At 66.3% G+C, this 57069-nt stretch carries 59 protein-coding genes and 1 pseudogene (1 of these 60 only partly in view); 27 read left to right on the forward strand and 33 right to left on the reverse strand.

Annotation, left to right across the window (positions count from 1 at the left end; all coding sequences use genetic code 11):
• Window positions 1–282: pseudogene (locus tag WBB07_RS04040) on the forward strand (HNH endonuclease signature motif containing protein); the annotation flags it as partial.
• Between the two features lie 50 nt (window positions 283–332).
• On the opposite strand, the gene WBB07_RS04045 reads toward WBB07_RS04040, so the two are convergent.
• From WBB07_RS04045 to WBB07_RS04060, 4 genes are read right to left on the reverse strand one after another with little or no spacing between them, the layout of a single operon-like run.
• Window positions 333–1415: an ABC transporter ATP-binding protein gene (locus WBB07_RS04045; RefSeq protein WP_526304975.1), complete on the reverse strand. Its 1083-nt coding sequence runs from the start codon at window positions 1413–1415 to the stop codon at window positions 333–335.
• Complete coding sequence (locus WBB07_RS04050) at window positions 1412–2227, reverse strand: carbohydrate ABC transporter permease (RefSeq protein WP_526304977.1); 816 nt, start codon at window positions 2225–2227, stop codon at window positions 1412–1414. Before WBB07_RS04050 ends, WBB07_RS04045 begins: the two co-directional genes overlap by 4 nt.
• Window positions 2224–3096, reverse strand: coding sequence for a carbohydrate ABC transporter permease (locus tag WBB07_RS04055; RefSeq protein WP_526304978.1), 873 nt, complete (start codon window positions 3094–3096; stop codon window positions 2224–2226). The genes WBB07_RS04050 and WBB07_RS04055 overlap by 4 nt, the downstream gene beginning before the upstream one ends.
• A complete protein-coding gene (locus WBB07_RS04060; RefSeq protein ID WP_526304980.1) occupies window positions 3093–4256 on the reverse strand; it encodes an ABC transporter substrate-binding protein in 1164 nt (387 codons plus the stop codon). The genes WBB07_RS04055 and WBB07_RS04060 overlap by 4 nt, the downstream gene beginning before the upstream one ends.
• Window positions 4257–4679: 423 nt before the next feature.
• Here WBB07_RS04060 and WBB07_RS04065 point away from each other — a divergent pair, with 423 nt between their 5' ends.
• Complete coding sequence (locus tag WBB07_RS04065) at window positions 4680–5642, forward strand: ferritin-like domain-containing protein (RefSeq protein ID WP_526304982.1); 963 nt, start codon at window positions 4680–4682, stop codon at window positions 5640–5642.
• Between the two features lie 11 nt (window positions 5643–5653).
• Here WBB07_RS04065 and WBB07_RS04070 read toward each other — a convergent pair whose 3' ends face one another.
• The 4 genes from WBB07_RS04070 to WBB07_RS04085 all read right to left on the reverse strand — a co-directional run bounded on the left by WBB07_RS04070 (window position 5654) and on the right by WBB07_RS04085 (window position 10481).
• The gene (locus WBB07_RS04070; RefSeq protein ID WP_526305122.1) at window positions 5654–7744 is read right to left on the reverse strand and encodes an acyltransferase family protein; all 2091 of its coding nucleotides are present in this window, start codon (window positions 7742–7744) and stop codon (window positions 5654–5656) included.
• A 118-nt stretch (window positions 7745–7862) separates the two neighbouring features.
• The gene (ripD, locus tag WBB07_RS04075; RefSeq protein ID WP_526305124.1) at window positions 7863–8495 is read right to left on the reverse strand and encodes an NlpC/P60 family peptidoglycan-binding protein RipD; all 633 of its coding nucleotides are present in this window, start codon (window positions 8493–8495) and stop codon (window positions 7863–7865) included.
• Window positions 8496–8673: 178 nt separating this feature from the next.
• Window positions 8674–9168, reverse strand: coding sequence for a thiol peroxidase (gene tpx, locus WBB07_RS04080; RefSeq protein WP_526304984.1), 495 nt, complete (start codon window positions 9166–9168; stop codon window positions 8674–8676).
• 65 nt (window positions 9169–9233) lie between these two features.
• A complete protein-coding gene (locus WBB07_RS04085; RefSeq protein WP_526304986.1) occupies window positions 9234–10481 on the reverse strand; it encodes a cytochrome P450 in 1248 nt (415 codons plus the stop codon).
• 79 nt (window positions 10482–10560) lie between these two features.
• On the opposite strand from WBB07_RS04085, the gene tenA reads away from it, so the two are divergent.
• The gene (gene tenA, locus WBB07_RS04090; RefSeq protein ID WP_526304988.1) at window positions 10561–11241 is read left to right on the forward strand and encodes a thiaminase II; all 681 of its coding nucleotides are present in this window, start codon (window positions 10561–10563) and stop codon (window positions 11239–11241) included.
• Between the two features lie 123 nt (window positions 11242–11364).
• The gene (locus WBB07_RS04095) at window positions 11365–13080 is read left to right on the forward strand and encodes a GGDEF domain-containing protein (RefSeq protein WP_526304990.1); all 1716 of its coding nucleotides are present in this window, start codon (window positions 11365–11367) and stop codon (window positions 13078–13080) included.
• Here WBB07_RS04095 and WBB07_RS04100 read toward each other — a convergent pair.
• Complete coding sequence (locus WBB07_RS04100; protein ID WP_526304992.1) at window positions 13071–13502, reverse strand: type II toxin-antitoxin system Rv0910 family toxin; 432 nt, start codon at window positions 13500–13502, stop codon at window positions 13071–13073. The two genes, WBB07_RS04095 and WBB07_RS04100, sit on opposite strands and share 10 nt — an antisense overlap.
• Before the next feature lie 79 nt (window positions 13503–13581).
• Here WBB07_RS04100 and WBB07_RS04105 point away from each other — a divergent pair, with 79 nt between their 5' ends.
• From WBB07_RS04105 to WBB07_RS04135, 7 genes are all read left to right on the forward strand, one after another.
• Window positions 13582–14037: a Fur family transcriptional regulator gene (locus WBB07_RS04105; protein WP_526304994.1), complete on the forward strand. Its 456-nt coding sequence runs from the start codon at window positions 13582–13584 to the stop codon at window positions 14035–14037.
• Window positions 14038–14073: 36 nt separating this feature from the next.
• The gene (gene katG / locus WBB07_RS04110; RefSeq protein WP_526304996.1) at window positions 14074–16299 is read left to right on the forward strand and encodes a catalase/peroxidase HPI; all 2226 of its coding nucleotides are present in this window, start codon (window positions 14074–14076) and stop codon (window positions 16297–16299) included.
• Window positions 16300–17013: 714 nt separating this feature from the next.
• Window positions 17014–17454: an STAS domain-containing protein gene (locus WBB07_RS04115; protein WP_526304998.1), complete on the forward strand. Its 441-nt coding sequence runs from the start codon at window positions 17014–17016 to the stop codon at window positions 17452–17454.
• Between the two features lie 181 nt (window positions 17455–17635).
• On the forward strand, window positions 17636–18781 hold the full coding sequence (locus tag WBB07_RS04120) for a PP2C family protein-serine/threonine phosphatase (protein ID WP_526305126.1): 1146 nt from the start codon (window positions 17636–17638) through the stop codon (window positions 18779–18781).
• Entirely contained in the window at window positions 18778–20421 is a 1644-nt protein-coding gene (locus tag WBB07_RS04125; RefSeq protein WP_526305000.1) for a sensor histidine kinase, read from the forward strand. Before WBB07_RS04120 ends, WBB07_RS04125 begins: the two co-directional genes overlap by 4 nt.
• Window positions 20418–20855 (forward strand): response regulator, encoded by a 438-nt coding sequence (locus WBB07_RS04130; RefSeq protein WP_526305001.1) that lies wholly within the window; start codon window positions 20418–20420, stop codon window positions 20853–20855. Before WBB07_RS04125 ends, WBB07_RS04130 begins: the two co-directional genes overlap by 4 nt.
• A 31-nt stretch (window positions 20856–20886) precedes the next feature.
• A complete protein-coding gene (locus WBB07_RS04135) occupies window positions 20887–21543 on the forward strand; it encodes an MOSC domain-containing protein (protein ID WP_526305003.1) in 657 nt (218 codons plus the stop codon).
• A gap of 20 nt (window positions 21544–21563) precedes the next feature.
• On the opposite strand, the gene WBB07_RS04140 is transcribed toward WBB07_RS04135, so the two are convergent.
• Window positions 21564–22265, reverse strand: coding sequence for a M15 family metallopeptidase (locus WBB07_RS04140; protein WP_526305128.1), 702 nt, complete (start codon window positions 22263–22265; stop codon window positions 21564–21566).
• A gap of 100 nt (window positions 22266–22365) precedes the next feature.
• Between WBB07_RS04140 and WBB07_RS04145 the strand changes: the two genes are divergently transcribed.
• From WBB07_RS04145 to WBB07_RS04175, 7 genes are all read left to right on the forward strand, one after another.
• Complete coding sequence (locus tag WBB07_RS04145) at window positions 22366–22953, forward strand: class I SAM-dependent DNA methyltransferase (protein WP_526305005.1); 588 nt, start codon at window positions 22366–22368, stop codon at window positions 22951–22953.
• Complete coding sequence (locus tag WBB07_RS04150) at window positions 22950–24107, forward strand: alkaline phosphatase family protein (RefSeq protein ID WP_526305007.1); 1158 nt, start codon at window positions 22950–22952, stop codon at window positions 24105–24107. Before WBB07_RS04145 ends, WBB07_RS04150 begins: the two co-directional genes overlap by 4 nt.
• 31 nt (window positions 24108–24138) lie before the next feature.
• Window positions 24139–24885, forward strand: a complete 747-nt coding sequence (gene yaaA / locus WBB07_RS04155; protein ID WP_526305009.1) for a peroxide stress protein YaaA — start codon at window positions 24139–24141, stop codon at window positions 24883–24885.
• A gap of 281 nt (window positions 24886–25166) precedes the next feature.
• On the forward strand, window positions 25167–26177 hold the full coding sequence (locus WBB07_RS04160; RefSeq protein ID WP_526305011.1) for an iron ABC transporter substrate-binding protein: 1011 nt from the start codon (window positions 25167–25169) through the stop codon (window positions 26175–26177).
• A 51-nt stretch (window positions 26178–26228) separates the two neighbouring features.
• Entirely contained in the window at window positions 26229–27728 is a 1500-nt protein-coding gene (locus WBB07_RS04165; RefSeq protein ID WP_526305013.1) for an ABC transporter permease, read from the forward strand.
• Complete coding sequence (locus tag WBB07_RS04170; protein ID WP_526305015.1) at window positions 27721–28761, forward strand: ABC transporter ATP-binding protein; 1041 nt, start codon at window positions 27721–27723, stop codon at window positions 28759–28761. The genes WBB07_RS04165 and WBB07_RS04170 overlap by 8 nt, the downstream gene beginning before the upstream one ends.
• 39 nt (window positions 28762–28800) lie before the next feature.
• Entirely contained in the window at window positions 28801–29772 is a 972-nt protein-coding gene (locus WBB07_RS04175; RefSeq protein ID WP_526305017.1) for an alpha/beta fold hydrolase, read from the forward strand.
• Here the strand turns inward: WBB07_RS04175 and WBB07_RS04180 are convergent.
• Together WBB07_RS04180 and WBB07_RS04185 are read right to left on the reverse strand one after the other, a co-directional pair.
• Window positions 29720–30994: a competence/damage-inducible protein A gene (locus WBB07_RS04180; protein WP_526305019.1), complete on the reverse strand. Its 1275-nt coding sequence runs from the start codon at window positions 30992–30994 to the stop codon at window positions 29720–29722. The two genes, WBB07_RS04175 and WBB07_RS04180, sit on opposite strands and share 53 nt — an antisense overlap.
• A gap of 53 nt (window positions 30995–31047) precedes the next feature.
• Window positions 31048–31713, reverse strand: coding sequence for a GNAT family N-acetyltransferase (locus tag WBB07_RS04185; RefSeq protein ID WP_526305021.1), 666 nt, complete (start codon window positions 31711–31713; stop codon window positions 31048–31050).
• 135 nt (window positions 31714–31848) lie between these two features.
• Here WBB07_RS04185 and WBB07_RS04190 point away from each other — a divergent pair, with 135 nt between their 5' ends.
• Entirely contained in the window at window positions 31849–32970 is a 1122-nt protein-coding gene (locus tag WBB07_RS04190; protein ID WP_526305022.1) for a nitronate monooxygenase, read from the forward strand.
• An 82-nt stretch (window positions 32971–33052) separates the two neighbouring features.
• Here WBB07_RS04190 and WBB07_RS04195 read toward each other — a convergent pair whose 3' ends face one another.
• On the reverse strand, window positions 33053–33445 hold the full coding sequence (locus tag WBB07_RS04195; protein ID WP_526305024.1) for a hypothetical protein: 393 nt from the start codon (window positions 33443–33445) through the stop codon (window positions 33053–33055).
• Between the two features lie 191 nt (window positions 33446–33636).
• On the opposite strand from WBB07_RS04195, the gene WBB07_RS04200 reads away from it, so the two are divergent.
• Complete coding sequence (locus tag WBB07_RS04200; RefSeq protein ID WP_526305026.1) at window positions 33637–34161, forward strand: hypothetical protein; 525 nt, start codon at window positions 33637–33639, stop codon at window positions 34159–34161.
• Here the strand turns inward: WBB07_RS04200 and WBB07_RS04205 are convergent.
• Window positions 34158–34649, reverse strand: a complete 492-nt coding sequence (locus tag WBB07_RS04205; RefSeq protein WP_526305028.1) for a hypothetical protein — start codon at window positions 34647–34649, stop codon at window positions 34158–34160. The two genes, WBB07_RS04200 and WBB07_RS04205, sit on opposite strands and share 4 nt — an antisense overlap.
• Before the next feature lie 86 nt (window positions 34650–34735).
• Entirely contained in the window at window positions 34736–35350 is a 615-nt protein-coding gene (locus tag WBB07_RS04210) for a Pr6Pr family membrane protein (protein ID WP_526305030.1), read from the reverse strand.
• A 173-nt stretch (window positions 35351–35523) separates the two neighbouring features.
• Between WBB07_RS04210 and WBB07_RS04215 the strand changes: the two genes are divergently transcribed.
• Complete coding sequence (locus WBB07_RS04215; protein WP_526305032.1) at window positions 35524–36777, forward strand: cytochrome P450; 1254 nt, start codon at window positions 35524–35526, stop codon at window positions 36775–36777.
• Window positions 36778–36780: 3 nt separating this feature from the next.
• Here WBB07_RS04215 and WBB07_RS04220 read toward each other — a convergent pair whose 3' ends face one another.
• From WBB07_RS04220 to WBB07_RS04230, 3 genes are all read right to left on the reverse strand, one after another.
• A complete protein-coding gene (locus WBB07_RS04220) occupies window positions 36781–37917 on the reverse strand; it encodes a DUF7159 family protein (RefSeq protein ID WP_526305034.1) in 1137 nt (378 codons plus the stop codon).
• A gap of 101 nt (window positions 37918–38018) precedes the next feature.
• Window positions 38019–38372 (reverse strand): ferredoxin, encoded by a 354-nt coding sequence (gene fdxA, locus WBB07_RS04225; RefSeq protein WP_526305036.1) that lies wholly within the window; start codon window positions 38370–38372, stop codon window positions 38019–38021.
• 99 nt (window positions 38373–38471) lie between these two features.
• A complete protein-coding gene (locus tag WBB07_RS04230; RefSeq protein WP_526305038.1) occupies window positions 38472–38993 on the reverse strand; it encodes a hypothetical protein in 522 nt (173 codons plus the stop codon).
• A 231-nt stretch (window positions 38994–39224) separates the two neighbouring features.
• On the opposite strand from WBB07_RS04230, the gene WBB07_RS04235 reads away from it, so the two are divergent.
• The gene (locus tag WBB07_RS04235; protein WP_526305040.1) at window positions 39225–39668 is read left to right on the forward strand and encodes a transglycosylase family protein; all 444 of its coding nucleotides are present in this window, start codon (window positions 39225–39227) and stop codon (window positions 39666–39668) included.
• 57 nt (window positions 39669–39725) lie between these two features.
• Here WBB07_RS04235 and WBB07_RS04240 read toward each other — a convergent pair whose 3' ends face one another.
• Entirely contained in the window at window positions 39726–40184 is a 459-nt protein-coding gene (locus WBB07_RS04240; RefSeq protein ID WP_526305042.1) for an SRPBCC family protein, read from the reverse strand.
• Between the two features lie 45 nt (window positions 40185–40229).
• Window positions 40230–40631, reverse strand: coding sequence for a hypothetical protein (locus WBB07_RS04245; RefSeq protein ID WP_526305044.1), 402 nt, complete (start codon window positions 40629–40631; stop codon window positions 40230–40232).
• A 91-nt stretch (window positions 40632–40722) separates the two neighbouring features.
• Between WBB07_RS04245 and WBB07_RS04250 the strand changes: the two genes are divergently transcribed.
• The gene (locus tag WBB07_RS04250) at window positions 40723–42042 is read left to right on the forward strand and encodes a cytochrome P450 (RefSeq protein WP_526305046.1); all 1320 of its coding nucleotides are present in this window, start codon (window positions 40723–40725) and stop codon (window positions 42040–42042) included.
• Here the strand turns inward: WBB07_RS04250 and WBB07_RS04255 are convergent.
• The 3 genes from WBB07_RS04255 to WBB07_RS04265 all read right to left on the reverse strand — a co-directional run bounded on the left by WBB07_RS04255 (window position 42025) and on the right by WBB07_RS04265 (window position 44529).
• Entirely contained in the window at window positions 42025–42432 is a 408-nt protein-coding gene (locus WBB07_RS04255) for a hypothetical protein (RefSeq protein ID WP_526305048.1), read from the reverse strand. The genes WBB07_RS04250 and WBB07_RS04255 overlap by 18 nt on opposite strands.
• 94 nt (window positions 42433–42526) lie before the next feature.
• Window positions 42527–43639: a glycosyltransferase gene (locus WBB07_RS04260; RefSeq protein ID WP_526305050.1), complete on the reverse strand. Its 1113-nt coding sequence runs from the start codon at window positions 43637–43639 to the stop codon at window positions 42527–42529.
• An 86-nt stretch (window positions 43640–43725) separates the two neighbouring features.
• A complete protein-coding gene (locus tag WBB07_RS04265) occupies window positions 43726–44529 on the reverse strand; it encodes an acyl-CoA thioesterase (RefSeq protein WP_526305052.1) in 804 nt (267 codons plus the stop codon).
• Window positions 44530–44577: 48 nt separating this feature from the next.
• Between WBB07_RS04265 and WBB07_RS04270 the strand changes: the two genes are divergently transcribed.
• Window positions 44578–44931 carry a hypothetical protein gene (locus WBB07_RS04270; RefSeq protein WP_526305054.1) on the forward strand — a complete coding sequence of 118 codons (354 nt, stop codon included), beginning with the start codon at window positions 44578–44580 and terminating at the stop codon, window positions 44929–44931.
• Here WBB07_RS04270 and WBB07_RS04275 read toward each other — a convergent pair.
• Complete coding sequence (locus tag WBB07_RS04275) at window positions 44928–45854, reverse strand: dienelactone hydrolase family protein (RefSeq protein ID WP_526305056.1); 927 nt, start codon at window positions 45852–45854, stop codon at window positions 44928–44930. The genes WBB07_RS04270 and WBB07_RS04275 overlap by 4 nt on opposite strands.
• A gap of 107 nt (window positions 45855–45961) precedes the next feature.
• On the opposite strand from WBB07_RS04275, the gene WBB07_RS04280 reads away from it, so the two are divergent.
• Together WBB07_RS04280 and WBB07_RS04285 are read left to right on the forward strand one after the other, a co-directional pair.
• Entirely contained in the window at window positions 45962–47746 is a 1785-nt protein-coding gene (locus WBB07_RS04280) for an N-acyl-D-amino-acid deacylase family protein (RefSeq protein WP_526305058.1), read from the forward strand.
• Window positions 47746–48192 (forward strand): limonene-1,2-epoxide hydrolase family protein, encoded by a 447-nt coding sequence (locus WBB07_RS04285; RefSeq protein ID WP_526305060.1) that lies wholly within the window; start codon window positions 47746–47748, stop codon window positions 48190–48192. Before WBB07_RS04280 ends, WBB07_RS04285 begins: the two co-directional genes overlap by 1 nt.
• Window positions 48193–48247: 55 nt before the next feature.
• Here the strand turns inward: WBB07_RS04285 and WBB07_RS04290 are convergent, their stop codons facing one another.
• From WBB07_RS04290 to bfr, 8 genes are all read right to left on the reverse strand, one after another.
• Window positions 48248–48664, reverse strand: a complete 417-nt coding sequence (locus WBB07_RS04290; RefSeq protein WP_526305062.1) for a GNAT family N-acetyltransferase — start codon at window positions 48662–48664, stop codon at window positions 48248–48250.
• Window positions 48665–48754: 90 nt separating this feature from the next.
• Window positions 48755–49168 (reverse strand): SDR family NAD(P)-dependent oxidoreductase, encoded by a 414-nt coding sequence (locus tag WBB07_RS04295; protein ID WP_526305064.1) that lies wholly within the window; start codon window positions 49166–49168, stop codon window positions 48755–48757.
• A gap of 70 nt (window positions 49169–49238) precedes the next feature.
• On the reverse strand, window positions 49239–50354 hold the full coding sequence (locus WBB07_RS04300) for an amidohydrolase family protein (RefSeq protein WP_526305066.1): 1116 nt from the start codon (window positions 50352–50354) through the stop codon (window positions 49239–49241).
• A complete protein-coding gene (locus tag WBB07_RS04305; RefSeq protein ID WP_526305068.1) occupies window positions 50355–51707 on the reverse strand; it encodes a type I glutamate--ammonia ligase in 1353 nt (450 codons plus the stop codon). It abuts the gene before it with no gap.
• Window positions 51704–52198 (reverse strand): carboxymuconolactone decarboxylase family protein, encoded by a 495-nt coding sequence (locus WBB07_RS04310; RefSeq protein WP_526305070.1) that lies wholly within the window; start codon window positions 52196–52198, stop codon window positions 51704–51706. Before WBB07_RS04310 ends, WBB07_RS04305 begins: the two co-directional genes overlap by 4 nt.
• A 10-nt stretch (window positions 52199–52208) precedes the next feature.
• On the reverse strand, window positions 52209–54257 hold the full coding sequence (locus WBB07_RS04315) for an MDR family MFS transporter (RefSeq protein WP_526305072.1): 2049 nt from the start codon (window positions 54255–54257) through the stop codon (window positions 52209–52211).
• A gap of 9 nt (window positions 54258–54266) precedes the next feature.
• On the reverse strand, window positions 54267–55685 hold the full coding sequence (gene xylB, locus WBB07_RS04320; protein WP_526305074.1) for a xylulokinase: 1419 nt from the start codon (window positions 55683–55685) through the stop codon (window positions 54267–54269).
• A 36-nt stretch (window positions 55686–55721) separates the two neighbouring features.
• The gene (gene bfr, locus WBB07_RS04325) at window positions 55722–56201 is read right to left on the reverse strand and encodes a bacterioferritin (protein ID WP_526305076.1); all 480 of its coding nucleotides are present in this window, start codon (window positions 56199–56201) and stop codon (window positions 55722–55724) included.
• A 256-nt stretch (window positions 56202–56457) separates the two neighbouring features.
• On the opposite strand from bfr, the gene WBB07_RS04330 reads away from it, so the two are divergent.
• Window positions 56458–56646, forward strand: coding sequence for a (2Fe-2S)-binding protein (locus WBB07_RS04330; protein ID WP_526305078.1), 189 nt, complete (start codon window positions 56458–56460; stop codon window positions 56644–56646).
• A 1-nt stretch (window position 56647) separates the two neighbouring features.
• On the opposite strand, the gene WBB07_RS04335 is transcribed toward WBB07_RS04330, so the two are convergent.
• Window positions 56648–57069: the 3' portion of an enoyl-CoA hydratase/isomerase family protein gene (locus tag WBB07_RS04335; RefSeq protein WP_526305080.1), read on the reverse strand. It continues 331 nt past the right edge of the window; only the last 422 of its 753 coding nucleotides appear in the window; its start codon lies off the right edge, out of view; its stop codon occupies window positions 56648–56650.

Raw genomic sequence — 57069 nt, forward strand, 5'->3', positions numbered from 1 at the left:
GACATCGCCGCCGCCAGCCCCACCCCGCGACGCACCAACCACCGCCTCACCAAAGCCACACGCACCGCCGCCACCCGCGCCGGCATGGCCGCCAAACGCGCCGCCAACACCGAAACCCGACAGCTCAACCGCGCCCGCACCCACAAAATCGAACTCCGCCAGTGGCGCACCAACTTCCGCCGCACCCACCGCGTCCTCAACGGCGGCCACACCAGCACCAGCCGATGGTGCCCCTGGATCAACGACCCTCTCGAAGACGAACACATCCCCGCCGACTGGTAACCACCCCCACCCAGACCCGACGACGGACCCGACGACGACGCACCACCCTTCTAACTGGCCGCAGCGACGCGTTCGCCCGTGGCGGTGCTGAAGATGTGTGCGCGGCCCGGCCGGGCCCGCACTGTCACCGGTGCACCCGGGGCCAGGGGCTGCGACCAGGAGGCCATCACCGCAGTCTCCACCACGGCGGTGAGCCGATGCCCGCCCACCTGGACGATCACCACGTAGCGTGGTCCCAGCAATTCGACGAGCTGCACCAGCCCGTCAGCGGAGTCCGCTGACGCCGGCTCGACGAGGAGATCCTCGGGACGCACTCCGATGGTGACCTCGCCGCCGGCCGTGACACCCCCGAGGATGGGCCACACCACCCCGTCGGAGCTGAACACCCCGTCACGGACGCTGCCCGCCAACAAGTTTGCACTCGGCGACCCGATGAAACCGGCGACAAAGGTGTTACCCGGACGCTGGTAGAGATCCTCGGGTGTCCCCCGCTGGGCGACCCGGCCGGCATCGAGCACCACCAGCTGGTCTGCGATTGTCATCGCCTCTTCCTGATCGTGGGTCACATACAAGGCGGTGATACCCAACTCCTGCTGCAGCCGGCGGATCTCCGAGCGCAGCTCGACCCTCAGCTTGGCATCGAGATTGCTCAGCGGCTCATCGAACAGGAACAACGACGGAGTACGCACCAGAGCACGCGCAATGGCCACCCGCTGCTGCTGCCCACCGGAAAGCTGCCGGGGCTTGCGATCCAGCAACGCCGATATCCCGACCCGGTCCGCAGCTTGACGAACCCGCTGGACGGTATCGGTTTTGGACACCCCGGCATTGCGCAGCGGGAACCCGATGTTGCCCGCCACGGTCAACTGCGGATACAGCGCATAGTTCTGGAACACCATTGCGATGTCACGCTCTCGCGGTGCCGCAGCAGTCACATCACGACCATCGATACGCACACTGCCGCGATCAGCGGATTCCAGCCCTGCCGCGATACGCAATGTTGTGGACTTTCCGCAACCCGACGGACCGACCAGGACGGTCAGTGTTCCGTTGGCCAACTGCAGATCCAGGCCGTCGACCACGGTGGTGTCCCCGAAAGCCTTGGTGATGCCCTCCAATTCGACGGTGCTCACTTGGTGGCCCCCACCGACAGCCCACCGACCAGATACCTCTGAGCCGCCAGCGCCAGCACATACACCGGCACGATTCCGAGTAGACCCGCCGCGGCCTGCTGCCCGAACTGCACGTTGCGGTCCCCCTGGAACAACGACAAACCCACCGTCAACGTCTGACTCTCCTTCGTGACCGCCAAATACACCGCAAACAGAAAATCGTTGTAACTGAGGAAAAACACCACCAGCAGAGCCGCGACGATCCCCGGCCACAACAGCGGCAGCACCGCCTTGCGGAACGCCCCGGCCACCGACAACCCGTCGATCACCGCCGCCTCGTCGATCTCCACCGGGATGCGACGGACGAAGCCGTCGAGCAGCCAGGCAGCGACAGGCACATTGGCGATGCCGTTGACCAGGATCAGACCGACGACATTGTTGGTCAGACCTACGTCCCGCAGCAGGAAGAACAACGGGATGATCGCCACGATCGGTGGCGCACAGTAGCCGGCCAGCAGCACCGACAGCAGGCGCTCACCACGGACCCGGCGCGCCGTGAAATAGGCTGCGGGCGTGGCGATCGCCACCGCCAGAAGGCAGGCGCCGACCGCGGAGATCCACGAGTTCTGCAGCATCGTGCCCAACTCGATGGTGCGGAACACCGAGGTGAAATTGGACAGGGTCCACTGTGTGGGCAGCAAACTGGAATTGAGCACGTCGGCCGGGGGCCGCACCGACAGCGACACCAGGTACCCGATGGGTAGCAGCGACAGCCCCACCACCACCGTCAGCGCCGCACGGATCGACCACCGTCTGCGCCGCCCGGCGCTCATCGGTGCTCCACCGCGACCGCGCGGGCCCGCACCGCCGTCAACGCGGTCGCGACGGCGCCGACAACCACCGCAAACACCAATGTCTGCGCGGCCGCGGTACCCATGTCGAAGCTGCCCCGCAGACCGGTCTGATAGATGACGTAAGGGGACAGAGTTGTGGCGAATCCCGGGCCACCGGAAGTGATCACGACGATGAGATCGAAGACCTTGTATCCGATCACGAGTTCCAGCACCGCCACCGCCCACGCGGTCGGAGCGATCGCGGGCCAGATCACCGTGGTGAAGGTCCGCCACGGCCCGGCCCCGTCGATACGAGCCGACTCGAGCAGCTCGGGGCGCACCACCCCGAGCGCCGCGAACAGGATCAGCACCGCAAAGGGCATCCACTGCCAGATGTGGATGGCGAGCAACACCGCAAATGCCCCCGCACCGGAACCCAACGGGTTGAATCCGGCCGCACCGATCGAGGAGAAGAAGCCGGCAAGCCCACCACCGACGGGCGCCAGCAACAGTTTCCACGCCACACCGATCAGCACCGGAGCCGTCACCAACGGCAACAACAGCAAGGCGCCCACCACCCCGAAGCGGGCCCCACGAGCACGCAACAGAAGTGCCACCACCCCACCGACCACCGTCGTCGCGGCCGTGGCCACCACCGCAAAGACCGTCGACTTCCACAGCGACGGGGTGAACGCAGGCGCCGCAAACGCGGTCTCGAAGTTGTCCAGGCCGGTGAAGGATCGGAGTGGCCGTGCCAATGACGAATCCGTGAGCGCCAACCCGACGAGGTAGGCCGTCGGATAGACCAGGAACAACACCAAACCTGCGATGGCGGGCAGCGCCAACCAGAGCGGGACGCGTCGCGTCATGTCGCGGCGCTCTCCCAACTCTTCTGCGCGTTGTCCAGAGACTGCTCGACGGTTTGGGTCCCGGCCAGGGCCAGCGCCAACTGATCGACCAGGTCCTGCAGCAACTTCGGCGCGCCGGCCTGCTTCGGCCACACCAGAGGATCACCCTCGAGACCCTGGCGGATCGGTTCGATGGCACCGGTGACCACCTCGGCGTAACCGTCGGAATCGAGCACGTCACCGCGCACCGGGTCGATGCCGGCACCCGCTGTGGACGACACCTCCAGGTTCTGAGGTGCCGCCGTGGCCCAGTTGATGAAAGCGGCTGCCGCATCCTGGTTTTGCGACGCAGTCGAGATCCCCAGACCGAATCCGGCGTCCAGCGCGGTTCGAGGTGTCGTGTTGGCACCGCCGACGGGCAATGACACCGCGCCCCACCGACCGGCGATGCTGGACGCCGTCGGATCCTCGGCGCGCAGCGCCATATCGGTCCAGGTGTCCAAGAGTGCTCCCTGTCCCGAGAGGAACGCCTGATTTGCCTGGTCGAAACCCACCTGTAGCGGAGTGGGCAGCGCCACCGGGCTCACCTCGACAAGATGGGTGAGAGCGGCGATCGAAGCATCCGAGGTCAACGCCGGCTTGCCCGCCGCGTCGATCAACTCGCCGCCGTACCCGGTGAGCCGGTTGATATAGGAACAGCCCAGGATCATCGGCACCTGCTGGCCCGAGACGATCGCGCCATACGCGGCGCCCTTGGCATCAGTGGTGATCTTGGCTGCCACCTCGTCGTATTCATCCCAGGTGGTGGGCGGTTCGACGCCGAAGCGGTCCAGCAGCTCGGAGTTGTAGAACAAGATGTGGACGTCCCCGTCGTACGGCAGGCCGTAACGCTTGCCGTCGAGCAGGGTGTACGGGTCATAGATCGACCGAAGGTAACCATCGACGCCGATCTCAGCGGTGTGCGTATCGATCCATTCGGTCAGGTCGACCAGGGCCCCGGCATCCACGAGGTCACCGAGGCCGAAGTAGAAGTAGTCGAAGACATCGAATTCGCCAGTGCCACTTTGCACGTCAAGGATCTGCTTGCTGGTCAGCTGGTCATAGGGCGCAGCCGTCACCTCCAGCGTTCCACCGGTCTGTTTGTTCCAGGCCGGCGCCAGGACGTCCCGAAAGGACGTCACATGGGGTTGATTGACCAGAAGCTTCAGTACTGTGCCCTCGAATTTCCCTGACACTGGGGCAGTTCCGGCCAAGGCGCTGCCGCCACCGGAAGAACCGCAAGCTGTGAGTGTGGGTCCTAGCAGGGCGGCGCCGCCGGCCAAACCCATCAATTGAAGTGCGCGCCGGCGCGAGAAGGCGGATGTGGTCACGGATGGCGACGGTACAAATGGAACAGCCGTCTCGGCGAGTAAAAAACTCATCACGATCCTGGGACTGAACAACCCTGGTACCCGCTGCGCTGGGATTCATACGCGATTCCGACATTGATCACAGTTCGACGAGAACGATTACCCGGCCGGGCTCCGCGGGTAATCGGTTGGCAGGCGCGCTCGAGCGTCATCTACATCCACATTGCGTACCGACCCGAAGGGGTGACAACAATCATGACCATCGCAGACAAGACCACGCTGATCGCACAGCTTCGCACCGTGCTCGACCTGACCCACACCGAGATCCAAGTTGCCGAAACGCGCGTTGCTCAGGCTCGCACCGACGCGGTCCGCACCGAGCTCACACAGAACGCCGACAATGGCCGACTGCGTGCGCAGGCGATCGAACAGGCCATTCGAGACCTCGGAGGCTTTCCCGACGTCCTGGGTCCGTTCCTCGGCCGCGCCGCCGCTGCGGTCAAGGCACTCACCGAGCAGGCCGAACCATTCGATGAGGCACTGCTCGGCGACCTGGCACTCGAAGACCAGCTGCTGGACCGGTCGCGGTACATCAAGGCACTGGCCGTTGCCGCCGGGGAATCCGATGTCGAAGCCCTCGCCGACCGCCTGATCACCGCGCACTCGGCAACGGTCCACTGGCTGACCACGGTGCTGGCCGAGGATGCCCTCGGCGGACCGGCTGCCCTTCGGAGAACACCACTGCAAGCCACGGCAGGTGTGGCCGTCAAGATGGTGAACCTTCCGATCACTTGGTCCTATCGGGGTGTCGACCGGGCGCTCGACACCCTGCGGAACACCCGTCCCGCCGTGGCGAGCCTGCTGGAACGCGGCAGTCGTGCCGGCGAGATCGCGGGCAAGACAGTCGCCGCAGCTCGTGACGGAGCGCTGTTGAACGCCGAACTGACCACCCGTCGCGAAGGCGCCGACGGAGCCGCCGACGCCCTGCATTCGATCCGCGAGGGTGCCGGAGTGATCGACGCCTCAGAGCTGCCGATCGCCGACTACGACGATCTGAACCAAACCGAAGCCATCGCCGCGGTCAAGGACCTCAACGACTCAGGTGACATCCGTGTTGTCGTCGCCTATGAGGAGGCCCACAAGGACCGCTCCCGAGTGGTGTCCGCCGCGCAGACCCGGATCGCGGCGATCGCACAGGAGGTCGTCGGGATCAGCTGACCCACTGCACATCACCACCAGCCGGTGGCCGCCGAGAGTTGCCGGGACAACTCCGGGGCCATCGAGCGGACATAGGTCGGAGAGAGGTGATGCTCGTCCTTGTAGACCAGCACGTTGCCCTCCACCGCCCGGCACACCTCTGCGCTGCACACCGCATCGCTGAAGTCCAGCAGGTTCAACAGCGGGTAGCGGTCGGCATAGTCGAGCGTCGGGTTGAGGTCGTCGAGTGCCTCGCTGCGGGACAACCCGCAGTCATCGGCGTCACCACCGTCGGCCAGGCAGTCGACCGGGGAGAACAGCACGCCATCACGAAACATCCACGGCGTGTCCCGGACCCCGAGGATGGCGATGTTGTTGTCGACCAGGCGGTCCCAGATCCCCAGATAGTTGTCCGGCACAAAGTCGCCAGGAGCGTCGGTATAAGGGCGGGTGGTGGTGGTGAAGACAAAATCGGGCTGATCGGCGATCAACTGATCCATCGCGGTGTCGATCCAGGTGCGGCACTCCGGATACGGCTCGAGCGAGCCGGCGATGATCGGCACGTTGTCGGTGGTCAGCGGGCAGCCCATCTTGAGGTAGGTCTTCACCTTGAAACCCTGTTCCGACCCCAGTTCATCGAGGCCGGTGATCCAGTGCTCGGCATGTGATCCGCCGGCAAGGGCAATGGTCCTGGTGGCGGAGAGGTCGCCGTATTCGCACGTGATCAGATCTGTTCCCAGGAAATCGGTGATGCACCCGTCGGCATTGGTCACGGGGTTGTCCTCGCGAGCCTCCAGCACCGAGGGCCGCATCGGGAGCTTCGCCACCCGGGACGCGTCGATCAACGCTCGCGCTCCGGGATAGTCCAGGTCGGGCAGACTCGTCAGCTCGGCGCCGCTGGCCTGCACCACGGTGACGTGATGACGCCATCCCAGCGAGGTGGCCACGAGCGCGACGGTGGCCAGGACCACCACCGAGGAGACCAGGACGGTGGAGGCGTGCCATCGCACCGGCATGGCATGCGCCGCGGGACTGCGCTGCCGCACCGGTTCCTCGATCAGGTGCAGCGTCAGCCAGGCCAGCAGCAGCGACACCACGACGATGCCCGCACCGTCGACGACGTCTGCCGACTCCCGGTCGGTATAGGCCAGCCAGAAGATCAGCAGCGGCCAGTGCCAGAGATACAGCGCGTAGGCCAACGCCCCCAGGGTGACGATGGCCGGCAGGCTCAGCAGCCGCAACGGCCAGGGCGACCTGCCCTCGCCAGGGGTGCGGCCGGCACCGGCGAAGATGATCAGGATCGTCGCGCCCACCGGAACCAGCGCCCAGCGTGCCGGATACTCGCGCACCCCGTCAATGAAGACACCACACGTCAGAATGGCGAGCAGCCCCACACTTGCCGCCGTCACCCGCAGCCAGCCCGGCCAGAGGATCGCGGTGGCCACCGCCGCGGCGAGCACGCCGGCCAACGGCTCCCAGGCCCGGGCGAACGTGTCGTAGTAGGCACTGGACTGGTCGGCGACGTGCGCAAAATTGGCGTAGACGAACGACGCGAGGGTGGCCAGCCCGACCACGGTCACGATGGCCGCCCGCCGGAACTTCGTGGGGATCCGGGAAGTCAGCAGCATCAACAGCGCGACGACCACCAGCATGGCGATGAAGAACTGGCCCTGCACCGACATCGACCACAGATGCTGCAGCGGGCTGACAGCTTCACTGGCACGCAGGTAGTCGCCGGCGGTGCTGGCCAACTGCCAGTTCTGGTAGTAACCCAGGCTGGCCAGCGTCTGCTCGGCGAAGCTCTCCCAGCGGGTCTGTGGCTGGATGAGCACGGTCAAGACCGCGCAGACCGCCAGGACAACAACAAGTGCGGGAAGCAGTCGGCGCACCAACCGCAGCGTCTCTCTGGGTAGCGCCAGCCGGCCACCGCCGTCGGCGAGCCGGAGCAACCGGCCGCCGAAGAAGAAGCCGGACAGAACCAGGAATACGTCGACACCGCCGGAAACCCGACCGAACCACACGTGGAAAACCACCACCAATGCGATGGCAACGCCACGCAGACCGTCGAGATCATGCCGGATCTGCCGGGTGCTCCGCACTGGTGTGTAGTTGTCGGTCAGCATCTGCACGCGTGTAATTCCTGCACTTCACTTCTCGCGAGGCCCTGTCGCGGCCCAGAGCATATCGGCTCAGCCGGAGGAGGGCCCACGAGCAGATCTCACACCCGAGCAGGCGCGCCGGTCAGCCGATGATCCGCCCCAGGTATGGCGTCATGTCGTTGGTTCTCACCGGCGACACTACGACACCCTTGTCACCGGTCTCGACCATCTGGCCGTTGCCGATGAACAGAGCGACGCTCTGGGTCCCTTCCGGACCGTAGAAGATCAGATCGCCGGGCAGCGCCATCGCGGGCGCCACCTTGCGGGACGCGAGGTACTGCTGTCCCGAAGAACGCGGCATCTTGATGCCGACCCCGCCGAAGGCGTACACGATCAGCCCCGAGGCGTCGAATCCGACAACATCGGCCGCCGGGTCCGGCGCCAGCAATGTGCCGGTCGGCGCTGAACCGACGGGAGCCAAACCGGTGGGCGTCAGGCCGGGAGTGGTCAGGCCGGGGATGCTCAAGCCGGCCGAGTCGGTGACCGCTGCGACATCCCTGGGTGTACCGCGAGAGGGACCGTCGGCGTTGCCGCCGCCATAGGTGAACGGGATCCCGCGTGCCGACAGCGCCCGGGAGATGACAACACTGATCGCCTGCAACTGTTCCGGAGTCCGGCCGAACGGGTCGGCCGCCGCCGTCCCGGCTCCGATTCCGATACCCACCGATGCCACCAACACAGCCAGACTGCACAGGACAGCGTAGACGCGTCTCAGCATGTCACCCTTTTCTCCTGACCCGGCCCTGGAAGAGGGCGGACTTCTGTACCCCTACTTGTACAGCGAAACCCGCCTCCAGCTCCAATTCGCGCACCGCACAACATCAATGAGATGCCGTACCGTGACAAAACGGTGACTGCCGGAGGCGGGTTCGGTCAAAAGTGGGCTGGGTCACCTAGGCCAGGGCGGCCAGCGCTGCCTCGTAGTCGGGCTCTTGAGCGATCTCGGGAACCAGCTCGGTGTAGACCACGTTGCCGTCGGCGCCGACCACCACAACCGCACGGCCGAGCAGTCCGGCCATCGGCCCGTCGGTGATGGTGATGCCGTAATCCTCGCCGAAGCTGTCCCGGAATGCCGATGCCGTGGACACATTCTCGATGTCCTCGGCTCCACAGAACCGCTTCTGCGCGAAGGGCAGATCCTTCGACACGCACAGCACCGCCACCCCACTGGCGGCAGCCTTCTCGTTGAAGGTACGCACGCTCACCGCGCACACCGGGGTGTCGACCGAAGGAAAGATGTTCAGCAGCAGGGCCTTGCCCTGGAACTGGTCACTGCCGACCGCGCCGAGATCGGTGCCGGTCAGGCTGAAGGCGGGAGCCGTCGCGCCGACCGCGGGCAGCTCGCCAACGGTATTGATGGGATTTCCACGCAGGGTTATCTGTGCCATGCACACAGTCTGCCAAGTCCGCGCCCCCAGGTCTCAGGCAGGTCGCGCCGGGGCCCGGTAGCCGGCTACACCGACACCGGGAGCTCGGCGAGACCCCGGAGCGTCACATTCGGTTTGTAGCGCGGCTCGCCGCCGAGTTTCGCCTGCGGGAATCGGGCGGCAACTGCCGAGAGCGCGACCGACGCTTCCAACCGCACCAGTGGCGCGCCGAGACAGAAATGTGCACCTCGGCCGAAAGCCAAGTGCCGGACCGCTTTTCGATCCGGATCGAATTTGTCCGGATGGTCGTTGGCCGTCGGATCGCGGTGCGCTGCGGCCAACAGCACAATCATCGTGTCCCCCGCCGGCACATCGGTCGTGCCGATCACGATGTCAGACGCGGCGATCCGGCCCAGCAACTGTGCCGGCGCGTCGTAGCGCAGCGACTCCTCGATCACCTTCGACACCCGCCCGGGATCGGCGGCCAGCGCGGTCCACTGGTCGGGGTGCCGCAGCAGCGCCAGCACCGCGTGGGCGATCAAGCTGACGGTCGACTCGTGACCGGCAATGAGCAGCAGGTTGCAGGTGGAGATGATCTCCTCCTCGGTCAGCTGATCGCCGGTCTCCTCCACCGCGATCAGCGCCGAGATCAGGTCGTCGGAGGGGTCTCCGCGCCGTCGGTCGATTAGGTCACGGAAGTATCGGCGCAACCACTTTCCGGCCTCGATGCGCTGCTCGAACCCCTCGGGGGTAGCTCCGGTGGCGGCCAGGAACGGATCCACGGTCTGGCCGAGAAGCGTCGAGGCGCGGCCGAACTGCGGCTCGTCCTCAACCGGAACTCCGAGCAACTTGCAGATCACCCCGACCGCCAGGGGGTAGGCCAGGTCGGAGACGGCATCGAACTCGCCAAGTTTTTCGACCGTGTCCAACAGGTCGTCGACCAACGCGACGATGTCGGGGGCGAGCTCGTTGATCACCCTCGGCACGAACGCCTTGCTGACCAATGTCCGCAGCCGGGTGTGATCCGGTGGGTCCATGAACAGAAACGCCGGAGCGCGACGCCGGTCGACCAACCCCGCCAGGCCGAAGGGCCGGGGCGCCTCACCGGCGGCGATCTGCCGTTGCGCAAGCGTCGACTTCAACCGGTCACTGGCCGAATCCGGGTGCCGCAGTACAGCATCACAATCGGCGAACGACGAGAAGACGGTCAGGTTCACCTCGGGGAGCTGCATCGGGCCGTACTCACGCAGAGCGCGGTAATGCGGATATGGATCGATCCGATTCGCTGGACCCAGCGCTGCCCCCAGCAACATGTGCGATTCGGTGGTCGCCATGGCCCCATTGTGCCGAGGCGGTGCACGGACGTGGACACCGGCACGGCGGCGATGGTGGCTCGGTGGCTACCCTGGGCCCGTGACAGCACCCAGCCTGGATTCGTGGTCGGCCCACCTGTGGCACGAGATAACACCCATCTTCGATGCGATCATCCGACACCCGTTTGTCACCGGCTTGACCGACGGCACTCTGACGACGGACGTCTTCGCCCACTATGTCGCCCAAGACGTGCACTACCTACGCGACTACGCACGCACCCTCGCGCTTGTCGGCGCCAAGAGCCCGACACTGGCCGAGACCGCCATGTTCTCCCGGCACGCTGCCGGGGTGGTCCAAGACGAGCTGGCCCTGCACGCCAGCCTGCTGCCCGAGCTCGGCCTGGATCCTGCTGCCATCGGCACCATCCCGGTTGCGCCGACAACCACTGCATATACGAGTTACCTCCTGGCCACCACCTATTCAGGGACCTTCACCGACGGTCTGGCCGCGGTCTTGCCGTGCTATTGGATCTACGCCGAAGTCGGTAAACACCTCCTCGAGCGCGGCTCACCCGATCCCAGGTTCCAGCGATGGATCGACACCTATGGCGGGGAAGAGTTCACTGCCACCGTCGACGAGGTTCTCGAACTCGTCGACCGCGTCGGGGCCGACCTGCCGATCGACGAAGCGACCCGCGCCCGGGCGCACTTCACCACCACCGCCCGCTATGAATGGATGTTCTTCGACGCGTCCTACCGGCGCGAAGAATGGCCCGTCTGACCTGCCGGCTCACCACCTCGTAGGTAACACCGATCCCACTCGGTGTATCGCAGTCGACATCCATTTTCGAGACGGATGCGTACAGTCGATGCCAGGGTCAGTGGAGTTTCACCGGGGTGGGTCATGGCAAATGCTGCAGAAACTGGATGGGGTGTCGGGGAAGGCGACGGCAGTGCGCGCCAGTTGCGTCCTGCGGATTCAGCGCCCGTCAGCCCGACGCTGGCGGAACTCGTCGCGGCGGCCGATACCGATCAGGTTCCCGTCTTGCGTGCACTGTTGCAGATGTCGCACGCCGTGCTGTGCGCGCGGTACTTCGACGAGGCGCTCGAAGCGATAGCCCATCATTCGATGCTCGCACTGGGCGCGGCGTCGGTGTCGATCAGCAGGTGGGAACATCAGGACAACGTGCTGCGGACACTGATCAACGTGGGCGACCTGGCGCCCGGCGAGGAACGCTGGCCCGACGACGAGCTGTACCCGGTCACCGGTGATCACAAAGTCCTGCGACTTCTGCAACAAGGCCTGCCCTACATCAACTCGATCGACAGCACCGACTGCACCGCCGAAGATCTGGTGACGCTCCTGAAGGTCGGCAAGGAGTGCGAGTTGGCGGTGCCGGTGATGCACGAGGACACGATGTGGGGGGAAATCTGGGCCACCGGAGTCGACGGCCGCCGCTTCGGTCCCGACGATGTTCAGGTGCTGCAGGCCATCGCGGCGCACACCGCGGTTGCCATCGGTCGCTCGGAGTTGTTCAGCGCGGTGTGGAGCCAGGCGTTCGAGGATCCGCTGACCGGGCTGGCCAATCGCCGCCGCCTCGACGAGATCTTCGACGAAATGGAGATCGACGAGGTCCATCCAGCCCTGCTGGTTTGCGACCTGGACGGTTTCAAAGCGGTCAACGACCGCCACGGCCACCCGGCCGGCGATGAACTGCTCCGGACCGTTGCCGACGCTCTGAACCGAACCGCGGCGAGCACCGCAGGATCTCTGGTGGCGCGGATGGGCGGTGATGAGTTCTGCATCGTGCTTCCGCGGTCCAGCCTCGCCGACGCCGAACATTTTGCGGTGACGGCAACCCGGTGCATCACCGAGCTGGCCGGACGCGACATCTCGCTGAGCTGGGGCGCGTCGGTGTACGGATCGGCGGTCAACACCGGCCCCGCGCTGTTCGGGGCCGCCGATTCCGGACTGCTGCAGTCGAAACGGCTGGGACCGGGCCGGTTCAGCGTCGGCGTCGTCGACACTGACACCCGGGGTGTGCCCTCCGGAGCCGTCCGTAGCCGGGGCTCGGACGCGGCCCGGTTGGCCCCCGATATCGTGCCGCAGGTGGTCGACATCCTCGATGCTCATGGGCCGTCGACCCCTGCAGCCGCCCTGCAGATTCTCGCTTTCCAGATCTGCAAGACCGTGAACGCCGCCGCCTGGGCGGTGTCGATCACCACCGATGACGGGGGCGGGGTGCGCTCGATGCAAGGGATCGAGAGTTCCAGAGACCGCGTGTCGGGGCTGCGGGTGCTCGCCGTGTCCGATGACTCCACTTACCGACTGGCGGACTACCCGGCAACCTCCCGGGCAATCCAGACCGGAGAACCGTTTCTGGCGGCGGTCGATCTGCCGGAATCAGACCCCAGCGAGGTCGCGCTGCTCGAGCAGCTCGGATACGTGGCAGTTCTGGGGGTGGCCGCCACCGATGGCACCGACCACTATCTACTCGAGATCTTCTCCGACACCGGCTCCGGGGAGCTGGCGGCGATCCAGCCGCACGCCCGGGTCCTGGCCAACTACTGTTGCAACCCGCACGTCCGACACGATCAGCCGAAACCGAATCAGCCGTAACGCTTCTCGAACTCCTTGATGGACCGATCGATATCACCTTTGACGGCGCGGGCGGCGACCGACCCGATCGGGCCGAACAGGGGTGGGCCACCGAGATCGAGCGTGACGGTGAATCTGCAACCGGACCCGAGAGGTGCCACCACCATCGTCAGTCCGTATTTGGCGCCACCCACCCCCTTGCCCACAACCTCCAGCATCCGGGGCGGGTCGTACCTCTTCACCGTCCAGGTCACCCGATTTCGCATACCCTTGACCCCAGCGACACCGACTATTGTTGTGCCAACGTTAATTTCGGCGGGTATCTCACTGCGCCACCCCTCGTGCATGACAAGCCAGTCACCGAGCGCACCGAGATCGGACACGTGGTCCCAGGCGTCCTGCGGACTCAGTGACAACTCGCGGGACAGCTCCAGTTTGGCCATCCGCGAATGATAAGTGCCGGAGGACAACAATTCTGCCCAAGTCTTGACTCAATCCAGAAAAGAGGTGCATAGTTGCGGTGTGGAATTGGTGTCGGATTACGCGGAGCAGCTGCGATCAGCTGATCTCCGAGTGACCCGCCCCCGGGTCGCGGTGTTGCAGGCGGTTTCGGCCCACCCGCACGCCGACACCGAGTCGATCTTCGTGGCGGTGCGCACCACACTTCCCGAGGTGTCCAGACAGGCCGTGTACGACGTCCTCAATGCTCTGACCGCGGTGGGGCTGGTGCGACGAATCCAGCCCTCAGGCTCCCTCGCCCGTTACGAATCTCGAATCAACGACAACCACCACCATGTGGTCTGCCGCGCCTGCGGTGTCATCGCCGACGTCGACTGCGCCGTCGGCGACGCACCTTGTCTGACCGCCTCCGATGAACACGGCCTCCTGAGAGGTTTTTCGATCGACGAGGCCGAAGTCATCTATTGGGGCCTGTGCCCCGATTGTTCAAAACTGCACACTTCGGGATCACGCCCGTGATCACAGCCCGATTCACTCACTCCCGAAAGGACAGCTGTGCCTGAAGATCGCCCGATCGAAGAAAGCCCACCCATTGGAGAGGCCCAGACCGACCAGGCCGAGGGCGGTTGCCCCGCGGGCTTCGGCCGTGTCAAACCCCCGGTCGAAGGCGGCGGCAACCGCGACTGGTGGCCGAATCAACTGAACCTGAAGATCCTGCAGAAGAACCCGGATGTCATCAATCCGTTGGACAAGGACTTCGACTACGCCACCGCAGTACAAGGCCTCGACGTGGACGCGGTCCGCGCCGACATCGTCTCGGTGATGAAGTCCTCCCAGGAATGGTGGCCGGCCGATTTCGGGCACTACGGCCCGTTCTTCATCCGGATGGCCTGGCACGCCGCAGGCACCTACCGGGTCAACGACGGCCGCGGTGGAGCGGGCGCCGGTATGCAGCGCTTCGCGCCGCTGAACAGCTGGCCCGACAATGTGAGCCTGGACAAGGCTCGCCGGTTGCTGTGGCCGGTCAAGAAGAAGTACGGCAAGGACCTGTCCTGGGCGGACCTGATCGTCTTCGCCGGCAACGTTGCGCTCGATGACATGGGATTCAAGACGTTCGGCTTCGCCTTCGGTCGCGAGGATCGTTGGGAACCCGAAGAGGATGTGTACTGGGGCCCCGAGCTCGAATGGCTCGACGACAAGCGTTACACCGGAAAGCGGGATCTCGAGAACCCGCTGGCCGCGGTCCAGATGGGCTTGATCTACGTCAACCCCGAAGGCCCCAACGGCAACCCGGACCCGTTGGCCTCGGCTATCGACATCCGCGAGACCTTCGGCCGGATGGCGATGAACGACGTCGAAACGGCCGCGCTGATCGTCGGTGGTCACACCTTCGGTAAGACACACGGCAACGGCGACGCCGAGCTGGTGGGCCCCGAGCCCGAGGCCGCCCCGCTGGAGATGCAGGGCCTGGGATGGCACAACCCGCAGGGCACCGGTGTCGGCATGGACGCGGTCAGCAGTGGCCTGGAGGTCATCTGGACGCATACGCCGACGAAGTGGGACAACAGCTTCCTGGAGATCCTCTACGGCAACGAGTGGGAGCTGTTCAAGAGCCCCGCGGGCGCCAACCAGTGGCGCCCCAAGGACGGCGGCTGGGCCAACTCGGTGCCAGAGGCATTCGGCACCGGCAAGACCCACCCGTCGATGCTGACGTCAGATCTTGCACTGCGTTTCGATCCGATCTACGAGAAGATCACCCGCCGCTGGCTGGATCACCCCCAGGAGCTGGCCGACGCGTTCGCGCGCGCCTGGTTCAAGCTCATCCATCGCGACATGGGGCCGACGACGCGCTACCTGGGGCCGTTGGTTCCTCAGGAAGATCTGCTGTGGCAGGACATCATCCCGTCCGGCCAGAGCCAGCTCAGCGCCGACGCGATCAGCACCTTGAAGGCCCAGATCGCCGATTCGGGTCTGACGGTTCCGCAGTTGGTCTCGACCGCATGGAAAGCTGCTGCGTCGTTCCGTGCCAGCGACAAGCGCGGCGGGGCCAACGGCGGTCGCCTGCGACTGCAGCCGCAGGCCGGCTGGGAAGCCAACGAGCCTGATGAACTGGCCCAGGTGGTCCGCAAGCTCGAGGAGATCCAGCAGGCCTCCGACACCGGCGTTTCGTTCGCCGATCTGGTGGTCCTCGCCGGTGCGGTCGGTGTCGAGACGGCCGCCAAGGCCGCCGGTTTTGATGTCACGGTGCCTTTCACTCCGGGTCGCGGCGATGCCACCGCGGAGCAGACCGACGTGGAGTCGTTTGCCCATCTGGAACCGAAGGCCGACGGCTTCCGTAACTACCTCGGTAAGGGCACCACGTTGCCTGCCGAGTTCCTGCTCGTCGACAAGGCCAACCTGCTCGGCCTGAGCGCGCCGGAGTTGACGGTGCTCGTCGGAGGCCTGCGTGTCCTGGGCACCAACTTCCAGGGCACCAAACTCGGCGTGCTGACCCAAACCCCCGGCAAACTGACAAATGATTTCTTTGTCAATCTGCTGGACATGGGCACGGTGTGGTCGCCGTCCTCGGCCGACGACGGCACCTATGAAGGCAAGGATCGGGCCTCCGGTGCGGTCAAGTGGACCGGCAGCCGCGTCGACCTGGTGTTCGGCTCCAACTCGCAGTTGCGTGCACTTGCCGAGGTGTACGCCGAGGACGGCGTGTCGAAGAAGTTCGTGGCCGACTTCGTGTCCGCGTGGGCCAAGGTCATGGACGCCGACCGGTTCGACGTCAAGAAGTAGCCATGAAGTAGGGGTCCGCAGGTACAGCCTGCGTGACCGCCGCCAACACCCCGCGAGTCCTCCGACTCGCGGGGTGTTGCCGGTTTCGGGGCTTTTTGCCGACACGGCTCACAGATGACGCATCTCGAGCGCCATCCGTGACCACTCCAGGTAATCGGGGTGTGGTGGCGGATAGTACGGGTGCGGCTCGGGCAGTGTGTGCGGAATATGCACCAGCGCCGTCACGATCGTTTCTCTGACGTGATGATTCCGATGTGGAGTCAGCTCTGGTTCTGATCGATGGTTCATCGGCCAACTCCCCTCGATCACGCGTTTAATTCAAAGCCGTTGGCGCACAATGCATTTTCGCCCTCTGTGGAGCCAACCATCTCGCGACATCGAATACGTCATCCAGATGGATGAGATCGGGCTCCGCGGCAGGTGCGCCGCCGACGCACCGGGAAGCTGTTTGCCGGCAGGCACCCGCAACCCTACCGGCGAGTAACCCGGAACCAGGGCTCGCGATTTCACCGTAAAATGTTGCACCCCTTGCTATTACGAACGTAACGAGACCCCGCGACAACCTGTTCACGGACGCCACCACTGTGGTCGGTGTGAAGCATGTTTCTTATCAAAGCATTAGCTGAATCGCCCGACGGCCTTAGATTCCACGGTTAGCGTTGGTCACAGTTCGATCAAGCACCGCCAGAACCACCTCCAGAATTGAGGCCGCCGATGACCGCTTCGATCGCCCCGCGCATGGATCGCCCAACGACGCTGCGGTTCGGCGGTGCGGATGTCCGCCCCTGCGCACGCCACCTGGCAACGGTGGTTTCCGTCCGCGGCGACCTGACGGCGGACAATATCGCCGCGGTGACGGATCAGGTCTGCCGGTTTGTCCTGCCCGACACCTCATTTGTCCTCGACCTGACCGAACTGACCGCCTTCACCCGAGAGGCTGCCGCAATGTTGCGCGCCGTCGAGCACACCTGCGCGGCCACCGAGGTGGAATGGGCGCTGGTCACCGCGCCGGGAACCACCGAAACATTCGACACCGCACTGCGTGACCTGCTGCTGCCGGTGGTCGATTCGGTGGCCGATGCACTCCACGATTTCGCCGATACCAGAACCGCCCAACGCAGTGCGTTGTTGCCATTGCTGCAACGCACCGCCTGACCGCAATTCGTCTGCCCGGCACCCGGGATGGCTTGCACCCGGTAAGGTCGTGCCCGTCGCACTCCAGCACGGGTTGCGCTTGCCCGAGTGACGTGACCAAGAGGACGTTCAGTTGTCGATGACTGCGCCGCAGATACCGGAATCGGCGCCCGCTTTCGCCTACGATCCCGCCGTGCAGCCACTGTCACTGCTGCTGGTCGAAGACGATCGCGCTGATGCGGTACTCGTCGAGGAGCTGATCGCCGACGCCGCCGCCGACATCAGCCTGGTGTGGGCACCATCGATGGCGGATGCCCGGCGCGAACTCGCCGTCGCCCGGCCTGACTGCGTGCTGCTCGATCTCAATCTTCCCGACGCCGACGGAATCGCCGGACTCGACCAGATCGCCGATTGCGACGCCACCGTTCCGATCATCGTGCTGACGGGACTGTCCGACGAGCCCTTCGGGGTGTCAGCGGTCGCATCAGGTGCCCAGGACTACCTCGTCAAGGGGCGGGTCGAGCCCGAGATGCTGCGCCGAGCAGTGCTGTACGCGATCGAACGCAAGCGCGCCGAGCTCACCGCCGTCCAGTTACAGGCCAGCCAACTGCGCGCCCGAGAGAATGCCCGCCTGGAACGCGGCCTGTTGCCCTCTCCCCTCCTCCTGGACCAGCCCGGGGTCAACATCGTGGCCAACTACCGGCCCAGCCGGGAGAACGCACTGCTGGGCGGCGACTTCTACGACTTTGTGCAAACTCCGGACCGCACGGTGCATGTCATGATCGGCGATGTCGCCGGACACGGACCCGACGAGGCGGCACTTGGTGTTGCACTGCGCATCGCCTGGCGTGCGCTCACATTCGCCGGGCTGCGGGGCTCGGACCGGATGCACCAACTCGATCGGATCCTGCATGCCGAACGCGCCAGCAAAAAGATCTTCGCGACCGTGCTGAGCCTGGCCATCTCCCCCGACAGCTCAGAGGTCACCGTGGTCCGCGCCGGGCATCCGGGAATGCTGTTGCACGGCGGCGGCACCGTGGAGTGGGTCGAACCGCTCGGCGGTCCCGCCCTGGGATTGCGATCCGCCGACTGGGAGACTCAGCGCGCAGACCTACCGGCGGGCTACGGGCTGGTGCTCGTCACCGACGGACTGTTCGAAGGTCATTCCGGACACGGCAACGAACGACTGGGCGAGGACGGCCTGCTCGATCTGGCGCGCTCACTGGCCCACCTGCCGGGCCCGGCATTCGTCGAAGCGCTGATCAACGGCGCCGAGGAGCTGGCTCAGGCACACGGTGGACTCAGCGACGACATCGCCGTGGTCAGGGTCGAGCGGTCCGCACCGTGACCCAACCCCGCAGCGCCCCCAGACGTGGCCTGACCGTCAAAGGGTGGCTGTACATCGTCCTGTCCACCGTGGGCGCAGTCGTAGCGGCCGGTGCCATCGCCACCGTGCTGCTGCTGAGCCGATCCGACGAGACGATGCATGAGCTCACCGAGCAACTCGGTCCGGCCCGGATCTCCGCGTATCAGCTTCAGGGTGCGCTGCGCGACCAGGAGACCGCAGTCCGGGGTTACCTCATTTCCGCGGACCGGCAATTCCTCGACCCCTACAACGAAGGCCAAGAGTCCGAACAGCTCGCCACCGACAACCTGCGCGAGCGCCTCGCCGGGCGCGACGAGCTGATCGCCGATGTGGACGCCATCGAAGAGGCCGCCAACCAGTGGCGCGAAACCTTCGCCGAGCCGGTCATCGCAGAAGTGGTGCCCGGCACGCCGGCACTGGTGGACAACGACACCGCCGAGCAGGGGAAGCTGGCATTCGACCGGATCCGGGTCCTGTTCCATGTCCAGAACGAGAATCTGGTCCAGTCACGCGATGTCGCCGCCGAGAAGCTCGAAACGGTCAACCTGTGGCGCAACCTCGTGCTCGAGGGTGTGGTGGTCGCGTTCTTGATCACCGCGGTCCTGCTGGCCCTGCTGATCCGCAATGCCGTCACCCGGCCGCTCGAAGGGCTCGCGGCAGCATGCCGCCGGATCACCGAGGGCTACTTCAGCGAGCAGATTCCCCAGCAGGGTCCACGCGACATCCGAGCCATAGCCAGCGACGTCGAAGACATGCGGCAGCGTGTTGTCGACGACCTCGAAGTGTCCACCGCGGCACAGATCCGCCTTGCCGAGCAAGCCGAAGCCCTCGACGAACAGGCCATCGAACTGCGACGGTCCAACGCCGAACTCGAACAGTTCGCCTACGTCGCCTCCCATGATCTGCAGGAGCCGCTCCGCAAGGTGGCCTCCTTCTGCCAGCTACTCGAAAAACGCTATGGCGACCAGCTCGACGAACGGGGCACCGAGTACATCCGATTTGCCGTCGACGGTGCCAAACGGATGCAGCGGCTGATCAACGACCTGTTGGCGTTCTCCCGGGTCGGCCGGCTGAACTCGGCCTACAGCGATATCGACCTCGGCGCCACACTCGAAGCCGGACTGGCCAACCTGGCCGCTTCCACCGAAGAGACCGGCGCCCAGATCATCCGCCCCGCGGAGCCCCTCCCCCATCTTGTCGGCGACCCGACTCTGTTGGCGTTGCTGTGGCAGAACCTGATCGGCAATGCGATGAAGTTCCGCAAACCCGACAGCGCTCCGCGAATCGTCATCGATTGCCGCCCCGGTACCGGCGAACAGTCCGATTTCTGGCTGCTGTCGGTGTCGGACAACGGGATCGGTATCGACGAAGAATTCGCCGACAAGGTGTTTGTCATCTTCCAACGCCTACACGGGCGCGACAGCTACAGCGGAACGGGTATCGGGCTGGCGGTGTGCCGCAAGATCGTCGAACACCATGGCGGCACCATCTGGATCGACACGTCCTACACCGACGGCACCCGTTTCCTGTTCACCCTCCCCACCGAGCCGCGCAAACCGAGCGGACCGATATCTAGCCACGCCGACAGTCCCACTGTCGCGTTGGAAGGAACCACACCATGACCGCAGGCCGTGCGATCGATGTGCTACTCATCGAGGACGACCCGGGTGACGAACTGATCACCCGAGAAGCATTCGAGCACAACAAGATCAAGAACACTCTGCACGTCGCCCACGACGGCCAGGAAGGTCTGGACTTTCTCTACAAACGTGGCCCCTACACCGGCGCGCCGAGGCCTGATCTGATCCTGCTCGATCTCAATCTGCCCAAGTACGACGGCCGCCAGTTACTGGAAAAGATCAAGTCCGACGCCGATCTGTGCCACATCCCGGTGGTGGTGCTCACCACGTCGTCGGCCGAAGAGGACATCCTGCGCAGCTACAAGCTGCACGCCAACGCCTACGTGACCAAACCCGTCGACCTCGACCAGTTCATGAACGCGGTCCGTCAGATCGATGAGTTCTTCGTCCAGGTGGTGCGACTGCCACAGTTCTGACACGGTCGGGACGGGCATCTACGCTGCGTACATGCCCTCGATCCTGACGGTCAATCTGGCCCATCCCCGCCACAGTCCGGATAAATCTGTGCTGTCCACCGGCATCGACAAGCGTCCGGTGGACACTGCAGTGGAGGTGCGCGCGCCCGGGCCGCAACAAGGTGGCCTGGGCAGCGGTCTGGTCGGCGATCTGATCGGCAACCCGAAGTTCCATGGCGGCGATGACCAGGCGGTCTACACCTACGCCCGGGAAGACCTCAACGCTTGGGAAACCGAACTGCAACGCGAGCTGAGCAACGGCATGTTCGGCGAGAACTTCACCATGGCCGGCATCGATGTCAACGAGGCCCGTATCGGAGAACGATGGTCGATCGGCACCGGCGGCCTGGAGCTCGAAGTGACCTCGCCGCGGATACCCTGCCACACCTTCGCCGACTTCCTGTCACTGCGGGGCTGGACTAAACGCTTCACCGAGGCTGCAAAACCGGGCGCCTACCTGCGCGTCATCTCACCGGGCACGGTGAACGCAGGTGATCAGGTGGTGGTCACCCACCGTCCGGAACACGACGTCACGGTGCGGCTGGCATTTCGGGCGCTGACCCGCGAACCGGAGCTGCTGCCTGATCTGCTGGCGGCCGAGGCCCTCCCGGAGAGGATCAGACAGCAGGTCCGACGCCGGGCCGGCTGAGCCGCCCGACTTCGGTCGGGTCACGGCCACTCGAAGTGCTGGTAGTCCTTGGGTGTGCGCCAGGCGCCGCCCCACTGCCAGCCGTGCTCGGTGAATGCCCGTACCGCGGCATCGCCGTCCTTGAACAGACCAGGATCGATACGGCTGCGGTCGACAAAAACACCCGCATTGGCAGGCTGGTACGCGCCGGTCCGGTCGATGTACGGGTTGAAGCGGGGATTGACGTCGATGGCACGGCCGTACGCGTGATACGACCATCGGCCGGTTCCCGGGATATCGCGACAGTTGAAGGCTGAAGTGTTGTTGTCCTGCATGGACAGTTCGTCGTCGGCATTCGGATAGTTCTCGACCGTCTGCATCCGCTCTATCGGGAACCGCAGCCGGAAGAGCCGGTCGAACGCCGCGATGGTCTCCTGCACCAGTTCCTCGTGCACCACGATGGCACCCCGATGCGGCTGGGCGTCGAGCCCCAGGTAGTCCAATTCGATGCGGCGCAGCTGGTCGGGGGTGACGGGGCATTCCGGACGCCAGGTGCTCCCGAGCCGCGCGGCCGTCACCGGCTCGACAATCGCCGGTGACGGCTGCGGCTGCGGCTGCGCGGTGTCCGGTGCTGGTGTTGATGGTGTGACCGGAGGCGCTGCGGTGGTGGTCGCAGGTGCGGCAGTGGCCGTCGGCGGTTCCGGCTCCCCGGCGCAACTGGTCAGCAGCACCGCGCAGATCATGACCAGCAGTGGCGCCCGAGAGAATCCGTTCACCGTGTTCATCGTGCCAGCGCCCCGGCGGGGCTTCACCCCCGTGCCGCAAGTCGTGTTGAATCAGGACGTGAGTACACGCTGGCAGGACTCCGCCCACGCCCCTCGCGGCACCGACTACGACCAGCGCTGGCACAAACTTGCCGAGGCCGGGCAGAACGTCCACGGCGAGGTGGATTTTGTCGAGGCCGAACTCCGCGAGCATCCCGGCGCCCGGATTCTCGATGCTGGATGTGGAACCGGAAGGGTGGCAATCGAATTGGCTTCCCGCGGGTACTCGACAGTCGGCGTCGACGCCGATGCGGCCATGCTGGATTCGGCCAGGTCCAAGGCACCCGAACTGACCTGGATCCAGGCCGACCTGTGCCACCTCGCCGACGTCGTCGCCGGCGCCTTCGATGCGGTGGTGCTCGCCGGCAATGTGATGATCTTCCTGACTCCCGGCACCGAAGGACTGGTCCTGCAACAGATCGCCGGCAGCGTCCGCCCCGGCGGGTTGGTGATCGCCGGGTTCAGCCTGCGAGAAGACCGGCTGTCCATCGAGTCCTACGACAAACATGCGACCTCCGCTGGACTGGAACTCGTGACCCGGTGGGCGACCTGGGAGCGGACCCCGTTCACCGGCGGCGACTACGTGGTGTCAGTCCACCGACGATGACTTCGGCGACAACAAGTTCGGCTCTGCCACAGCCTGATCCGAGCCAACCACGGCTGGCCGATGTGGTGCCCGCGGTGCTGACCGCGATGGGCGTCACCGATTTTGCTCCCCGGCTCGACATCGGCGGCGAGATACGCGGAGCCTGCGTACTGCTCATCGACGGACTCGGCGATCAGCTGCTCGACGCCCACAGCGCCGACGCACCGGTGCTGGCCGGACTGCGCGGGCGCACGCTGGAGGTCGGGTTTCCCTCCACCACCGCAGCCGGCCTGGCCGCCGTGGGAACCGGCACCAGCTCCGGGGAACACGGCCTGGTCGGCTACTCCTTCCGGATTCCGGGTAGCGGGGTCGTCAACGCGCTGCGCTGGCGCCCGCACCCGTGGGGACCTGACCTACGCGACGAGCTGGTGCCCGAGGACGTGCAGCCGCTGGCGACGACCTTCGAGCGGGCGGCCGCCGCGGGGATCGCCGTCAGCGTCGTCTCCGGCGCGCAATTCGACGGTTCGGGGCTGACCCGCGCCGTGCTGCGCGGCGGCACCTACATCGGTGTCCACGCGCTCGGCGACCTGGCCGCCCGGGTACGGCAGGTCATCGACGAAGGCGGCTTCTGCTACGGCTACCACAGCGAACTCGATATGGTCGGGCACCTCTACGGCCCCGGATCGCCGGCCTGGCGGATGCAGCTGCGGCAAGTGGACCGACTGGTCGAATCGGTGATCGAAGGGTTACCGCCCGGCGGACTGCTGGCCGTCGTCGCCGACCACGGCATGATCACCACCGACCCCGGCCGGCTGGTCGATCTCGACAGCTCACCAGACCTGCTCGACGGCGTGCACGACCTCGGCGGAGAGCCGCGGGCCCGCCATGTCTACACCGCCGACGGTGCCGGCCACGACGTGCTCGACACGTGGCGGCACGTCCTGGCCGACCACGCCTGGGTCGCCGGCCGGGACGAAGCGATAGCCGCGGGTTGGTTCGGCCAGCAGGTCAGTGACCGGGTACGTCAGCGGATCGGCGACATCGTGGTCGCCGCGCGGGACTCGGCCGTCTTGGTCCGGCGCACTGTCGAGCCGCTGGAATCCGGGCTGATCGGACACCACGGATCGCTGACGCCGGCCGAACAGCAGGTGCCACTACTGCTGGCTCGCGGCTGACCCGGACGACGGCCCCGATAGGGTGCCAGCCGTGATCGTGTTGCTGCCACCGTCGGAGACCAAACGCACCGGCGGCGACGGGGCGCCGTTGGACCTCGCGAGGTTGGCGTCTCCGAAATTGACGCCGTTGCGCACCGAACTGATCGACGACCTGGTGCACTTGGCCTCCGACCGGCCCGCCAGCCGGGCCGCGTTGGGCATCTCCGCTGCCCAAGACGCCGAGATCGATCGCAACGCCGCCCTGCTCTCCTCCGCGACCATGCCGGCGATCCGCCGCTACACCGGCGTGCTCTACGACGCGCTGGATGTGGACTCCCTGACGGGGGCGGCCGCCGGCCGCGCACGTGCCCGCCTGGCGGTGGGCTCCGCACTCTTCGGACTGTTGCGGGCCGACGATCAGGTGCCGGCGTATCGGCTGTCGGCAGGATCGAAACTCCCCGGCAGGCCGACTCTGTCCGCGCGTTGGCGACCGGTGCTGGAACCGGTGCTGGCCGATATCGCCGATCAGGAGTTGGTGGTGGACCTCCGGTCCGGCTCCTACGCCGGCCTCGGACGTCTGCCCGCAGCGATACGCGTCGACGTCCTCGCCGAGCGCCCCGACGGGCAGCGCACCGTCGTCAGCCACTTCAACAAGGCGCACAAGGGTCACCTCGCCCGGGTTCTGGCCTCCTCCAGCGCCGAACCCGGGGATGCGGCAGCCGTGGCGAAGATCGCCCGACGGGCCGGTATGCGCGTCGAACGAGAAGGAAACAAACTGACGGTGGTCATTCCAGCCTGACGGCGCATTTCGGTCCCGGAAACCAATTGCAGCACAAAGCATTTCAATGTTCTCGAGCCGATGCCACCGAGATCGCCGGACGCCTGAACGTTTGGTGGCCAGCACACAGGAACCTGACACCCTTTAGACAGCCTTACCTAATTCGATGGTAGGTTCAGTGCCACCCGATCCGGGCCGCAGCGGCGCGGTCCGGGCGAATTGCGGAAAGGATCAGTCATCCAATGATTGCCTCGATATCCCGAGTGGCCGGTGTAATCGGCACCGCGACAGCGGTTCTGGCGATGAGCGCATGCTCTGGCGGTAATGGCGGCGACAGCGATACCGCCGCGACCACCACCGGCGCCGCGACCGGCGACACCACCTCGAAAATCGTGGTGTATTCGGGTCGCAACGAACAACTGATTGCGCCGCTGATCGAGAAGTTCACCACCGACACCGGCATCGAGGTCGAGGCCAGGTATGCGGGTTCGGGCGAGCTGGCAGCCCAACTGCTCACCGAAGGTGACCAGTCCCCCGCCGACGTGTTCCTGTCCCAAGACGCCGGTGCGCTCGGTGCCGTCGCCAAGGCCGGGCTCTTCGCCCCGATCGCCGCAGAAACGCTCGCGGCGGTACCGGAGAACTTCTCCGCCGCCGACGGCTCCTGGCTCGGGGTCTCCGGCCGCGCCCGGGTGATCGTGTTCAACCCGGAACTCGCGCCGACACCGCCGGACACCATCGACGGCCTGCTGGCACCGGAATGGCAGGGCAAGATCGCCTATGCACCCAGCAACGCTTCCTGGCAGGCCTTTGTCACCGGCCTGCGGGTGGTCCGCGGTGACGCCGCCGCCGAAGAGTGGCTGCGCGCTTTCAAGGCCCAGGATCCGCAGGCATACGAGAACAACGGCGCGATCCGCGACGCCATCGACGCCGGTGAGATCCCGCTGGGTCTGTCGAACCACTACTACCTCTACGAGCTGATCGACACCAAGGGCGCCGACGCCGTCAACGCCCAGAATCAGTTCATGGCCCCGGGCGACCCGGGCGGGCTGATCAACGTCGCAGGTGTGGGCGTCCTCAAGACCGCACCCAACCCGGAAGGCGCCCAGGAGTTCGCCGCCTACCTGGTCGGCACCTCGGCCCAGGAATACTTCGCCACCGAAACCGATGAATTCCCCCTGGTCGCGGGGGTTGCGGCCAACGACGCCATGCCGGCGCTGACTGATCTGCAGCCGCCCGCCGTCGACCTGTCGCAGCTCGACGACCTCGAAGCCACGCAGGAAATGCTGGTCAACACCGGACTGCTGACGAACTAGGCCGATACTCTGGCAATCGACCGACGTAGGCGGGCACCGGCTTCACTGCTGGTGCCCGCCGTCGTCGTTGTCCTCGGCACGCTGCTACCACTGGTCTACCTGGGCGATCGAGCCCTCGACCGCGGCTGGCAGTTTGTGGTCGCCGAGCTGCTCCAACCCCGGACCGCTGCCCTGGTGGCACGGTCCCTCACGCTGGTGACCGTGGTCACCGTCGCCTGTGTGGTGCTCGGCGTGGGGCTGGCGGTGCTGGTCACCCGCACCGATCTCCCCGGCCGGCGAGCCCTGTCGGTGATCTTGACGCTGCCGCTGGCGATGCCGAGCTACCTGCTGGCATACCTGTGGGTGTCTGCGATACCCGGTATGTCGGGATTCTGGGGTTCTGCCCTGGTGCTCACGCTGGTCAGCTACCCGTTGGTGATGCTCACGACGATGGCGGCGCTGGCCAGGGTGGACCCCGCTCAGGAAGAAGTCGGCCGATCCCTGGGCCACGGCGGAGTCGCGGTGCTGTTCCGCATCACCCTGCGACAGGCGCGCGCGGCGATCGCGGCCGGCGCACTGCTGGTGGCGCTCTATGTCCTCAGCGACTTCGGAGCCGTCGCGGCGATGCGCTACGAGGTCTTCACCTGGGTGATCTACGGCGCCTACCGGTCCGGATTCAACCCGGCACGCGCCGCGGTGCTGTCCCTGGTACTGGTGGTGTTCGCAATCATGTTGGTGGCGGCCGAGAGTCGCGCGCGGGGTCGAGCAGCCGCATCGCGGGTGGGCGGTGGCGCCCAACGACCCGCTCCCGTGAGCCGCCTCGGGTGGTGGTGGCCGGTTGCGGCCGTGCCGCCCGCCGCAGTTCTGGCCGCGACCGTCCTGCTTCCCGGTTGGGAATTGGCCCAGTGGCTGCGCGCCGCGGGGCCGCGCTGGGATTCTGCCCGATGGCTCGATGCGCTGGGTTCCTCGGTGTGGCTGTCCTTGGTGGCCGCAGTGGTGTGCACCGTCGCGGCACTTCCCCTGGGCGTGCTGGCGGCCCGCTACCGCGATCGCGCCACCCGGATCCTGGAAGGGGCCAGCTACGTCGCCCACGGATTACCCGCCATCGTGATCGGTATCGCCATGGTGTCGGTCGGGGTACTGCTGTTACGCCCGATCTACCAGCAGCCACCGCTGCTGATCCTCGCCTACACAGTGCTGTTCGTGCCGCTGGCGGTCGGGTCGATCCGCGCCGCGGTCGAGGCAGCACCCATCCGGCAGGAAGAAGTCGCCCGCGCACTGGGCCGGTCGCCACTGCGCGCCTTCGGATCGGTGACCGCCAGGGTCGCCGGACCCGGAATCGCCGCCGGCACCGCGCTGGTGCTTCTGACCTGTATGAAGGAGCTTCCCGTCACGCTGCTACTGCGTCCCACGACAACCGACACCCTGGCAACGCGGCTGTGGAACTTCAGCTCGATCAGCGATTACGCCTCCGCGGCACCGTATGCTGCGGCACTGGTGGCGTTCGCCGCGATACCGACAGCGGTCTTGGGCTACTGGAGCGGCGGCATCAGAGAGGTCCGAAATGACTGACGCCGCAGGTGTTCGCATGCACGGCATCTGCAAGAAATTCGGCAAGCGCGACGTCCTCACCGGGTTGGATCTGCAGGTGGCGACCGGCAGTATCACCGCCGTGCTCGGCCCGTCAGGCTGCGGCAAGACCACCCTGCTGCGCATTCTCGCCGGATTCGAAGAGCCCGATGGCGGCGAGGTGCACATCGGCGGCGACCAGCTGGTGGGAGCGGGACCCATGGTGCCGGCACACCGGCGCCGAGTCGGTTTGATGCCGCAGGAAGGGGCACTGTTCCCGCACTGCAGCGTCGGCGAGAACATCGCATTCGGTCTGCCACGGGCCTCACGGGCCGAGGTGACCACAACGGTGCGGCGCTGGCTGCACGTGGTGGGTCTCGACGGGCTCGCCGACGCCCGACCGCACCAGCTCTCCGGCGGCCAGCAGCAGCGGGTCGCCCTGGCCAGGGCGCTCGCGGCGCGCCCCCGCGTGCTGTTACTCGACGAGCCGTTTGCCGCCCTGGACGCCGGGCTACGAGAACGCGTCCGCGAGGACATCGCCGAGATCGTGAGGGCCAGCGACACCACCGCGCTGCTGGTCACCCATGATCAGAGCGAAGCTCTCTCGCTGGCGGACACCGTGGCTCTGCTGCTGAACGGTACCGTCGCCCAACACGGCTCACCTGAAGACCTCTACGAGCGCCCGGCCACCTTGGCTGCGGCCCGATTCATCGGGGCCACAGTCGAACTGGACGGTCGAAGCTGCAACGGCAAGATCGACAGCGCGCTCGGCGTCGTCCCATCTCGGCTGCCCGTACCCGACGGGCCCGTCACCGTCGTGCTCCGGCCCGAGCAACTACGCATAGTCGACGTCGCGGATGGGGCCCCGGCAACGGTGACCGCCCAGCGGTTCTACGGCCCGACCACCGCTGTGCACGTCGCACTCGCCGACGGCACCCCGCTGCAGATCCGCAGCGTCGCCGGACACCCGAGCCCGGACGGCGAGGGAAGCAAGGTTGCGGTCGCCGTCGTCGGTGATGCACTGGCCTATGCCTGACTGACAGTGACAACGCCGGCTTGGTGGGACACTTCTGACATGATTCCCGCGATCGAACGCCCCAAGCTGGAAGGCAACATCGCCGTCGACCCGCAGCGGCGGATCGGTTTTGCCGAGTTCGGCGATCCGCAGGGCCGGGCCATCTTCTGGCTGCACGGGACTCCGGGAGCACGCCGTCAGATCCCGACCGAGGCGCGGGTGTTCGCCGAACAGCAGGGCATCCGGCTGATCGGCATCGACCGGCCGGGAATCGGGTCTTCGACACCGTTCCAGTACGCCAACGTCGGCGAGTTCGCCCACGACCTGGCCACCATCGCCCACACCCTGGGCATCGACAAGATGATGGTGGTGGGCCTGTCCGGGGGCGGCCCCTACACGCTGGGATGCGCGGCGGCGCTACCTGATCGGGTGCTGGCCGTAGGTGTCCTCGGCGGCGTGGCTCCCACCGTGGGGCCCGATGCGATCGACGGCGGGGTGATGGGGTTCGGGACCACGGTGGCCCCGCTCATCGAAGTCGCCGGGTTCCCGCTGCGTATGGCGGCCTCCGCCTTCATCCGGCTCGTCCGCCCGATCGCGTCGCCCGCCCTGTACGCCTACGCGCGGGTGTCGCCGGAAGCCGACCGCCGGCTGCTGGTCCGGCCCGAGTTTCGCGCCATGTTCCTCGACGATCTGCTCAACGGCAGCCGCAAACAGTTGGCCGCACCCTTCGCCGATGTGGTGGTGTTCGCCCGGGACTGGGGATTTCGACTCGACGAAGTGAAAGTACCGGTGCGTTGGTGGCACGGCGACCGCGACCACATCGTGCCGTTTGCCCACGGCGAGCACGTGGTGGCGCTCCTGGATGACGCGGAGCTGTATCCGCTGCCCGGGGAAAGCCATCTCGCCGGCCTCGGTCGCGCCGAGGAGATCCTGCGGACCATGCTCGAACTCTGGGACGCCCACGACAAGGCGTCAGCCGCTATACCTCCGGGGTCAGCAACCGACGCAACAGATGCATCGACACCGTCGTAGCCCGCTCCCGCACGTCAGCTCGATTCCCCGGTAGCCGGAGGGTCCGGGTGATCGTCCGGCCGTCGGCGGTCCGTGCGCAGAAACACACGGTGCCCACCGGCTTGTCCGCCGTCCCGCCACCGGGCCCGGCGATTCCGGTGACCGACACCGCGGTGTCGGCTCCGAACCGCACCAGCGCACCCGCCGCCATCGCTTCGGCGACCGGTTCCGATACCGCGCCATGGCGCTCGATCAGCGCCGAATCGACATCGAGGAGGCCGGTTTTTGCGGTATTGGCATAGGCCACCACCGATCCCAGCAGATACGCCGAGCTGCCCGGCCGGTCGGCCAGCCGGGCCGCCAGCAAGCCTGCGGTGCAGGACTCGGCGGTCGCGATGGTGCGGCCCCCGAGCAACTCCCCCACCTGATCGTCGACCAGTGCCCCGTCGGTGGAGAACACCGTATCGGCGTGCCGGCCCACCAGTACCTCCAGCAGCTGCGAATACGCCGCCGCGGCACCGGGTTCGTAGCGGGTGACGACCTCGAGTTCGCCGCGACGCAAACACGTGGTGATCTCGAGGCGGTCGAATCCGGCGACCGTCGTCTCCGCCTCGCGGAGCGTCTCGGCCAACTCCGACTCGGGTAGACCGAACATCCGCACCGTGGACTGTTCGTAGGGGACCCGCCCGGCGATGGCCTGTTGCACCTCGGGCGTCTGCACCGCTGTCTCCCACATCGGTTGCAGCTCGCGTGGCGGACCCGGCAGCACAACAACTGTCGGCGTGCCCGCCACCACCACGCCGGGTGCGGTGCCCACCGGGTCGAGCACCACCGCCCCGACCGGGACCAATGCCTGTTTGCGATTGGCGGCCCGCACCGACTCGAAATCGCCCACCGGCCTACCGCGCGCGGCGGAGAGTTCACGGAGGATGTCGGCGATCTTCTCCTCGAGCGCATCGTCGAGTACCAGCTCGCGGTCGCAGAATCGGGCCACCACGGCCACGGTCATGTCGTCGGCCGTCGGTCCCAATCCCCCACTGGTGATGATCAGGTCGACACCCTCGGCGGCCAGGAACCGCAGCTGCGCCTCGATGTCCTCGGGACGGTCACCACACAAGGTGATGTGCGCCAACTCGACACCGAGTTCGAGCAATCTGTCGGCCAGCCACGGGCCGTTACGGTCCTGCACCCGTCCGGTCAGAACTTCGGTTCCGGTCACCACGATGCCCGCGCGCACAGTCACCCAGGCGACACTACCCACCGGCGCGGGTGTGCCCGACATGACCGGGCGATGTTCTACGAAGGGGTGGTTCCCGCTGCCCGCACCACCATGGGCGTCGCCGGGAAACAGGCGGCCATCTCGCTGCGTGAGCGCCGCAGAGCCGCGGTGCCGTAACCCTTCTTGCGATGCTCGGGGTGAATCCAGATCCGGACGTTGACCTCGCCGTCGAGCAGCTCGCCGAACACCATCCCCACCTTCGTGGCGCCTTCGAGCGCCACGAACCATGCGGCGTCCTCGGCCCGCACCCGTGACTGCGCGGCCCGGATCTCGTCATCCAAATCGGCTGCGGGAGCACCGGAACCGTCTCCCGCCGAACCGATGTCTTCGGTCCTGGCGGCAAAGATGTCCCGGTCGTCGGCGGCCTCGAAGGGCCGCAGCGTCAAGCTTTCATCCAGGCTGGCGGGCCGCTCTCCGAGAATGAAACTGAGCTGACTGTTGAGGTCGTCGAGTTCCGCGGCGATGATGCTGCGCGACTGCCGGGTGAGCTGCGCGAGCGACAGCCCCGCCACCGCCTCTGCGCCCCGCACGGAGATGCCGAGCAGTTCGGCGATCTTGGCGACGGCGGCCGGATGGTCCTGCGCGTCGACGATCACATCGAGCACTTCGTGGCGGCGGTCCAGCGCTGCCAGCAGGGCTTCGCCGATCTCGCGGCGGACGGCGGCGATGTCTTGGTCGGTCATCCCGCAAGAGTAGATCAGCATCGTCTCCGCAGTGGTTGACCGGGGTTTCGGCCGGTCCTCCAGCGCGCCGGGACGAGCACCCGCTAAACTAGAACATGTTCTAGTTTCACATCCGCCCTGAGCAAGGAAGCCGGCATGCACACTCCCCTCTGTGACGAATTGGGCATCGATGTCCCGATCTTCGCGTTCACCCACTGTCGCGATGTCGTGGTCGCGGTGAGCAAGGCCGGCGGGTTCGGCGTGCTCGGCGCGGTCGGATTCACCCCCGAACAACTCGAGGTCGAGCTCAACTGGATCGACGAGAACATCGGCGATCACCCGTACGGCGTCGACATCGTGATCCCCAACAAGTACGAGGGCATGGATTCCAACATGTCCGCCGAAGAGCTCACCAAAACCCTGCAATCCATGGTGCCGGCAGAGCATCTGGACTTCGCAAAGAAGATCCTGGCCGATCACGGGGTCCCCACCAATGACAGCGACGACAACGCGCTGCAGCTGCTCGGCTGGACTGAGGCCACCGCCACGCCCCAGGTCGAGATCGCGTTGCGGCACCCCAAGATGACGCTGATCGCCAACGCGCTCGGCACTCCGCCCGCCGACATGATCGCCCACATTCACGCCGAGGGCCGCAAGGTCGCCGCGCTGTGCGGGTCACCGTCGCAGGCGCGCAAGCATGCCGATGCCGGGGTGGACATCATCATCGCCCAGGGCGGCGAAGCCGGCGGACACAGCGGCGAGGTGGGCTCGATCGTGCTGTGGCCGCAGGTGGTCAAGGAAGTTGCACCCGTACCGGTGCTCGCCGCCGGCGGTATCGGCAACGGGCAGCAGATCGCCGCCGCACTGGCGCTGGGCACTCAGGGCGCCTGGACCGGCTCGCAGTGGTTGATGGTCGAGGAGGCGGAGAACACCCCGGTGCAGCAGGCCGCCTACGCAAAGGCATCCAGCCGCGACACCGTGCGCAGCCGGTCGTTCACCGGCAAACCGGCCCGCATGCTGCGCAACGACTGGACCGAGGCGTGGGAGAACCCGGACAATCCGAAGCCGCTCGGTATGCCGCTGCAGTACATGGTGTCCGGGATGGCTGTGGCCGCCACCCACAAGTATCCGAACGAGACGGTGGACGTGGCGTTCAATCCCGTCGGCCAGGTGGTGGGCCAGTTCAACAAGGTGGAGAAGACCTCGACCGTGATCGAGCGCTGGGTGCAGGAGTACCTCGACGCGACGGCCCGACTCAATTCCCTCAACGAGGCCTGAGCCCTCATCGAGGATTGTCATCGAGGCAGAACTCAGGCAGCCAGCACCCAAGAATTTTCTACCTGAGTTCTGTCTCGATGCCTCAGGCGTAGAAGTCCTGCTGCCAGCCGCGGGATTCGGTGCATTCCAGCGGCAGGCCATCGACCGTCTGCGCCGCCGAACTGCGATAGTTCGGACACGGTGCGCCGATCTCCTGGACGCCGTACAGAGGCGGCGAGTGGACCCAGAAGCCGGTGTACACCGGCGGCCACTGGTTCGGAATGTAGTGGCAGGCATACGTCTGTCCGGTGACACCCCGGCCGAAGATGAACCGCTCCCAGCTGTGACAGGCGGTGCTGAACTCGACGCCAAAAACCATGTTGGGCACATCGGCCATGGCCATCGACGCGTCGTTGGGAACGGCGCCCGCGGTGGGGGCGCCGAGCGTGGCGGTCGCCAGAAGCGTGCCCGCGGCGATGGTCAGTGCGCGCCTCATGTCCACCCTTGTGTTGTCGGTGAGCCCCCGCCCGTCCTGGCCGCTCGAGCCTAATCCGGCCGACGTGATTCACCACACAATTCGGCTATGTTTCCCGGCAACACGACTCCGATGAACGCTGAATCTGCTGTTCAGGATGGTTTGCTTGAGGTCATCCCACCGTCGTAGAAGAAGTAGAGGAAGCGATCGCCATGGCCCTGCGCCGCCATCTGCTGACATCGACCGGAATCGCCGCGCTGGCCACCGCAGCCCTGCTGCTACCGGCCCCCGCCGCCGCGGAACCGACCATCCCGAGCGACGACCAGGGCTTCACCGGCACCGAAGCCCATTGCGACAGCACACAATTGGCGGTTGCTTATGGCCGGACCGCCCGTTCCCTGGTGGCAATCTGCACACTCCCGGAGGGCGGCTACGAGTACCGCGGTGTCCGGATCAGCGACGAGGCCGGTCTGACGCTCGACGCCGACGCGTACGACGGCGGATTTGTCGCCGACAACGACGGCGGGGTGAAGTACACGGTGACGCCGCAACAGCTCCTCGTCACCGAGGGCGACAAAGTGATCTACCGGGACACCTGGGTCGAGTACCAGCAGCCGCGGTTCACCCCGGACCGCTCACCGGCCACTTCCACGACGAGCACTCCGACGACGACAAGCACTCCCACGACGACGAGCACTCCGACGGCTACCTCCACGGCACCGTCCACCGGCAGCTAGGGGGCCGGAGCGACGGGCGCCGGCAGCGGTGCCTGCGGTCCCACCGGGACACCCATCGGCGGCGCGGTGTCGGGGTTCATCGGCCGCTGGGTGAGCAGCAGCAGCGCATCGGCCTTGCTGACGTCCTGGGTCTGCATCGCATGCCAGAGCTCGCGGAGGTAGGTCACTCCACGCCCCTCCGCCGGTCCGGTGGGCGCCAGGGTTGCTCCCGGCGGGAGATTCTCCAGGCTCGACAGATGCGACACCGGCGCCGGGGCGGCTGGTGCCGGGACGACGGGAGCCGGAGCAGCCAACGGCGCTGCAGGTGGGGCCGGCATCGGAACCGGAGCAGCCAACGGCGCTGCAGGTGGAGCCGGCATCGGAACCGGAACGACGGGAGCCGGGGCGGCCGGCTCAGCCGACGCCGGCGCAGCGGCGCCGAACAGGGCTGCGGCACCGAACGCACCGAGAGCTACCGACCGTGCCGCGCGAGAGTGGATCCGCATCATGCCATGTCATTCTTCCGGGCACATGAATTCGTTACAACACATCAGACGAATTCACAGCACTCGCCAAACTTGGCCGACGAGGACTCTCAGACCCGGATCCTGACGGCCGCCCGCCCGATCAGCGACAGCCCGTAACCCAGGCCCACAAAACCCGCGGCGAGGATGACCACGTTGACCGCCACCGCTGCCTCGCCGATGCGCCCGGTATCCAGGAAGTAGTAGGGCGCCCGACGGCCGAGGTTGTTGAGCACCACAACGGCCAGCCCCAGATACACCGCCGGGTACACCAGCCAGACCAACGGCTGCCACCAGCGGACCTGACTCTGGCTGCTGCCGACGATCACCCAGTCGGCAAACGCCAGCACCGGAACCACCACGTGTAACAAGAAATTGGCCGGCGTGTAGCCGGCGCTCATGTCGACCAGATAGAGATTCCAGATCACGCCGGCAACAACGACGTAGAGCACCACGGCCCCACGCAGTCCGGCGTGCCGGTCCGCCCTCGGGTTCAGCAGTGTCCACCCGTAGTAGGCGGTTGCCAGCAGGTTCGCCTGGTAGGTGAACGTGATGAACCGCCACAGCACACCGGAACGCGACTGGGATTCGACGTACACCAGGGCGGCCAGCACGGCGACGATGATCGCCACCCGTAGGACGAGCCGGACGCCGTGGCGCTCGATGATCGCAGCGGTCTCGGTCACGTCAGAACCAACTCCGGCCACCGCCGATACGTTCCCGCCACCGATCGATAACACGTTTCAGTTCCCGTTTTTGCCATCCGGCCACGACGGCCTGATCTGCGGTGTACCAATGCCTTACACAGTCGTTGCGGGCTGTGCAGATATCCAAGACATCTAAGTGAGGAGTGTGACGGATGCCGAGCCCCAGCCTGCCTGCCGGCTTTGATTTCACCGATCCCGACCTGAATCGCGACCGCCTACCCATCGCCGAACTGGCCGAGTTACGCCGGACCGCTCCGATCTGGTGGAACGAACAGCCCACCGGCGACGGCGGATTCGACGACGGCGGGTACTGGATGGTCACCAAGCACAAGGACGTCAAAGACGTCTCCTTGCGCAGCGATGTGTTCTCGAGCTTGGTGAAAACCGCACTTCCGCGGTACCCGAAGGGCTCTACCGGAGACCAGATCGAAACCGGAAAGTTCGTGCTGCTCAACATGGACGCTCCGCACCACACCCATCTGCGGAAGATCATCTCGCGGGGATTCACCCCGCGCGCGGTGGAGCGGCTCCGCGAGGATCTCCACACCCGGGCCCAGGACATCGTTCGTAAGGCCGCCGCGGAGGGGTCGGGCGATTTTGTCGAGCAGGTCGCCTGCGAGCTGCCGTTGCAGGCGATCGCCGGCCTGATCGGCGTCCCCCTCGAGGACCGGATGAAGATCTTCGACTGGTCCAACCAGATGGTCAGCGACGACGACCCCGAGTTCGCCCACTACGACGGCCGCAGCTCGGCGGTGGAGCTGATCATGTACGCGATGCAACTCGCGGCCCTGCGGGCGAAGGAGCCCGGTGACGACATCGTGACCAAGCTGATCGAGGCCGATGTGGAAGGGCACCGGCTCTCCGATGACGAGTTCGGGTTCTTCATGGTGCTGTTGGCGGTGGCGGGCAACGAAACCACCCGCAACTCGATCACCCACGGCATGATCGCCTTCACCGAGAACCCCGACCAGTGGGAGCTCTACAGGCGGGAGCGTCCTGCCACCACCGCCGACGAGATCGTGCGATGGGCCACGCCGGTGACATCGTTTCAGCGCACCGCGCTCAGAGACACCGAGCTGGGCGGGGTGAACATCAAAGAGGGCCAACGTGTTGTCATGTCGTATCGCTCCGCGAATTTCGACGAAGACGTCTTCACCGACCCATTTCGGTTCGATATTCTGCGCAGTCCGAACCCACATGTCGGGTTCGGCGGTACGGGGGCCCATTTCTGCGTCGGCGCCAATCTGGCCCGGATGACGATCGATTTGATCTTCGGGGCGATCGCCGACCAGATGCCGAATCTGACACCGATCTCAGCTCCCGAGCGGCTGCGCTCCGGGTGGCTCAACGGCATCAAGCATTGGCAGGTGGACTACTCCGGCGGGAAGCCGGCCGAGGTGGGCTGAGGATCACCCCGGAGGTATCGGCGCACCCGGCGGACCGGGTTTCAGCTTCTCTTTGAATCGCTCCCACAGCCCGGGCTTCGGTGCGGGGGCCTGATAGATCGGCGGTGGCGGCGCCACCATGGCCGGCGGTGCCGCCGGGACCTCGACGGGAACGTATTCCGGAGCTGGTGCTTCGGGAACAAACTCGGGGGCCGGCGGTGGCGGCGCAGCCTCGACCGGCGGTGCCGGCGGCAGAGCCTCTTCGACGACGATCGGTACGACGGCCGGCGGCGGCGCGACGGGTGCTGCCGGTGGCGGCGCAGGCCGCGCCATCGGCGGGGTACTCACGATCCTCACCATGTTGCGAGTTTCCGAAGGCGCCGGGTTGGTGGTGGGCGCCAGTCCGTCGCCCACTGCGATCGACAACGAGACCACAAATGTCACGGCGCCGGCTACCAGGAGGGTCAGCGGTGCGGTGACCGGTTTCCGACGGGTCTTCCGCGTCGGCACCGCGTCGAATTCGAAGGGCCGAAGATCGGTGCTGCCGGCAGCGGCCAGAGCGGCCCCGTGTGCCAGCGCCAATTCTGCCTCCGGCGGGTGGAACGCCGGGAGCCCCAGTTCGGTCTCCAGCCGGGCGACCGCACGGCCGAGGCCGGGAAGCGAACCGACAACAAACAGCCCGTCCGGGCGCATGTCGGCCGCCAGCGCGGCAACAAGCCAGTCGACCAGTTTGTCGTCGCTGTCGAGGGCATGGCTGATCATGACGTCCACCGAATCGTCGGCGTCGTCGACGACAACAAGCGCGGCGGTGCCCGGCTCGACCGCACACAGCGCCGTCCGGTTGTACCCGGTCACCTGGCCGATGCTGCTCGCCAACGCCTCGACCGCTGCCGACAGCGGGATCGCGCTGACGTCGGTCAATCCGGCGCGCGCCATGCCGTCGAGAACCTGCGACGTCTCCAGTTCGGCGTCGTCGCTCCAGGTGACACCGATCGAGGCCACCGCGCGGCCGTCACGAGTCCGCGCAAGTGCTGCGCCGACTTCCTCGAAGGCGTCGTATTCGTTGTGTTCGAGAGTCGCGCCATCGGCGTAACGCCCTTCCACCAGCACTGATCTGACACTGGTCGGGGTAACCGACACCCCGAGCACCGTGTCCACCACATGTGCTCCTTCCGTGGCATTGCCGTTGTCCCCGCGCGAGCCTACTCACAGACCCACCGACCTTCTCTACCTCATCCGGGGACCGGAAGCGAACTCGAGGCTCAGTGCGCAGGCACCTCCCGGACCGGCATCGCCGCGACCAGCGGGGTGTCGACGCCGGTGGGCCCCAGCCTGCCAGCGCCCCCGGGCTCTCCGAGCGGCTCGGTGCGCCCGGAGAGGATCTCGCTGAAGAATGCGGCGTTGTCTTCGAGATGGCCGAGTTGGTCGTCCGGCAGGTCCGTCTCGTAGTAGATGGCGTCGACCCGGCAGGCGATGCTGCACGCACCGCAGTCGACGCACTCGACGGGGTTGATGTAGAGCGACCGCTGCCCTTCGTAGATGCAGTCCGCCGGGCACTCCTGGACACATGACTTGTCGACGACGTCGACACAACCGGATCCGATCACATAGGTCATGGGACTGACGGTAGGAAATCCGGGCGCTCTTCGAGCCCGGCAAAGGTCCTTTTCTCGGTGACCACGGTCCTCAACCTGGGGTCGGAACGGAATGGCCCCCTAGGGCGTGGTGCAGCTGTACGGCGTCTGGTTGGTGAAGTGTGCGGCGGGCATACCGTCGACGTAGACATAGGAGACATCCTCGGTCCACGAGGTTCCCGGCTGCACCCAGGGCGGCACGCTCTCGGGATAGGCGACGGTGAAGTCGCGGTAGAACTCGACGCCGGCGGGACAGCCGGGCTGCTCCGCCGGAGCGGGGTTCCACGCGTGGACAACAATCGGGTTGACCAGGCGCCGACCCTCTGCACAGTTGGGCTGGCATTCGATCGCGGTGTCCACCCCCGTCCCGGTGGCTCCGTCTGCACCCCAGGTGGTCCACACCATGTTCTCCATGACGCTGGTGTCGTCACAGCCGTAGACGACGGTGGCGGGCTGCTCCTGGACCGGCCGGCTCGCGTCATAACAATTGGCGAATTGATACGCCGTGGGTTCAGCGGAAGCCATCGGCGCGGACAGCGGCGCCAGTACGAGCACTCCTGCGATGGCCGTTGCCCCAACCCGGGCCCACGCTGCGCGGTTCACTTGCTGACCCCTTAGTTTCGGCACGTCGATTCGATCAGCATGTTAACCGGCGGACTCTGTTGGGCTTCACCTCGCCTCCACTCCGGACCCACCCGCTCAGAATTACGTGTATGTAATTCGTGATTCGCCTGAGATGTACACAAAGTTATGAGTCAGAAATAAGCATTTGCGTTTTGAATAAACTCCTGTTCCTGAAGTAACAGATGCGTCAAGTGGTGCGAAACATCACTCATGAAGACCATCCGCAAGTTCTTCGTACTGACCGCTTTCACCGGCGCCATCCTGTTCGGAATGATGGCCCTGTCGAGCGGCACAGCTAATGCGGACAGCGTCAACTGGGATGCCATCGCCCAGTGCGAATCAGGCGGCAATTGGGCCATCAACACCGGCAATGGGCACTACGGTGGTCTGCAATTCAAGCCCGCCACCTGGCAGTCCAACGGCGGCCGCGGCAACCCGGCGCAGGCCAGCCGGTCCGAGCAGATCCGCGTCGCCGAGAACGTGTTGGCCACCCAGGGGCTCAAGGCCTGGCCCAAGTGCGGCGCCCAGGCAGGCACACCGTTCACCGCGGTTCGTGCGCCATTGGCCGCGGCTCCGGCAGCGCGTCAGCCGGGCGACTACATCCGCAACACCATCAACGAGATCATCGCGCTGATTCCACTCCAGGCCCGATAACAACTCGACTGATCAGGTGCCGTGAATCGGCTTCGGCAATTCAGCATCCGCGCCGATTCAGCGCTGATTGTTGACCTCATCGGCGGGTAGGTCGTTGAGCACCTTGATCATCTGGCTCTCGGTATCGCCGGCCAGCTTTTCGAATACCAGCTTCATCATCGGCGTCGCGAGCACTGAAAGACCGTGCATCCTGAGATCTGCCCGATACTCGATCCGGGACCCGGACTGCGCGGGAGTCACCACGATGGTGTCGACAGTGGTCGAAGATTTGTTCTTGCCTTCGAAGACCACCCGGTCACCTTTGGACTCGAGCAGCGTGTACTCGAGTTCGGTCGACACCCCGAGGATCTTGGACTTGTTGTGCCACTGGGTCCCCACGCCAACCGGGTCGGCGCCGATCCGGGTGCAGTGCTGCGTGCCGGGATCCCACTGTTGGGCGTGGGAGAAATCTTCGAGATAGCCGAGCACCACCTTTGGCGGCGGCTTCACGGTGAACGTACGTGACACGGTTGGCATGGGTCGAGAATCCCCCGCGTCAGCCGGAATAAACCCCTGGCGGGCTCAGAGAACAGCCTCGGTGGGCCCCAGTGACGAGCAGATCATGGTCGGCGGCGAGGGAACCGCGGCGCAGCCCCGGCCGCGTGCCGTGTAACTCATACCGGGCACGTACGGCGAGAGGTACACCTGCGACATGGTGTTGCCGTCGGTGTTGTCGCACCGTCCCACCTTGCCCGGAACCGACAGACATGCCTGTAGCACCGTGGGCACCGCATCCGGGCATGCCGCGGGCACAACCGTGGCGGTGACCATCTGGGTTCCGGCGACGTCGACGACATACGGCGCGCTCAAGGTGAAGTTGCAGTCCACCTGAGCAGCAGGCTCCGGAGTGGCCCCCGCGGGCGCAGCCATCAGCACACACGTGGCCGCCAGAACACCGGCGGATCCGGCAAGTCGCCCCATCATGAGCGGAGCCTATACCGCCGAACCCCCGGTATCTGGCGGGTTTGCCGAGGTGCTCGTAGCGTGGGGGCCACCGAGCCGAGCGGAGAAATTGGTGAGAGAGCGCCTGCACTGGCTGGCCATGCACGGCGTGGTCCGCGTCTTCGCGGGCGCGGCGGCGCGCCGAGGCGATCCGCAGGGCCGGCTGATCGCCGATCCGGCCGTACGCGCGAATCCGGTGCCCTTCCTCGAAGAGCTACGGCCATTGGGGCCGCTGATCCGGTGCCGCGCCAGCCTCCTCACCGTCGATCACGGTGTGGTCCACGAACTGCTGCGCTCCGACGACTTCCGGGTGATCGAATTGGGGGCCGGCCTGCCCGGGCCGCTGCGCCGCCTCGAGGAGCGCACCCGGACCGGGCTGTTGCATCCGCTGCGGCCGCCGTCGTTGCTGGCGGTCGAACCGCCGGAGCACACCCGGTACCGAAGGACCGTGTCGTCGGTGTTCACCACCCGAGCCGTCACCACCCTGCGGCAACGGGTACGCCAGACCGCCGACGAGCTCCTCGACGCCTTGGTGGCCGATGCCCCCGGAGGTGGCGGTGCCGTGGACATCGTCGACAGGTACTGCGCCCGGTTACCCGTTGCGGTGATCAGCGACATCCTGGGTGTACCCGAGCGGGACCGTGTCCGGGTGCTCGAGTTCGGTGAACTCGCCGCCCCCAGTCTGGACGTCGGGCTGAGCTGGCCGCAGTACCGGCGAGTGGAGCGTGGCCTCGCCGGTTTCAACACCTGGCTGGGTGAACACATCAACCGGCTGCGCACCGATCCCGGCGACAACCTGATGAGCGATCTCATCAGGATCTCCGAGGCCGACTCGCAACTCGACGACGAGGAACTGCGCGCCGTGGCCGGCCTCGTGCTGGCCGCCGGATTCGAGACGACGGTCAATCTGCTGGGAAATGGCATCCGGCTCCTGATGGATGCCCCCGATCAGTTGGCGGTGCTGCGCGAGCATCCCGAGCACTGGCCGACGGCGGTCGAGGAGATCCTCCGGTTGGATTCTCCGGTGCAGATGAGTGCCCGAACGGCCCGGACCGACACCGAGGTTGCGGGGACGCCAGTAGCCCGCGGCGAGATAGTTCTGCTGTCGCTGGCCGGAGCCAACCGGGATCCGGAGGTGTTCTCCGACCCTCACCGATTCGATGTCACCCGTCCGAATGCCGGTCGGCACCTGTCGTTCTCCGGCGGACGGCACTTCTGCCTGGGTGCCGCCCTGGCCCGGGCCGAAGGAGAGGTGGGGCTGGCCGCGTTCTTCGACCGTTTCCCCGACGTCCGGGCGGCCGCCCCGGGCACGCGCCGGGACACCCGGGTACTGCGGGGCTGGTCGCACCTGCCGGTGCTGCTGGGCCCCGCCCGCTCACCTGCGGTGCGCTGAGGGTCCGCCGGGAACCGGGGGCTTCTGATCCGGCGGGCTCTGGTCGTCGACCCGGGGATCGATGCTGTCGGCATGCGCACGTCGTTCGTCGAGATCCTCGCGCGAGCTGGCAACGGCATCGCGGTGCGCGTCGGCGCGATCGGCCAGACGTCGGGCCTCAGCCGCCTTTGCTTCTGCTTCTGCTTGTGCCGCACGGGCTTTCGCGGCCGTCTCGTCGGCGAGAGCAGCACGCCGCTGCACCTGCGCCGAGTCCTGCTGGACTTCTTCGCGAATGCGTTCGGCCTTTCCGTGCAGTTGCTTGTTCCGTCGACTGCGCCCGGCGAACACCACCACCGCAAGCACCAGCAGAACCACGACAACAGCAACGACGATCCACACGGTGGTATCCATATCGACTCCTCGATCCCCAGGGCTCGGTTGTGGAGACAGCCGCCACGGCCCCGTCAATAGCCGAGTGCCCGGATCGGCAAAGACCAAACCGGAATCATCCGTTCTGGCCACCGAGAGCCGACAGCATGCCCTCGGCGGACCGGGGCCAGGTGAATCGCTCCGCCTGCCGTCGGGCATCGCGGCGCCGCTGGCGTTCGGGACGGCTGAGCACCTCGCTGACCGCCACTGCGATCGCCTGCGGATTGTTGTCGGCGCAGGCTCCGCTGTCGGAGGTCAGCACCTCCGACAGCGCCGAGGTCCGGGACACCACCGCCGGGGTTCCGCAGGCAAGTGCCTCCAGCGCGGCGAGGCCAAAAGTCTCATGGGGACCGGGCGCCAGGGCGATGTCGGCGCTGGCCAGAAATGCCGCCACGGTCTCGCGGTGGTCGACGAACCCGGTGAAATGCACCGGCAACCGAGCCGCCTGCCGTTCCAGCCGCGGCCGCAGCGGGCCGTCACCAACGATGACCAGGCGGGCCGGAATCCCCGAATCCAACAGGGCGGCAACCGTATCGATGCTTCGGTCTACCCGTTTCTCGATCGACAGCCTGCCGCAATGGACCAGCAACAGCTGGTCCGGCGCTGCCCATTGTCGACGCATCGCGGCGCAGAAGCGGCGCGGGTGGAACAGGTCGAGATCCACCCCCAGCGGCACCGTTGCAACGTTGGTCGCGCCGATCCGGTCGAATTCCTCACGCGCAAACGCCGTGGTGCACAACACCGTGTCGTATTGGGCGGCCGTGCGGCGATTCGCGATGTCGGCGATACCGCGGGCGATCGGTGACGGGAGGATCTGCCCGGTGAGCCGATCGAGTCGCTCGTGGGAGATCATCACCGAGCGGACCCCGCTGCTGCTCCCCCACCGGCCGAGGCCGCGGAGCGTGAACCGGTCCGACACCTCGATGGCGTCCGGGGCCAGCTGCTCGAGAGTGGCGATCACCGGCCTCGGCAGCACCGCACGGTAGCCGCCGGCGAAGGGAATCCTGCGGGCCGGCACCGAAACCCGCGTCACCCCGGAGGCCAGCTGAGTGCTGCTCGCAGTGGGGCCCGGCACGATCAGATAGACCTCATGCCCGGCGGCGCAGTATTCCGCCCCGAGCCGGTCGACGGCGGTACGCAGGCCGCCGGATCGGGGGCCATAGAAGTTGGCCACCTGCACGACCCGCATGAACTCATCCCACTGCCGAGGCGTGTGCGGTCAACAACGTGGTGTCGGCGCTCAGGTGAAACCCTGGTGAACACGCCCCGGACCGGTCAGCGGGGCCGCGGCGCGGGAAGGTAGACCTCTTGCGCGGCGGTGCACACCTGGCTGCCGTTCCGGTTGTACATCCGGCCGGTGGTGAGTGCGCGGCGCTGCGCCCCGCTGGCCGATCGCTGCTCGTAGAGCAGCCAATCCGAGAGATCTGCAACGCCGTGGAACCACACCGAGTGATCGACCATCGAGGCCGGCCCGACCTCCTGCCCGCCCCTCCGGGCCGCCAGCGCGGCCTCCACCGGAGTCACCGCGGACAAGTAGGCGACCAGCGCCGTGGTCAGGGTCGGGCTCGGTGGCGGACAGCCATCGGGTCGCCACCAGATTCGTGCGGTGTCCTCAGCAGGGTCGACAACACTGCGGCGTTCGAACCATTCCAGACTGGCCCAGGTGCCGTCGGCAGGTCTCGAGGTCAGCGACTCAGGCTGTGGCACAACGGGAATCACCGGCTGATACGCCACATCGTCACCGGCTGGTGCGCTGAACGACACGGTGGCTTCCATCAGGATGGCGCCGGACTGACGTGCCGTGGCGCGGCGGGTCGAGAAGGTGCCACCGTCGTGCAGGGCGATCACCTCGAAGTCGACGTGCCGGCGGGCGTCACCGCTGCGGAGGAACTGGGCGTGCATGCTGCGCACCGGCCGATCCGCGCTGACGGTGTGCGCCGCGGCGACCAGTGCCTGGGCGCCGATGTGGCCACCGAGGATGTGGTGCGCCGGCCCGTCGAGTTGGACGCCTCTGAACAATGTCTGGTTGACTTGGAGCAGATCGAGGGTGGCGAGCACCTCGGGCAGGGTGGAAGTCATCACCGGCATCATGGCAGTACCGAGTTCGGTCGACCACCAGGAGGTTCCATGGCATTCGGCGGTCCTTTGCAATCCGTGGTCAACGGGGTGAACTCCGCGGTCACGACGTTGACCCGAGCGCCGCTGCTGGGGTCCATCCTCGGCAAGGCTCTGACCGAGGTCAGTTATGTCGGGCGCAAGTCGGGTAAGACGTTCACGCTGCCTGTCGGCTATCGGCGGCGCGGTGACGTCGTGCGGATCCCGGTGGCCATGCCGGATCGCAAACAGTGGTGGCGTAATTTCCTCGGCGCCGGGGCGCCGTTGACGATCCGGCTCGGCGACACGGTGCGGACCGCGCACGCCGTGGCGGACCGCGACGGAGCGGGCCGGGTCACCGTCGTCGCCACCCTCGACGCGGTTTAACCGGAAGCCAGGTACCGGTCGAACCAGTCCTGGAGGCGGGTCCAGGCGTCGACGGCCGCGACGGCGTTGTACCGCTCCCCGGTGTCGTTGAAGAAGGCGTGGTCGGCGCCCGGTTCGATGACCACATCGTGGACCAGACCCGCCTGTTCGAGTGCCGCACTGGCTGCCGGTTCTCCGGCATTCACCCGTGCGTCGAGTTCGCCGTAGAACGCCAGCACCGCCACCCCGGCAGAGCCGCTGAAGTCCGGGTTTTCCGGTGTCGGCCCGTAAAACGGTACTGCAGCTGACAATTCGGGGGCGCCGGCAGCCAGCAGGCGCCACACCAGGCCGCCGCCCATGCAGAAGCCGACGATCGCGACTTGGTGATCCGGGAGGCGCCGTTGCACTTCGGCGATGCCCGATCGCATATCGGCGATCATCACTTCCGGGGCGATGTTGCCCAGCGCGGCGGTAGCTGCCGCGGGATCGGCGAACGCGGCTGTGCCGCCCTGCGCCGACAGCAGGTCGATGGCCAGCGCCGAATAGCCGACACCGGCCAGCCTGGCCGCGACGGATTCGGCAAAACTGTTGAGCCCCTTGTTCTCGTGGATCACCAGCACTCCACCACGCGGCTCCGCGGCAGCTGCCCACACTCCCCGCAGTTCGCCGGCGGGTCCCACCCAGGTGACGGGGACGGTCGGCACTGCCTGCGCCATGCCCGGCGGCGGTTCGGTCGGGGCGGTGGACGTGGCCGGCGGGGGCTCGGCGTTGGAAGCGCTCTGCAGGCCTGGCCGCTTCTCACCGCAGGCGGCGATCAGCGCGGATGCCGCAGCCGCGGAGATTCCCAGCAGACCCAATCTGCGGACCGCCTCGCGACGGGACAGCAGCCCGTCGAGGTGGTCGGTGGCGATCTCCTCGGCGATATAGCGCTGCAGTGGTGTCATTCTTCGAGTATGCGACGGTCGCCCGCCAGACCCCAGTGGTGAACACAACCGAAGATCTGTACACAAAATCGTTGACAGCAATAATTGGAACAGGTTCTATTGACACTGTGACCTACGACACGATCATCCTCGGCGGCCGGTGGTTCGACGGCTCCGGCGCCCCGTCGGCGGTGCGGAACATCGGAATCCGCGGCGGCCACATCGTGGCGATCACCTCAGCTGCGCTGGATCAGACCGACTGCCCCGAGGTGATCGACGCAGCAGGCAAGTGGGTGCTGCCCGGGCTCATCGACATCCACACCCATTACGACGTCGAGGTGCTCGGCGGCCCTGCCCTGGCAGAGTCGCTGCGCCACGGTGTCACCACGATCATGCTGGGGTCCTGCTCCCTGTCGACCATCCACATCGACGGCCAGGATGCCGGCGACCTGTTCGGACGGGTGGAGGCCATTCCACGCGAGCATGTGATCGCCGCGGTCGATCAGCACAAATCGTGGAACAGCTGCGCCCAGTACATCGAGGCGCTGGAAGCACGGCCACTGGGCCCGAATGTGGCCTCGTTCATCGGCCATTCCGATATGCGCACCGCCACCATGGGTCTGGACCGGGCCACCCGCAGCGACGAACGGCCCACCCGGTCGGAGCAGGCTCAGATGGAGGGCATGCTGGCCGAGGCCATCGAAGCCGGGATGGTCGGAATGTCGTCTCAACAGCTGCTCTTCGACAAACTGGACGGTGAGACGTGCCGGTCACGAACGCTGCCGTCGACCTACGCCAAAGCGCGGGAACTGCGTCGGCTCAAATCCCTGTTGCGCCGCAGCGGCCGGATCCTGCAGTCCGGGCCCGATATCGAGAATCCGCTCAATGTCGGTTCCCAGGTGTTCCAGTCGCTGGGGCTGTTCCGCAAGAAGCTCAAGACCAGTCTGCTGTCGGCAGCCGATGTCAAGGCAAACCCGTATGCCGTGAAGATCATGGGCCCGCTGGCCGGACTGGCGAACCGATTCGGCGGCGACTTCCGATGGCAGCACCTGCCGGTGCCGTTCGAGGTGTACGCCGACGGCATCGACCTGGTGATCTTCGAGGAGTTCGGCGCCGGTGCTGCCGCCCTGCACCTGCGCGACGAGGTCGAACGAAACGATCTGATGCGTGACGAGACCTATCGCAGGCAATTCCGCAAACAGTATGAGAGCAAGCTGGGTATCCGGGTGTGGCACCGCGACTTCTTCGATGCTGAGATCGTTGCCTGCCCCGATCCCGCGGTGATCGGCAAGTCGTTCGGCCAGGTCGGTCGCGACCGCGGTGGACTGCATCCGGTCGATGCGTTCCTCGATCTGGTGCTCGAGCACGGCCGGGAGTTGCGGTGGCGCACCACCATCTCGAATCACCGGCCCGAAGTGCTCAAGAAGCTGGCCGCCGAACCCGGTGTGCAGATGGGGTTTTCGGATGCCGGCGCGCACCTGCGCAACATGGCGTTCTACAACATGGGGTTGCGGTTGTTGCGCCATGTCCGGGACGCCGAGCGCGCCGGGGCGCCGTTCCTGACAACCGAACGGGCCGTACACCGGCTCACCGGCGAACTCGCCGACTGGTATCGGCTAGACGCCGGCCACCTCCGCATCGGAGACCGTGCCGACGTGGTGGTGATCGACCCGGAGAAGCTGGATGCCTCGCTGGACGCCTACGCCGAAGAACCGGTCGAGCAGTACGGCGGACTGTCGCGAATGGTCAACCGCAACGACGACACCGTGACGGCCGTCCTGGTCGGCGGTCGCACGGTCTTCCGCAACGGGGTGCCGACCGATCTGGTGGGCCGCTGCCGGACCGGCAGTTTCCTGGCTGCCGGACAGCCGGTGCGTGCGCTGCGTCCGAGCGACGAGCTGGCGGTCCGGTGATGACGACGCCCCGTGAAGTTGTGGTGGGGATGTGGCGGGCGTTGTCGGCGCGCGACTGGGAGGCGGTCAAGACGTTCCTGGCCGACGACTGCATCTACCTGGACATGCCGGTGGGTCCCACAGCGGCGGCCAAGGGTCCCGACGACATCGTGAAACGTCTCAAGATCGGCCTGGAACCCCTGGCCGGCTACCAGAACTTCGACGGCCTACTGGTCGCCGACGGCCCTGATGTGATGTACGAGCATTCCGAGCGATGGCACTGGGCCGGCGGGGAAACCGCGTTGCTGCAGTTCGCCACCGTCCACAAGGTGGTCGACGGCAGGATCACCCTGTGGAAGGACTATTGGGATATGGGTGCGCTGGCCAACCACGCTCCGCCCTCCTGGATGGAGGACTTCGCCACCGCCGACATGTCCTGGATGTACGACGCCACCGGCCAGGTCTGAACTGGCGCAGCGCATCAGCTCGCCGCACCTTCCGGTGTGGACCGCCGGCGCCCTTTCACAGCTGCAGCCCGAACCGGTGCATACCATCGTCGAGACCATCAAGACGCCAGCCGTTTGCCGAGAAGAATTCGAAGGCCCCTGGGTTGTCCGGGTCCACGTAGGCGACCCAGCCCTTCGTCGGTGGATGCCCGGCCCAGGTCACCACCGACAGCAAGGCCCGACGTCCGATCCCGGACCGGCGCATCCGCGGACACACGGCAAGATCGGTGATGGCGTGCTCAGAGCCCGAACCGTCCCAGGCACACCCGGCGAGCGCCGCCGGTGTGCCGTCGGCACCGTTGACCACAAGCTGAACACCTTCGGTTTCCGACAGGACGTGTTCCAGCCACTCGTCATCGAGCGGACCCAATCGGCGATTGAGTTCCTCGTCGCCGAACCACGCCGAGATCCACCCCCAGTCCGCCCGTGTCATCGGTCGCACGTGCAGGCAGTTCGCATGTATCGGCTCCACGGCGCCCATCATCGCAGTTGATCCAGAAACTCAGTGCCGGCGGCAAGCCCGTCACCGGGACATGGGTGCGCCGACCAACCACGCTCCGCCCTCCGGGGTGCCGGACTTCGCCACCGGCGAGGTCTGATCGGCCTCATCCGGCGGCGGTTCCGACAACGGCATCGCCCCGCAGCACAACTTGGACTCGCCGGTGTGCCCGTCGACGACGTAGGTGACTTGGCCGAACTCCGCTACCACCCGTTCGCACAGTCGTCGGCGTTGCCAGGGATCGCGGAGGTCGGCAGCGATGGCAAACACGCTGTTTCGGCTTTGGTTCGACAGGATTCGAGCCAGTGATCCCGTGGTTCGCGCGGTGACCACCACTCTGACACCGCGGTCGAGTAGTGCCCGCGCATACTCGTAGCTCTGGTCGGTGTCGGCATCGACAACCAGCACCACGTCCTCGGCGGTGTTGTCGGGTGCCATACCCTCCATCAAACTCTCGCTCATTGTCACGGCGCTGTGAGTTGGATCTTCGTGCACTGAGCACTGGCTGTCAGTGCGCCTCGAGCCGGTAGATCCGCTGCGCGTTTCCCGAGGCGATCATGTCGACAACCCGGACCGCGTCCGCTTCACTCCACTGCCCGTCGGCGACAAAGCCGCCGAGCACCCGCAGCATTCCGTCGCGCCACAGTCGCGAGCCCAGATAGTGGAGTTCCGCCGGCCCGAAGGCATCCGAGGAATACAGGATCTTCCGGAACGGCGCCATCTCCAGCAGCCGGGCGATGAAAGCGCCGGCGCGGGCGCCGAGGAAGTTGATGCTCAGGCCACCATCGAGATAGACGTTGTTGAATGCCTGGGCAAGATAGCCCGCTTCCCGTTCGTAGGGGTAGCAGTGCAGCAGCGTCACCGGGGTGTCACCGGAGTTACGCAGGAACTCCAGCAGGTGCAGCGGATTGGTGCGGTGCAGATCACAGTCCCGGTCGCCGAATCCCACGTGCAGTTGCAGGGGTTTCCCGAGGCGCAGCCCCTGATACAGCCCGAACCGCAGCAGTGTCCGGTCGGTCAGGGGCCCGGCGCCGGTGTCACGCCACCGCTGCGCCGCCGCATTCACCTCGACGGTGGTGGGCTCGGTCAGATCGCCGTCGAAACCGCCCCGGTATGCCAGGATCGATTTGGTGCCCACCGCCGTGGCAGCCCGGCGGTGCAGAACCTCACCAAACGCCGTGACATAGTCACCGGACAAAGCCACCGCCTCCTCGGCGACCTGTTCCAGGCGGACCACCTCGTGGGTTTGCCCACCCGCCAGGTCGGCAAGTTGACTCAGATCGGTGACACCGTCGGCAAACCCGGTGTCGACCACCCACTCCGACACTCCCGCCGAACGCAGGAACAGCCGCGCCAGGCCCTGCTCCCCCAGCTCCGACCGGCGTTCCCAATATCGCTGTGGCTCAACATGTCGAGGCAGACCGAGCAGCGGCGCGCAGTGGTTGCGCACCGCAAAGCCGAGCTGGCTGTCGAACGCGGAGTCGAACTCGGCCACCGGCTCGGTGTTGGCCTCGTTGAGGCCGTTCTCGAAGCGCACGCGGGATCCGGCGGTGGCCCAGCAACCGTGCACATGGTGGTCCACCAGGGGTACGGCCGCGATGTGTTCGGCCAGTGCCGCTGTCACTCAGAGACTCCACGCCAGCCGGAACTTCGCCGCGGCTTCCTCCGGTGACAGGTCGCCGTACTGTGCCCTCTCGTAGCGCCGCACCGCGACCAAGGCGTCGACCGCCTGCTCCCCCAAGATGGCGCGCATCAGCGCGGAACCGTCGAGCGCGGCCAGGACATCGGCCTGCGATTCCGGCAACAGCACCGTACCGGCCGCGGCCCGGTCCGCGTCGCTGAGTGTCGCCGGATCCACCGCGGTCTCCTCCGGCAGCGCGGCTTTGCGGTCGATACCGTCGAGAGCGAGCCCCAGGATGGCCGCCGAGCCAAAGTATGGGTTGGCCGACGGATCGACGATCTTGACCTCGACGTTGGCACCGTAGGGGTTGGCCGGACCCCCGAGCAGGAAGCGGAGCGCGGCTTCGCGGTTCTCGACTCCCCAGCAGACATATGCACCTGCCCACTGTCCGGGCCGCATCCGCAGCCCGGACAGCAACGATCCCGCCAGCACCCCCTGGGCCTGCGGCAATCCCTGCAGCACACCGGCTATCGCGTGTTCCCCCTCCTGGGTCATTCCGTGGGGCCCGGGACCGCCGGAGAACAGCGGTTGTTCACCCCGGGACAGCGAGAAGTGTTGGTGGGCACCAGAACCAACAGATCCGGCAAAGGGAACCGGCGAGAAGCTGACCCGCAGACCGTACCGGCGGGCCACTCGGCTGACGATGATGCGCATCAGCACCAGGTGATCGGCGGCGGCCACCGGGGTTCGCGGCGTCAGTGAGATCTCGAACTGATTGCCGCCATACTCCGGGTGCAACTGCTCCAGGCCGACACCCGCCGCGCTGGCCGCCGCGGTGACATCTCGGATGAAACCTTCGTACTCGAGCACGCCGGCCAGCCCGTACTGGGCCCAGGCGTTGGTCGGCAGCGCGGCGCCGTCGGGGCCGACGAGCACAAACTCGAGTTCGTGACCGATCCGTGCGCTCAGTCCCCGCTCGGCGAGCTGGTGTTCCAACCGCAGCAGCACGCCGCGGCTACAGGCGGGCACGGCCGCACCGTCTTGAGTGAAGAACTGTCCTGGCGCCCAAGCCAATCCGTCTCCGATGAGGCGCAACGCCGCCAGGTCGATGCGGATCCGCTGATCGCCGACCACACTGATGTCGTCGGTGAACGCGATACCGGCCTGATCGATGGCAAATCCATGCCATACCGGGCTGGCGCCCAGCCCGGTATCGGCGAACGCATTGATCCGCGTGACCGGAACGGTTTTGGCGTGAGTCAGGCCTGCGGGATTGACCACTGTGCCCACCACCGTCACCACGTCGTTGGCCTCGAGTTGGGCGACCGATGCGGCGGGAGCGGGCGCTGCTGTCATGCGCGACTGGGCAGGGTGAGCTTGCAGGCCTGGCCGATGTCGAGGGTGCGCAGCATCCGGCCCATACCCACCCACATCGCGCAGGACAGGGCCAGATCGGCCATCAGCTCGTCGGAGAAGTGTGGACGCGCCCGCTCCCAGAAATCTTCGTCGTCACGCAATTTCGTGTGTTCGGTACCGAACCGGTGCGCGAACTCGGCGGCGATGCGCTCCTGTTCGCTGTAGCCGGACCAGGTCCGCCACTGTTCGGCGTGGCTGTACAGATCTTCGTCCACGCCGGCCGCCGGCCCGTCGGCATCGCGGGTATTGATGCAGACCGTGCATTCGTTGTCGTGGGCGATCACGATCCGGGCGAGTTCACGGACCCGCAGCGGCAACCGGTTGTTGTTGTACACCGCATGCGTGTAACCCGCCATTGCAGCGCCGATCTCCGGCGATTTCAGGATCCAACCCGCTACATCGTCTGCCGGGAACTCTCCGATTCGGCTCATGACGGCGATGCTACGCCCGGGGGCCAGGCAGTGGAACGTGTTCTAGTTTTTCGTCGACCCAGTCGCGCTGCATCAGCATCCGGTGGGCAATCCGTTCCAGCGCGGCTTCAACATCGTCACGATCCGGACGGCCTTCGAACGTCGCCGATTGGGACAGTTTCACCAGAATGCGACTCACGATCACCGACGAGGCTGCGTCGACCTGGCGGACCCCGGCCTGGGTGAGCCACATCTGGTCGCCGGTTCGCAGTGCGTGCCCACCGGCGACAAGATTGTCGAAGGTCGGTTCCAGGATCTCGAACGGTAGTCGCAGTCGGTCTCCGATTTCGCTGAGCCGGGCGGTGCCGAATGCCTGGTTCTGCCGGTAGATCTGCAGCAATGCCCACAGTCGGGCGACATCGAGCTCACATCCGTGACGTCCGGCGATATGGCGCAGCCGGATTTCGGGTGAATCGCGGAACATCCGGCTCACCGCGGTCTCGAGGATCTTTTCCGGGGAGTCGGCGCTCGGCACTCCGAAGCCTTCGCCGAGATCGGCCGCCGACGCCGCCTCCATATCGCGCAGCGGCACCTCTTTGAGGAACAACGAGACCACAAACCCGAGCAGCGCGACGGGTACGGCGCAGAGGAACACCCGGCTCAGAGAATCGGCATAGGCGTCGACGATCGGGGCGGCCATCTCGGCGGGCAGCAGATGCAGTGCTTTGGGTGACTCGGCGGCGGTCGGTGGCGCACCGGCGGCCACCAGCGCAGGCCCGATGCGGCTTGCCAGGAAGTTGACGAACAGGGACCCGAAGACGGCTGCACCGAATGCGCTGCCGATGGTGCGAAAAAACGTGACGCCCGAGGTGACGATGCCAAGATCCTCGAACCGGGAGGTGTTCTGCACGATGATCACCAGAACCTGCATGCACAGCCCGATACCGGAGCCGAGCACCAACAGGTACAGCGACTGCAGCCACAGCGAGGTGTCGGCGTCCAAGCGGGACAGCAGCAGGAATCCGAGGGTCATGATCGCGGTGCCGGCCACCGGGAAAACCTTGTAGCGGCCGGTCCGTCCGACGATCTGGCCGCTGACCATCGACGTCGTCAGCAGCCCGAGCACCATCGGCAACGTGCGCAGGCCGGACTCGGTGGCCGACACCCCGTCGACAAATTGCATGAAGGTGGGCAGGAAGGTCAAGGCTCCCAGCATGGCGAAGCCGACGATGAAGCCGAGGATGCAGCACACCGAGAACACCGGGCTACGGAAGAGCCGCATCGGCAGGATGGGTTCGGCCGCCCGGGTCTGGACCCAGACGAACACCACCAGCGCGACAACCGATCCGAGGAACAGCCCGATGATCACCGGCGAGGTCCAGGCGTATTCACCCCCGCCCCAACTGGTGGCCAGTGTCAGACCGGAGGCTCCCAGGCCGATGAACAGGATTCCGGCGTAATCGATGACGGGTTTGGCGGAGCGGGCCAGCGAGGGGATGGCCGCAGCTCCCACGATGAGGACCACGATGCCGACCGGGACGTTGATCCAGAACGCCCAGCGCCAGCTCAGATGGTCGGTGAAGAACCCGCCGAGCAATGGCCCGATGACGGTTGTCACCCCGAAGACCGCGCCGAGGGCACCCTGGTAGCGGCCGCGCTCCCGCAGCGGGATGACCTCACCGATCAGTGCCATCGCGGTGACCATGATGGCGCCACCGCCGATCCCCTGGAGTGCCCGCGCCGCCACCAACATCGACATCGATCCGGCCAGCCCGCACAGGACCGAGCCGGCCAGGAAAAACAGCACCGAGACACCGAACACCGGTTTGCGTCCAAAAAGATCACCGAGCTTGCCGACGATGGCGGTGGCGACGGTCGAGGCCAGCAGGTAACTGGTCACCACCCACGACTGGTGACCGGCGCCGCCGAGGTCGGCGACAACAGTGGGCAGCGCGGTGGCGACGATGGTCTGGTCGAGCGCGGCCAGCAACATTCCCAACAGCACAGCCACGAATACGAAGTTGCGGCGTCGAGAACTCAGAAGTGGACTGGCCGACTCGGGCAGAGCAGAGTACGACACGATAGTTAGTTACACTAGCATTATTTTGCGCTGGCCCAGGGTGAGGCCCCGCGCCGCGTGGTACTGCTCGAGGACATGCGGGGTGGGTTCGCCCGTGTAGGTCTGAGAACCCTCCAGCGACCAGTTCGGCGGCTCGTCACCACCGGCCAGTACCCAGGCCGCCTGACGGGCCGCGCCGAGGGCAACGTACTCGCCGGGTGTCGGCACCTCGACGGGCCGCCCGAGCACCGCAGGCGCCAGCCGGCGGACCGCCTCCGAATGCGCGCCACCCCCGACCATGAGGACCCGCTCCACGGCGACACCCTGCTCGGCGATCTTGTCCAGGCAGTACGCCATCGAACACAACAGACCCTCGACCGCGGCCCGGGCCACGTTGGCCGGTGAGAGGTTTGTGGTGCTGGCCCCCTGGAGCGCACCGCGGGCCTCAGGCAGATTGGGAGAACGTTCGCCGTCGAAATAGGGAACCCAGACCAGCCCTTCGGCGCCTGCCGGAGCCGACAGCGCCAGGTCGGAGAACGCCGCGAGGTCGACCCCCAGCATCTTGGCGACAGCGGCCAGCACCGGTGCGCCGTTGAGGGTGCAGACCAGCGGCAGCTGCCGTCCGGTGGCGTCGGCAAATCCCGCAACAATCCCGTCCGCGTCGTGCGGGGCGCTCTCGCCCACCGCACTGATCACTCCGGAAGTCCCCAGGGACATCACACAGTCACCGGGCGCGGCCCCCAACCCCAGTGCGGCCGCCGCATTGTCGCCGGCCCCCGGTCCCAGAGCCGCTCCGTTGCCGGCACGGCGCAGAGCCGACTCGGCCGGTCCCAGCACCCGGGGCGTGTGCGGCAAGCGCCCACGCATCGCCAGGAGCAGCAGGTCCTGCTTGTACGTGTTGTCCTCGGCCGAGAAGTATCCGGTTCCGCTGGCATCGCTGCGGTCGGTGACCAAATCGCCGATATCCGTGGAACCGGCCAGCCGCCAGGTCAACCAGTCGTGCGGCAGGCACACTGCAGCGGTGCGGTCGGCGTTGTCGGGTTCATTGTCGGCCAGCCAACGCAGCTTGGTCACGGTGAAGGAAGCCACCGGCACCACACCGACCTCCTGCGCCCAGCTCGCGGCGCTGCCCAGCTCGTCGATGAGGTCGTCGGCAGCAGCCGCGGAACGCGTGTCGTTCCACAACAGTGCGTCCCGGACCACATGGCCGGACGAATCCAGGCACACCATGCCGTGTTGCTGCCCGCCGACCGATACGGCCTCGACATCGTCGAGACCGCCCGCGGCCTCGGCGGCCGTCTGCAGCGCCTCCCACCAAGCGGCCGGATCAACCTCGGTCCCACCGGGGTGGGGAGCCGAGGCCGACCGGACGATCACGCCGGTGTCGGCGTCACAAACCAGAACTTTGCATGACTGTGTAGACGAATCGATACCCGCGACAAGTGACACGCCGACGAGGTTACGCGTGCAACTGGCCCACGCGTGTCACTGAGGGGGACGCGCCACACACTGCGCGAGATAAAGCTGCTCTCCCAGCTTGTCCATCAACTCCAGCTGCGTTTCGAGGTAGTCGATGTGTTCTTCCTCGTCGGCCATGATGGTCTCGAGCAACTTGGCACTGGTGCTGTCCTGCCTCTCACGGCACAGGATGATCCCCGGCCGTAGCCGCTCGGCGACCTCCAGTTCGATGGCCAGGTCGGATTCGAACTGTTCCCGTAGCGTCTGGCCGACGCGCAGCGAGAACAGCCGCTGATAGTTGGGCAGGCCGTCGAGCAGCAGGATGCGATCGGTGATGGCCTCCGCATGCTGCATCTCTTCGAACGACTCCTTGCGGGTATGCGCCGCAACTTCGGTGAAGCCCCAGTTGTCCTGCATCTTCGAATGCAGGAAGTACTGATTGATTGCCGTCAACTCGCTGGTCAGCTGCTCGTTCAGCAACTTGAGAACGTCTGGATCGCCTTGCATGAGGGCTCCTTGAGAACAGGCTTGTGTACACGGGCTGTCAGTGCAATCGCTCACGGAGCGCTGGGCTGTGCGCACATCCGCTGCGCTCTTGAATCTAGCCGAGTCCGAGCCTCAAAGCACTAGCCAATCGCCGAAAAAACCGCCCCCTACCTGCGGTTTTATCGTAGGCACACCTAACTGAGGGAGCCCTAACAAAATCAGCGAACTTAGGTTAGACTTCGCTAATCATGCGAGTCGATCTGCGCCAGGGAGTGTGATGTACGTCTGCCTCTGCACCGGTGCCACCAGCCACTGTGTCGCCGATGCAGTAGCCAAGGGAGCCTGCACGTCCAGGCAGGTCGCCGCGGCCTGCGGAGCAGGTTCGGACTGCGGACGGTGCCGAGTGACGGTGCGGGCCATCATCGCCGCCGCTCTGGCCGAACAACCCGCCGGCGTCGCCTCGTGATTCAGCTTTTCCCGGTGAACTCCGCCAATGCATCCGCGTTGGCCTGAGCACCCATCAACTCGACAAAACACGCGTTCTCCCTGGCCCGGGCAGCATCGATCTCCGCCCGAATCGGCGCCACCATTGTGGCCTTGACCGCCTGCAGGCTCGCGATCGGCCGCGACGCCAACACCTCGGCGTGCCGGCGGGCCTCCCCCAGCAGCTCGTCGGGCTCACACACCTTCCACACCAAACCCATCCGCAGCGCTTCCTCGGCACTGACCCATTCCGAGGACATCAGCAGCCACGCCGCGTTCTGCCTGCCGATCAACTGCGGCAACAGATACGACGATGCCGCTTCCGGTGCCACCCCGAGACTGGTGAACGGGCACTTCAGCTTTGCCGTGGCCGACATGAAGGCGATATCGGCAAAGCCCAGGATGG

This window comes from Mycobacterium sp. (assembly GCF_049647605.1).
Lineage (GTDB): Bacteria > Actinomycetota > Actinomycetes > Mycobacteriales > Mycobacteriaceae > Mycobacterium.

Coding starts and splice junctions, on each gene's coding strand:
- WBB07_RS04050 (WP_526304977.1), bottom strand. CDS start 2,227: ATGAGCGCCGGGCGGCGCAGACGGTGGTCGATCCGTGCGGCGCTGACG.
- WBB07_RS04055 (WP_526304978.1), bottom strand. CDS start 3,096: ATGACGCGACGCGTCCCGCTCTGGTTGGCGCTGCCCGCCATCGCAGGT.
- WBB07_RS04065 (WP_526304982.1), top strand. CDS start 4,680: ATGACCATCGCAGACAAGACCACGCTGATCGCACAGCTTCGCACCGTG.
- WBB07_RS04070 (WP_526305122.1), bottom strand. CDS start 7,744: ATGCTGACCGACAACTACACACCAGTGCGGAGCACCCGGCAGATCCGG.
- tpx (WP_526304984.1), bottom strand. CDS start 9,168: ATGGCACAGATAACCCTGCGTGGAAATCCCATCAATACCGTTGGCGAG.
- WBB07_RS04085 (WP_526304986.1), bottom strand. CDS start 10,481: ATGGCGACCACCGAATCGCACATGTTGCTGGGGGCAGCGCTGGGTCCA.
- WBB07_RS04095 (WP_526304990.1), top strand. CDS start 11,365: ATGGCAAATGCTGCAGAAACTGGATGGGGTGTCGGGGAAGGCGACGGC.
- WBB07_RS04100 (WP_526304992.1), bottom strand. CDS start 13,502: ATGGCCAAACTGGAGCTGTCCCGCGAGTTGTCACTGAGTCCGCAGGAC.
- WBB07_RS04115 (WP_526304998.1), top strand. CDS start 17,014: ATGACCGCTTCGATCGCCCCGCGCATGGATCGCCCAACGACGCTGCGG.
- WBB07_RS04130 (WP_526305001.1), top strand. CDS start 20,418: ATGACCGCAGGCCGTGCGATCGATGTGCTACTCATCGAGGACGACCCG.
- WBB07_RS04135 (WP_526305003.1), top strand. CDS start 20,887: ATGCCCTCGATCCTGACGGTCAATCTGGCCCATCCCCGCCACAGTCCG.
- WBB07_RS04140 (WP_526305128.1), bottom strand. CDS start 22,265: ATGATCTGCGCGGTGCTGCTGACCAGTTGCGCCGGGGAGCCGGAACCG.
- WBB07_RS04150 (WP_526305007.1), top strand. CDS start 22,950: ATGACTTCGGCGACAACAAGTTCGGCTCTGCCACAGCCTGATCCGAGC.
- WBB07_RS04160 (WP_526305011.1), top strand. CDS start 25,167: ATGAGCGCATGCTCTGGCGGTAATGGCGGCGACAGCGATACCGCCGCG.
- WBB07_RS04170 (WP_526305015.1), top strand. CDS start 27,721: ATGACTGACGCCGCAGGTGTTCGCATGCACGGCATCTGCAAGAAATTC.
- WBB07_RS04175 (WP_526305017.1), top strand. CDS start 28,801: ATGATTCCCGCGATCGAACGCCCCAAGCTGGAAGGCAACATCGCCGTC.
- WBB07_RS04185 (WP_526305021.1), bottom strand. CDS start 31,713: ATGACCGACCAAGACATCGCCGCCGTCCGCCGCGAGATCGGCGAAGCC.
- WBB07_RS04190 (WP_526305022.1), top strand. CDS start 31,849: ATGCACACTCCCCTCTGTGACGAATTGGGCATCGATGTCCCGATCTTC.
- WBB07_RS04195 (WP_526305024.1), bottom strand. CDS start 33,445: ATGAGGCGCGCACTGACCATCGCCGCGGGCACGCTTCTGGCGACCGCC.
- WBB07_RS04200 (WP_526305026.1), top strand. CDS start 33,637: ATGGCCCTGCGCCGCCATCTGCTGACATCGACCGGAATCGCCGCGCTG.
- WBB07_RS04205 (WP_526305028.1), bottom strand. CDS start 34,649: ATGATGCGGATCCACTCTCGCGCGGCACGGTCGGTAGCTCTCGGTGCG.
- WBB07_RS04215 (WP_526305032.1), top strand. CDS start 35,524: ATGCCGAGCCCCAGCCTGCCTGCCGGCTTTGATTTCACCGATCCCGAC.
- fdxA (WP_526305036.1), bottom strand. CDS start 38,372: ATGACCTATGTGATCGGATCCGGTTGTGTCGACGTCGTCGACAAGTCA.
- WBB07_RS04235 (WP_526305040.1), top strand. CDS start 39,225: ATGAAGACCATCCGCAAGTTCTTCGTACTGACCGCTTTCACCGGCGCC.
- WBB07_RS04240 (WP_526305042.1), bottom strand. CDS start 40,184: ATGCCAACCGTGTCACGTACGTTCACCGTGAAGCCGCCGCCAAAGGTG.
- WBB07_RS04245 (WP_526305044.1), bottom strand. CDS start 40,631: ATGATGGGGCGACTTGCCGGATCCGCCGGTGTTCTGGCGGCCACGTGT.
- WBB07_RS04255 (WP_526305048.1), bottom strand. CDS start 42,432: ATGGATACCACCGTGTGGATCGTCGTTGCTGTTGTCGTGGTTCTGCTG.
- WBB07_RS04260 (WP_526305050.1), bottom strand. CDS start 43,639: ATGCGGGTCGTGCAGGTGGCCAACTTCTATGGCCCCCGATCCGGCGGC.
- WBB07_RS04265 (WP_526305052.1), bottom strand. CDS start 44,529: ATGACTTCCACCCTGCCCGAGGTGCTCGCCACCCTCGATCTGCTCCAA.
- WBB07_RS04270 (WP_526305054.1), top strand. CDS start 44,578: ATGGCATTCGGCGGTCCTTTGCAATCCGTGGTCAACGGGGTGAACTCC.
- WBB07_RS04275 (WP_526305056.1), bottom strand. CDS start 45,854: ATGACACCACTGCAGCGCTATATCGCCGAGGAGATCGCCACCGACCAC.
- WBB07_RS04285 (WP_526305060.1), top strand. CDS start 47,746: ATGACGACGCCCCGTGAAGTTGTGGTGGGGATGTGGCGGGCGTTGTCG.
- WBB07_RS04290 (WP_526305062.1), bottom strand. CDS start 48,664: ATGACACGGGCGGACTGGGGGTGGATCTCGGCGTGGTTCGGCGACGAG.
- WBB07_RS04295 (WP_526305064.1), bottom strand. CDS start 49,168: ATGGCACCCGACAACACCGCCGAGGACGTGGTGCTGGTTGTCGATGCC.
- WBB07_RS04305 (WP_526305068.1), bottom strand. CDS start 51,707: ATGACAGCAGCGCCCGCTCCCGCCGCATCGGTCGCCCAACTCGAGGCC.
- WBB07_RS04310 (WP_526305070.1), bottom strand. CDS start 52,198: ATGAGCCGAATCGGAGAGTTCCCGGCAGACGATGTAGCGGGTTGGATC.
- bfr (WP_526305076.1), bottom strand. CDS start 56,201: ATGCAAGGCGATCCAGACGTTCTCAAGTTGCTGAACGAGCAGCTGACC.
- WBB07_RS04330 (WP_526305078.1), top strand. CDS start 56,458: ATGTACGTCTGCCTCTGCACCGGTGCCACCAGCCACTGTGTCGCCGAT.